The 57,671-nt window shown below is 32.8% G+C and carries 60 protein-coding genes (1 of these 60 running past the window's edge); 5 read left to right on the forward strand and 55 right to left on the reverse strand.

Annotated features, from left to right (window positions below; genetic code table 11):
* Positions 1–344: 344 nt before the first annotated feature.
* Complete coding sequence (locus tag ACGLWY_RS17320) at positions 345–1,622, reverse strand: NAD(P)/FAD-dependent oxidoreductase (protein WP_396620936.1); 1,278 nt, start codon at positions 1,620–1,622, stop codon at positions 345–347.
* A 295-nt stretch (positions 1,623–1,917) separates the two neighbouring features.
* Here ACGLWY_RS17320 and ACGLWY_RS17325 point away from each other — a divergent pair, with 295 nt between their 5' ends.
* Together ACGLWY_RS17325 and ACGLWY_RS17330 are read left to right on the forward strand one after the other, a co-directional pair.
* Positions 1,918–2,412 (forward strand): RNA polymerase sigma factor, encoded by a 495-nt coding sequence (locus ACGLWY_RS17325; protein WP_396621000.1) that lies wholly within the window; start codon positions 1,918–1,920, stop codon positions 2,410–2,412.
* A gap of 4 nt (positions 2,413–2,416) precedes the next feature.
* The gene (locus ACGLWY_RS17330) at positions 2,417–3,052 is read left to right on the forward strand and encodes a hypothetical protein (RefSeq protein WP_396620937.1); all 636 of its coding nucleotides are present in this window, start codon (positions 2,417–2,419) and stop codon (positions 3,050–3,052) included.
* 394 nt (positions 3,053–3,446) lie between these two features.
* Here the strand turns inward: ACGLWY_RS17330 and ACGLWY_RS17335 are convergent, their stop codons facing one another.
* From ACGLWY_RS17335 to ACGLWY_RS17350, 4 genes are all read right to left on the reverse strand, one after another.
* The gene (locus tag ACGLWY_RS17335; RefSeq protein ID WP_396620938.1) at positions 3,447–4,034 is read right to left on the reverse strand and encodes a pseudouridine synthase; all 588 of its coding nucleotides are present in this window, start codon (positions 4,032–4,034) and stop codon (positions 3,447–3,449) included.
* Positions 4,021–6,318, reverse strand: a complete 2,298-nt coding sequence (locus ACGLWY_RS17340; RefSeq protein ID WP_396621001.1) for a DNA topoisomerase 3 — start codon at positions 6,316–6,318, stop codon at positions 4,021–4,023. Before ACGLWY_RS17340 ends, ACGLWY_RS17335 begins: the two co-directional genes overlap by 14 nt.
* 117 nt (positions 6,319–6,435) lie before the next feature.
* Positions 6,436–6,786 carry a DUF86 domain-containing protein gene (locus ACGLWY_RS17345; RefSeq protein ID WP_396620939.1) on the reverse strand — a complete coding sequence of 117 codons (351 nt, stop codon included), beginning with the start codon at positions 6,784–6,786 and terminating at the stop codon, positions 6,436–6,438.
* Positions 6,779–7,120: a nucleotidyltransferase family protein gene (locus ACGLWY_RS17350; protein ID WP_396620940.1), complete on the reverse strand. Its 342-nt coding sequence runs from the start codon at positions 7,118–7,120 to the stop codon at positions 6,779–6,781. Before ACGLWY_RS17350 ends, ACGLWY_RS17345 begins: the two co-directional genes overlap by 8 nt.
* Positions 7,121–7,275: 155 nt before the next feature.
* On the opposite strand from ACGLWY_RS17350, the gene ACGLWY_RS17355 reads away from it, so the two are divergent.
* The gene (locus tag ACGLWY_RS17355; RefSeq protein WP_396620941.1) at positions 7,276–8,346 is read left to right on the forward strand and encodes an ice-binding family protein; all 1,071 of its coding nucleotides are present in this window, start codon (positions 7,276–7,278) and stop codon (positions 8,344–8,346) included.
* Between the two features lie 248 nt (positions 8,347–8,594).
* On the opposite strand, the gene ACGLWY_RS17360 is transcribed toward ACGLWY_RS17355, so the two are convergent.
* From ACGLWY_RS17360 to ACGLWY_RS17390, 7 genes are all read right to left on the reverse strand, one after another.
* Positions 8,595–8,912, reverse strand: a complete 318-nt coding sequence (locus tag ACGLWY_RS17360; protein WP_396620942.1) for a hypothetical protein — start codon at positions 8,910–8,912, stop codon at positions 8,595–8,597.
* Positions 8,900–9,379: a hypothetical protein gene (locus ACGLWY_RS17365; protein ID WP_396620943.1), complete on the reverse strand. Its 480-nt coding sequence runs from the start codon at positions 9,377–9,379 to the stop codon at positions 8,900–8,902. Before ACGLWY_RS17365 ends, ACGLWY_RS17360 begins: the two co-directional genes overlap by 13 nt.
* Before the next feature lie 172 nt (positions 9,380–9,551).
* The gene (locus ACGLWY_RS17370; protein ID WP_396620944.1) at positions 9,552–10,046 is read right to left on the reverse strand and encodes an SRPBCC domain-containing protein; all 495 of its coding nucleotides are present in this window, start codon (positions 10,044–10,046) and stop codon (positions 9,552–9,554) included.
* A gap of 441 nt (positions 10,047–10,487) precedes the next feature.
* Positions 10,488–11,498 carry an NAD-dependent epimerase/dehydratase family protein gene (locus tag ACGLWY_RS17375; RefSeq protein ID WP_396620945.1) on the reverse strand — a complete coding sequence of 337 codons (1,011 nt, stop codon included), beginning with the start codon at positions 11,496–11,498 and terminating at the stop codon, positions 10,488–10,490.
* A 64-nt stretch (positions 11,499–11,562) separates the two neighbouring features.
* Positions 11,563–12,138, reverse strand: a complete 576-nt coding sequence (locus tag ACGLWY_RS17380; protein WP_396620946.1) for a Crp/Fnr family transcriptional regulator — start codon at positions 12,136–12,138, stop codon at positions 11,563–11,565.
* 339 nt (positions 12,139–12,477) lie between these two features.
* Complete coding sequence (locus ACGLWY_RS17385; protein WP_396620947.1) at positions 12,478–13,041, reverse strand: cupin domain-containing protein; 564 nt, start codon at positions 13,039–13,041, stop codon at positions 12,478–12,480.
* Between the two features lie 183 nt (positions 13,042–13,224).
* Positions 13,225–14,835: a TIM-barrel domain-containing protein gene (locus ACGLWY_RS17390; protein ID WP_396620948.1), complete on the reverse strand. Its 1,611-nt coding sequence runs from the start codon at positions 14,833–14,835 to the stop codon at positions 13,225–13,227.
* A gap of 526 nt (positions 14,836–15,361) precedes the next feature.
* Here ACGLWY_RS17390 and ACGLWY_RS17395 point away from each other — a divergent pair.
* On the forward strand, positions 15,362–16,060 hold the full coding sequence (locus ACGLWY_RS17395) for an aspartyl/asparaginyl beta-hydroxylase domain-containing protein (protein WP_396620949.1): 699 nt from the start codon (positions 15,362–15,364) through the stop codon (positions 16,058–16,060).
* Between the two features lie 36 nt (positions 16,061–16,096).
* Here ACGLWY_RS17395 and ACGLWY_RS17400 read toward each other — a convergent pair whose 3' ends face one another.
* The 34 genes from ACGLWY_RS17400 to ACGLWY_RS17565 form a co-directional block, all read right to left on the reverse strand.
* Positions 16,097–16,732 carry a hypothetical protein gene (locus ACGLWY_RS17400; RefSeq protein ID WP_396620950.1) on the reverse strand — a complete coding sequence of 212 codons (636 nt, stop codon included), beginning with the start codon at positions 16,730–16,732 and terminating at the stop codon, positions 16,097–16,099.
* Between the two features lie 383 nt (positions 16,733–17,115).
* Positions 17,116–17,622: an SRPBCC family protein gene (locus ACGLWY_RS17405; RefSeq protein WP_396620951.1), complete on the reverse strand. Its 507-nt coding sequence runs from the start codon at positions 17,620–17,622 to the stop codon at positions 17,116–17,118.
* A 31-nt stretch (positions 17,623–17,653) separates the two neighbouring features.
* A complete protein-coding gene (locus ACGLWY_RS17410) occupies positions 17,654–18,481 on the reverse strand; it encodes an RNA polymerase sigma factor (protein WP_396620952.1) in 828 nt (275 codons plus the stop codon).
* A 173-nt stretch (positions 18,482–18,654) separates the two neighbouring features.
* The gene (locus ACGLWY_RS17415; protein WP_396620953.1) at positions 18,655–19,539 is read right to left on the reverse strand and encodes a hypothetical protein; all 885 of its coding nucleotides are present in this window, start codon (positions 19,537–19,539) and stop codon (positions 18,655–18,657) included.
* A 21-nt stretch (positions 19,540–19,560) separates the two neighbouring features.
* Complete coding sequence (locus tag ACGLWY_RS17420) at positions 19,561–19,986, reverse strand: hypothetical protein (RefSeq protein ID WP_396620954.1); 426 nt, start codon at positions 19,984–19,986, stop codon at positions 19,561–19,563.
* A 464-nt stretch (positions 19,987–20,450) separates the two neighbouring features.
* On the reverse strand, positions 20,451–21,068 hold the full coding sequence (locus ACGLWY_RS17425; RefSeq protein WP_396620955.1) for a HEAT repeat domain-containing protein: 618 nt from the start codon (positions 21,066–21,068) through the stop codon (positions 20,451–20,453).
* Positions 21,069–21,393: 325 nt separating this feature from the next.
* Positions 21,394–21,861: a DUF423 domain-containing protein gene (locus ACGLWY_RS17430; RefSeq protein WP_396620956.1), complete on the reverse strand. Its 468-nt coding sequence runs from the start codon at positions 21,859–21,861 to the stop codon at positions 21,394–21,396.
* A gap of 191 nt (positions 21,862–22,052) precedes the next feature.
* The gene (locus ACGLWY_RS17435; protein ID WP_396620957.1) at positions 22,053–22,487 is read right to left on the reverse strand and encodes a VOC family protein; all 435 of its coding nucleotides are present in this window, start codon (positions 22,485–22,487) and stop codon (positions 22,053–22,055) included.
* A 557-nt stretch (positions 22,488–23,044) separates the two neighbouring features.
* Positions 23,045–23,473, reverse strand: a complete 429-nt coding sequence (locus tag ACGLWY_RS17440; protein ID WP_396620958.1) for a hypothetical protein — start codon at positions 23,471–23,473, stop codon at positions 23,045–23,047.
* Between the two features lie 179 nt (positions 23,474–23,652).
* Entirely contained in the window at positions 23,653–24,120 is a 468-nt protein-coding gene (locus ACGLWY_RS17445; protein ID WP_396620959.1) for a hypothetical protein, read from the reverse strand.
* A 350-nt stretch (positions 24,121–24,470) separates the two neighbouring features.
* Positions 24,471–25,781 (reverse strand): hypothetical protein, encoded by a 1,311-nt coding sequence (locus ACGLWY_RS17450; protein ID WP_396620960.1) that lies wholly within the window; start codon positions 25,779–25,781, stop codon positions 24,471–24,473.
* Between the two features lie 351 nt (positions 25,782–26,132).
* On the reverse strand, positions 26,133–27,758 hold the full coding sequence (locus tag ACGLWY_RS17455) for a linear amide C-N hydrolase (RefSeq protein WP_396620961.1): 1,626 nt from the start codon (positions 27,756–27,758) through the stop codon (positions 26,133–26,135).
* 3 nt (positions 27,759–27,761) lie between these two features.
* On the reverse strand, positions 27,762–28,604 hold the full coding sequence (locus ACGLWY_RS17460) for a helix-turn-helix domain-containing protein (RefSeq protein WP_396620962.1): 843 nt from the start codon (positions 28,602–28,604) through the stop codon (positions 27,762–27,764).
* A 645-nt stretch (positions 28,605–29,249) separates the two neighbouring features.
* Complete coding sequence (locus tag ACGLWY_RS17465; RefSeq protein WP_396620963.1) at positions 29,250–29,891, reverse strand: hypothetical protein; 642 nt, start codon at positions 29,889–29,891, stop codon at positions 29,250–29,252.
* A 915-nt stretch (positions 29,892–30,806) separates the two neighbouring features.
* Positions 30,807–31,235: a copper resistance protein NlpE N-terminal domain-containing protein gene (locus ACGLWY_RS17470; RefSeq protein ID WP_396620964.1), complete on the reverse strand. Its 429-nt coding sequence runs from the start codon at positions 31,233–31,235 to the stop codon at positions 30,807–30,809.
* Between the two features lie 112 nt (positions 31,236–31,347).
* Positions 31,348–31,671: a hypothetical protein gene (locus ACGLWY_RS17475; protein WP_396620965.1), complete on the reverse strand. Its 324-nt coding sequence runs from the start codon at positions 31,669–31,671 to the stop codon at positions 31,348–31,350.
* Positions 31,672–31,889: 218 nt separating this feature from the next.
* Positions 31,890–32,561, reverse strand: coding sequence for a hypothetical protein (locus tag ACGLWY_RS17480; protein ID WP_396620966.1), 672 nt, complete (start codon positions 32,559–32,561; stop codon positions 31,890–31,892).
* A 319-nt stretch (positions 32,562–32,880) separates the two neighbouring features.
* Positions 32,881–33,792, reverse strand: a complete 912-nt coding sequence (locus tag ACGLWY_RS17485; RefSeq protein WP_117175833.1) for a hypothetical protein — start codon at positions 33,790–33,792, stop codon at positions 32,881–32,883.
* Between the two features lie 301 nt (positions 33,793–34,093).
* Complete coding sequence (locus tag ACGLWY_RS17490) at positions 34,094–34,456, reverse strand: nuclear transport factor 2 family protein (protein WP_396620967.1); 363 nt, start codon at positions 34,454–34,456, stop codon at positions 34,094–34,096.
* A gap of 158 nt (positions 34,457–34,614) precedes the next feature.
* The gene (locus ACGLWY_RS17495; protein WP_396620968.1) at positions 34,615–35,184 is read right to left on the reverse strand and encodes a Crp/Fnr family transcriptional regulator; all 570 of its coding nucleotides are present in this window, start codon (positions 35,182–35,184) and stop codon (positions 34,615–34,617) included.
* Between the two features lie 279 nt (positions 35,185–35,463).
* On the reverse strand, positions 35,464–35,832 hold the full coding sequence (locus ACGLWY_RS17500) for a hypothetical protein (protein WP_396620969.1): 369 nt from the start codon (positions 35,830–35,832) through the stop codon (positions 35,464–35,466).
* A 288-nt stretch (positions 35,833–36,120) separates the two neighbouring features.
* Positions 36,121–37,335, reverse strand: coding sequence for a hypothetical protein (locus ACGLWY_RS17505; protein ID WP_396620970.1), 1,215 nt, complete (start codon positions 37,333–37,335; stop codon positions 36,121–36,123).
* A 305-nt stretch (positions 37,336–37,640) separates the two neighbouring features.
* Positions 37,641–38,360 carry a hypothetical protein gene (locus ACGLWY_RS17510; protein WP_396620971.1) on the reverse strand — a complete coding sequence of 240 codons (720 nt, stop codon included), beginning with the start codon at positions 38,358–38,360 and terminating at the stop codon, positions 37,641–37,643.
* Between the two features lie 127 nt (positions 38,361–38,487).
* On the reverse strand, positions 38,488–38,871 hold the full coding sequence (locus ACGLWY_RS17515; RefSeq protein WP_396620972.1) for a hypothetical protein: 384 nt from the start codon (positions 38,869–38,871) through the stop codon (positions 38,488–38,490).
* Between the two features lie 165 nt (positions 38,872–39,036).
* The gene (locus ACGLWY_RS17520) at positions 39,037–39,504 is read right to left on the reverse strand and encodes a carboxymuconolactone decarboxylase family protein (RefSeq protein ID WP_396620973.1); all 468 of its coding nucleotides are present in this window, start codon (positions 39,502–39,504) and stop codon (positions 39,037–39,039) included.
* 60 nt (positions 39,505–39,564) lie between these two features.
* Positions 39,565–40,296, reverse strand: a complete 732-nt coding sequence (locus tag ACGLWY_RS17525; RefSeq protein WP_396620974.1) for a helix-turn-helix domain-containing protein — start codon at positions 40,294–40,296, stop codon at positions 39,565–39,567.
* A 358-nt stretch (positions 40,297–40,654) separates the two neighbouring features.
* The gene (locus tag ACGLWY_RS17530; RefSeq protein ID WP_396620975.1) at positions 40,655–41,293 is read right to left on the reverse strand and encodes a hypothetical protein; all 639 of its coding nucleotides are present in this window, start codon (positions 41,291–41,293) and stop codon (positions 40,655–40,657) included.
* Positions 41,294–41,560: 267 nt separating this feature from the next.
* A complete protein-coding gene (locus ACGLWY_RS17535) occupies positions 41,561–42,151 on the reverse strand; it encodes a hypothetical protein (RefSeq protein WP_396620976.1) in 591 nt (196 codons plus the stop codon).
* Between the two features lie 312 nt (positions 42,152–42,463).
* Complete coding sequence (locus ACGLWY_RS17540; protein ID WP_396620977.1) at positions 42,464–42,892, reverse strand: hypothetical protein; 429 nt, start codon at positions 42,890–42,892, stop codon at positions 42,464–42,466.
* A gap of 665 nt (positions 42,893–43,557) precedes the next feature.
* Positions 43,558–44,088 carry a hypothetical protein gene (locus ACGLWY_RS17545; protein ID WP_396620978.1) on the reverse strand — a complete coding sequence of 177 codons (531 nt, stop codon included), beginning with the start codon at positions 44,086–44,088 and terminating at the stop codon, positions 43,558–43,560.
* 265 nt (positions 44,089–44,353) lie between these two features.
* Positions 44,354–45,823: a hypothetical protein gene (locus ACGLWY_RS17550; RefSeq protein WP_396620979.1), complete on the reverse strand. Its 1,470-nt coding sequence runs from the start codon at positions 45,821–45,823 to the stop codon at positions 44,354–44,356.
* A 337-nt stretch (positions 45,824–46,160) separates the two neighbouring features.
* On the reverse strand, positions 46,161–47,417 hold the full coding sequence (locus tag ACGLWY_RS17555; protein ID WP_396620980.1) for a tetratricopeptide repeat protein: 1,257 nt from the start codon (positions 47,415–47,417) through the stop codon (positions 46,161–46,163).
* 1 nt (position 47,418) lies between these two features.
* Entirely contained in the window at positions 47,419–48,726 is a 1,308-nt protein-coding gene (locus ACGLWY_RS17560; protein WP_396620981.1) for an AAA family ATPase, read from the reverse strand.
* 351 nt (positions 48,727–49,077) lie between these two features.
* Complete coding sequence (locus tag ACGLWY_RS17565; RefSeq protein WP_396620982.1) at positions 49,078–49,986, reverse strand: hypothetical protein; 909 nt, start codon at positions 49,984–49,986, stop codon at positions 49,078–49,080.
* 77 nt (positions 49,987–50,063) lie between these two features.
* On the opposite strand from ACGLWY_RS17565, the gene ACGLWY_RS17570 reads away from it, so the two are divergent.
* Positions 50,064–50,468 (forward strand): helix-turn-helix domain-containing protein, encoded by a 405-nt coding sequence (locus tag ACGLWY_RS17570; protein ID WP_396620983.1) that lies wholly within the window; start codon positions 50,064–50,066, stop codon positions 50,466–50,468.
* Positions 50,469–50,690: 222 nt separating this feature from the next.
* Here the strand turns inward: ACGLWY_RS17570 and ACGLWY_RS17575 are convergent, their stop codons facing one another.
* The 9 genes from ACGLWY_RS17575 to ACGLWY_RS17615 all read right to left on the reverse strand — a co-directional run.
* A complete protein-coding gene (locus tag ACGLWY_RS17575) occupies positions 50,691–50,855 on the reverse strand; it encodes a hypothetical protein (RefSeq protein ID WP_396620984.1) in 165 nt (54 codons plus the stop codon).
* The gene (locus ACGLWY_RS17580) at positions 50,852–51,556 is read right to left on the reverse strand and encodes a DUF2007 domain-containing protein (protein WP_396620985.1); all 705 of its coding nucleotides are present in this window, start codon (positions 51,554–51,556) and stop codon (positions 50,852–50,854) included. Before ACGLWY_RS17580 ends, ACGLWY_RS17575 begins: the two co-directional genes overlap by 4 nt.
* A 155-nt stretch (positions 51,557–51,711) precedes the next feature.
* Positions 51,712–52,221, reverse strand: coding sequence for a DUF4365 domain-containing protein (locus ACGLWY_RS17585; protein ID WP_396620986.1), 510 nt, complete (start codon positions 52,219–52,221; stop codon positions 51,712–51,714).
* Positions 52,222–52,231: 10 nt separating this feature from the next.
* A complete protein-coding gene (locus ACGLWY_RS17590; RefSeq protein WP_396620987.1) occupies positions 52,232–52,777 on the reverse strand; it encodes a hypothetical protein in 546 nt (181 codons plus the stop codon).
* Between the two features lie 240 nt (positions 52,778–53,017).
* Complete coding sequence (locus ACGLWY_RS17595; RefSeq protein ID WP_396620988.1) at positions 53,018–53,854, reverse strand: hypothetical protein; 837 nt, start codon at positions 53,852–53,854, stop codon at positions 53,018–53,020.
* Positions 53,855–54,269: 415 nt separating this feature from the next.
* Positions 54,270–55,280: a hypothetical protein gene (locus tag ACGLWY_RS17600; RefSeq protein WP_396620989.1), complete on the reverse strand. Its 1,011-nt coding sequence runs from the start codon at positions 55,278–55,280 to the stop codon at positions 54,270–54,272.
* A 151-nt stretch (positions 55,281–55,431) separates the two neighbouring features.
* On the reverse strand, positions 55,432–56,343 hold the full coding sequence (locus tag ACGLWY_RS17605; protein ID WP_396620990.1) for a hypothetical protein: 912 nt from the start codon (positions 56,341–56,343) through the stop codon (positions 55,432–55,434).
* 290 nt (positions 56,344–56,633) lie between these two features.
* A complete protein-coding gene (locus tag ACGLWY_RS17610) occupies positions 56,634–57,254 on the reverse strand; it encodes an MAE_28990/MAE_18760 family HEPN-like nuclease (RefSeq protein ID WP_396620991.1) in 621 nt (206 codons plus the stop codon).
* Positions 57,255–57,264: 10 nt separating this feature from the next.
* On the reverse strand, positions 57,265–57,671 hold the 3' end of the coding sequence (locus ACGLWY_RS17615) for a DUF262 domain-containing protein (protein WP_396620992.1). It continues 646 nt past the right edge of the window; the window shows 407 of its 1,053 coding nt (coding positions 647–1,053); its start codon lies beyond the right edge, outside the window; the stop codon is at positions 57,265–57,267.

Here is a 57,671-nt window from a genome sequence, read left to right on the forward strand (position 1 = left end):
ATTTTGAAAGATAAATTAAGTGGATTTATTGACTCCCAGAATTATGTATCTGCTTATAATTTTAATGCTACTAATTTCTGCAATTTTGCATCAAGGAAGCGAATCAAAAACAAGTCGCCATTTTGTTTTTTTTCAGTGCTATTTTTTTTATACCTTTCGGATAGTTTACTGGCTCTAAATAAGTTTTATGCGTCTTTTCTCCTTGCCTGGATTTTTAGTATGCCGACCTACTAAATTACATCGATTTTAATCATTCAAGGGGTCAAAAATCGGCAATAGACAAAATCTATAACTTAAATTCAAAAAATTAATAATCAATAGATTAAAATGCTAATAATAAACTTTTACTTTAATCTATTAAACGGACGTATAATAAGTCGTGCCGCCTTATCAAAATTGATATAATTATAAGTCCAATTGAAGAAAACCACCACTCTATTTCGAAAACCAACCAATGCCATAAGATGTACAAACATCCAAACAAACCATGCAAAAAAGCCTCCAAATTTATAATGTTTTAAATCTACAACCGCCTTATTTCTACCCACGGTTGCCATCGATCCTTTGTCTATATATTTGAATTTTTTTAGTGGTTTTCCTTGTATTAATTTAATGATATTTTTACCCAAAAGTTGCCCTTGTTGAATGGCTGGTTGTGCCACTTGTGGATGTCCATTTGGATACGCTTCCGAAGCCATTAAAGCGATGTCTCCAAGGGCAAAAATATTGGTATAACCTTCTACCTGATTATAGTCATTTACTTTGTATCGATTTGCACGTTCCATTAAGGCTTCAGCTTTCAATCCTTTAACCAAATCCCCTGTTACGCCAGCTGCCCAAATTAAGGTATCAGACTCTAATTGTAAACTTAAATTTGTAGTTACTTTTTTGCCATCGTAATCTTTTACAAAAGTGTTGCAATGCACAAGAACCCCTAATTTAGTTAAAAATCTTGCTGCTTTTTTTGAAGCTTCTTCACTCATTGTTGGCAACACTCTAGAACTACCTTCTAACAAATAAATCTGCATATCGCCCGCAATCAAATCTCTATAATCTCGGGGTAAAACATGGTTTTTAAGTTCTGCTATAGCTCCTGCAAGTTCCACCCCTGTTGGTCCTCCACCTACTATAACAAAATTCAACAAGGCCTTCCGGGTCGCTTTATCATTGGTTATGGCTGCCTCTTCAAAATTCTGCAAAATCAAGCTTCGAATATTTAATGCTTGAGGCACTTTTTTCATAGGCATACTATAGGTTTCAATAGCCTTATTTCCAAAGTAATTTGTTTTAGTTCCTGTAGCAATTACTAAATAATCGTAACCAATCACCCCAATATCGGTATGTATCTCATTAGTATCAGCATTAATTTCACGCACCTTTGTCATTCGAAAATACATGTTTTCATATCTCTTTATTATTTTTCGAAGTGGATACGCAATAGAATCCGGCTCTAAACCTGCCGACGATACTTGATACAATAAAGGCTGAAATGTGTGATAGTTCCGTTTATCAATCAACACCACTTGTACAGGTTTATTACCTAATGCTTTTGCTAAATTAATACCAGCAAAACCACCGCCTATTATTACAACTCTGGGAATAGTTACTTGGGGAATATTCATAAAAAAAGAAATAAAATATTTTTTCGCAAAGATACTATGCATCAAGTTTAAAAACTATTTTTAAATTTAATTTAATATGGATGTAACATTCCAAAATATTAAGCTACTTATATAATGAACTCATCTTGATTTTTTTGATTGAAGCGAAAAATAGAGATTTTAGTTCCAGATTTTAGCTTTTTAGCACTCCATAGCAGCGCTACGAAGTAAAAAAACAGGTAAGATTTGGGGCAAAAAGATTATTTTGCAGCCAATTGAAAAAAGTCAAGATGAGTTCAATAACTATATAACCGATTTGAATAAAGAACTAGAACATAGTTTTGTTGAATTGCTAGAAACGCATCAAAACATCATACATAAGGTATGCCGTTTGTATACCAATAATTATGATGCGCATAACGATTTATTCCAGGAAATCACCATCCAACTTTGGAAAGCGTATCCAAAGTTTCGTGGCGATGCCAAGTTTAGCACCTGGATGTATCGTGTGGGATTAAACACTGCTATTACACTTTACAGAAAATCGAAACGCCGTATAAACACACAAGACTTTGAAGGTGTAGCATTTAAAATAACAGCAGAAGCTTATGATGACACCGAAGAAGAACAACTTAAAATATTATACAAAGCCGTACACCAACTGAACGATATCGAAAAAGCCCTTGTATTTTTATATTTAGAAGACAAAGATTATAGAGAAATTAGTGAGACCATGGGTATTAGTGAAGTGAATGCCAGAGTGAAAATGAACCGAATTAAAACAAAACTTAGAACCATTTTAAATCCGTAAGCATATGGATGAATTAGAACTATTAAAGAAAGACTGGAATAAAGAAAAACCAGAACATAAAAAATTATCTTCCCAAGATATATACCCGATGCTGCACAAAAAATCGTCATCCATCGTGAAGACGCTTTTTTACATAAGCATTGCCGAACTTGTTTTTTGGATTTTGATAAACAGCATCCCCTATTTCACATCAAGCACCTTCAAGGAACGTTTAGATACCATCTACACAAACGACTATGTATTTACAGCACTAACCATATTTAGCTATGGCATTATATTACTATTTATCTACCTACTGTTTAAAGCTCATAAAGCCATTTCGGTAACTGATAATGCTAAAAAATTAATGGAGAGCATTTTAAAGACCCGAAAAGTCATAAAATATTACGTTATATATAATTTGGTCATGGCATGTATCTCTATGGCAGTAGGGATGTATTTTGCCATTATACATAACCCCGAATTGTCCGACACCATTACTCATTTCAGCGACAAACAAAAACTAATCGCCTTTGCCATTTTAACAGGCTTTACAGCAGTATTTGTATTTATTATTTGGCTATTTTACAAACTGCTTTATGGTCTATTGCTAAAACGCCTTAACCGAAATTACAAAGAATTAAAAAAACTAGAAGTTTAGACTGTAAGAGACTATCTAAATAATATTGGGGCGTTTACCTATCGGGTCGGGCTAGTAATTTATCTTGAGCACAGTCGAAAATGAAAATATATTTTTATTTGAAGATAAAAGCGCAGCTTACGAAAGGCTACAAGTCCTCGCTCCTACCTCGCTGTGGGCTTTCCGCTATAAATGCAAAGCATTCACGATTTCAATAATTTAAAATATCAACTTAGAGTAATCCCTAACGCACTTACCAATTAGTCAGTTTTCAGTCACAGTTTTCAGTCACAGTTTTCAGTCGCAGTTTTCAGTAAATCCTTCAACTTTAAAACTTTGAATCATAGAAACGCTTCAACTTTGTAATCTTGATACTCTGCAACTTTGAAACTCTGCTACTTTGTGACTTTGCAACTCAATCAAACCCAAGAACCTCAACCACATCGCCAACCTGCATATTACTTAAGTGAATATTACCTACCCGAACCCGCACTAACCGTAAGGTTGGAAATCCTACTGCCGAGGTCATTTTTCGCACTTGTCTAAACTTACCTTCGTTTAATATTATTGAAACCCACGACGTTGGTCCATGTCTGTCATCCCTAATTTTTTGAGAGCGTACCGGTAATTCAGGAATAGCATCTAACTTAAACACTTTACAAGGTTTCGTTTGGTATTTCTTGCCATTAAAACCAATCTCCACTCCATTCGATAGTTTTTCAATCGCCTCAAGTGTGATATCACCATTTACTTGGGCGTAATATTCTTTATCTACTTTTTGGCTGTTCACAAAATCGCTCATTTTCCCATCGGTTGTAAGTAATAACAAACCTTCCGATTTTTCATCCAACCTACCAATAGGCATGATGCCCACTGGAAAATCATGTAACAAACCCAAAAACTTTTTAGATTGCTGTTTGCTATCGTTACTCGCAAACTGACTTAAAAAACCATAAGGTTTATAAATTATAAAATGGCGATGTTCGCTTTTAGACAGTTCCATTCAAAATACTATAAACCAGTTCTTTGGTTGGTTTTTTTCCGTTTATTTTTTCCCTAACTGTATCAAAAGTCACCTTAAAATCGCAACCCGATTTATAAGCACTACAACCATAAGCGGCATTTCCTTTAATAACCGTACCTTTTTTACATTTCGGACAGGCTAACTCATCTGGTGTCGCTTCCGCTTTCTTTAGTCCTTTTTTAGTCTCAAATTTAAGCTTGAAATTTTCATCAAAACGCAACAAACCCTCTACGGTACCCGTATTTATCTTAAAGTCTTTTAAATTGACCGTAGAACCCTTTTGGAGCAACCTTAGATATTGCTTCTCCGATATTTTCTTCTCGGCAAACGTAAATGGCAATACAAAATCGCAACCTGCTTTATAATTACCACAACCATAAGCCGATTTTCCTTTTATAATGGTTGCTTTTTTACATTTCGGACAAACCTCAGCCAAAATACCCGCCGCCTTCTTATTTTCTGATTTTGCTTTGTGTTTTTTCATGGTTGCCGCATGCGATATATTAGCTCGAGTCGTTTCGCTACGTACCTCATACACCAAGGCGTCAACCATACGTTTCATGTTGTTTATAAATGCTCCTGCAGTAAATTCGCCTTTTTCAATATCTTTTAATTGCTTTTCCCAAGTACCTGTTAGTTCTGCCGATTTTAATAAATCATTTTGAATCGTATCAATTAACTGAATACCCGTTTGGGTTGGCAATACCTGTTTTTTGTTTCTAACGATGTATTTGCGCTTAAAAAGTGTTTCAATAATATTGGCACGTGTTGATGGACGCCCAATACCATTTTCTTTCATTAAATCGCGTAACTCGTCATCGTCTACCTCTTTTCCTGCGGTTTCCATAGCACGTAGTAACGAGGCTTCAGTAAACTGATTGGGTGGTTTGGTTTCCTTTTCTAAAAACGAAGGTTCGTGTGGCCCTTTTTCACCTTTTACAAATGTTGGTAATATATCCGGTTCTTTTTCTTTAGCGTTTGGATCTTCAAAGACCACACGCCAACCCTTTTCCAAAATTTCCTTTCCTGTGGTTTTAAACGAGACCTCAGCAGCTTTCCCTATCACAGTGGTATTCGATACCGAACAATCATCATAAAACACCGCAATAAAACGCCTTACAATAATATCATATACCTGCTGCTGGTTGTACTGCAAGTTGCTTTGCATGCCTGTGGGGATGATAGCGTGGTGATCGGTGACTTTCTTATCGTTAAAAACCTTGGGAGACTTTTTAATCTTTTTTCCTAAAAGCGGCTGTGTTAAAGAGGCGTAATTAGTTAACTTTTGCAGAATGCCTGTTACTTTTGGGTAAACATCATTGGGTAAAAAGGTGGTATCTACTCTGGGATAGGTTACTACTTTTTGTTCGTATAAGGTTTGTGCTATTTTAAGCGTTTCGTCTGCCGAAAAACCAAACTTAGTATTACAATACACCTGCAAACCTGTTAAATCGAATAGTTTGGGTGCGTACTCGTTACCTTTCTTTTTTTCGATAGATACAATTTCAAAATCGCTTTCCTTTACTTTATTGGCCAATAATTCACCATCTTCCTTTTTTAAAAAACGCCCTTCTTCATAGCTAAAAAGCGTTTCGCGGTACATGGTTTGTAATTCCCAATACGGTTGTGGTTTAAAGTTTTCTATTTCTTTAAAACGGTTCACGACCATGGCCAACGTTGGTGTCTGCACGCGCCCAACAGACAATACTTGCTTGTACCCCCCATGTTTTACGGTGTATAAGCGTGTAGCATTCATACCCAACAACCAGTCGCCAATAGCTCTGGAAAAACCTGCATAGTATAAATTATCGTAGTTTGCCGATGGCTTTAAGTTTTCAAAACCTTCTTTTATGGCTTCAGTAGTTAATGATGAAATCCATAAGCGTTTTACTTCACCTTTGTAATTGGCCTCATTCATGACCCAACGTTGGATGAGTTCGCCCTCTTGCCCCGCATCCCCACAGTTGATAACCACTTCGGCTTTATCAAATAAACTTTTAACTATTTTAAATTGCTTTTGAATACCCGAATTCGACACCACTTTGGTTTCAAATTTTTCGGGAAGCATGGGCAGGTTGTTTAAATCCCAACTTTTCCAATAGGGTTTATAATCGTTGGGTTCTTTTAAGGTGCATAAATGCCCAAAGGTATACGTTACTGCATAACCATTGCCCTCGTAATACCCATCGCGTTTGGTATTGGCACCCAAAACGGAGGCAATTTCGCGGGCGACACTTGGTTTTTCGGCAATACAGACTTTCACTTTTATCAAAATTTACAATGAGATTCCCGTTTGCACGGGAATGAAATTTGAAGTCGCAAAATAGGAATTTAGAAGGTGGTTTTAAAAAGGAATTGTTATGAGTTATTAACGAATTAACTATTTGTTTTCTGAAATTAGTTTGCTTACTTCTTTTTTAAGTTTTGGAAGGTGGTTTATAAGTATCGACCAAATATTTTCATCGGACACATTATCATAAGCGTGAATTACTTGGTTTCTTAAACCAATAATTGATTTAGCATCTGAAATTTCATGCCCAAATGAAGCATCACGATTTAAAATTCGATTAACAGCTTCACCAATTATTTCCAAATCTCTTTCAATGGCCCTTTTAAGCATCGTGTTTTTCTTGTAATTAGAAAAATCTTTTTCTTCACCTTCAAAATAAGAGTCTATTTCATTAATGGCAAAATCAATATCGTATAACCATTTCAAAATTCGCTCATCCATAAATCAATGCTTTACTTTTATTTATGGAATTAATCAGGACTGGGTTTTTTAATGTTTGCTCTTCTACTAAATCAATATCCCTTTTAAATAATTTTCTTAATTTTTCTTTGAAGGCCATATAGTTTTCAAAGTATAAATTCAAATCAGATTTTTTAAAACGAACCAAAAAATCAATATCGCTAGCATCATTAAACGTATCGTTTGTAGCTGACCCGAATAGATACAGTTTCTCAACCTTATGCTTTTCACATAGGGTTTTTACTTTTTTTATATTTTTTTCAAGTAGTAGCATCATGTCAAAGATAATAAAAAAACAAATGCTGTTTTTTATCATAGAAGTTCATTATTTGGATTAAAAGCACACAAGGTTTTTTTACATGTAATTGTGAGAAACATGTAACTATTTAAAAATATCATGTAACACCTCCGCAAATTAAGAGCCTACCTTTGACACGTGATATATTTCACACGCAAACAATACAAAAAAATATGAAAATCAGAAACATTTTATCATTCTTAGTAATGGCCTCAGTTATCTTATTCACTAGTTGTGACAATAAAGATGATAATGATACACCGCTCGCCACTATTAATGAAACTTCCCCTACCAATAATACAGCGGGTGTTTCACGTAATGCAGTCATTTCAGCAACATTTAGCGAGCCAATGGATGCGTCAACAATAACGACTTCCAGTTTTATCGTAAAACAGGGAACAACGGATGTCTCTGGATCGGTTGACTATTCTGGAAATACGGCAACCTTTACACCATCAAATAATTTAACTGCTGGTGAAATTTATACAGCCACTATAACTAGAGACGTAAAAAACCTTGCGGGTAAAGCAATTGCTGCCGATATGGTTTGGAATTTCACAACTGGAGGTACTTTAACCACTCTTGACGCAGTAAATCTTGGTGCATCGGCAAATTATGTTGTTTTAGCTAAAACAGCCATTAATAATTCTTCAACTTCAACCATTGTTGGTGATTTAGGATTAAGCCCTGCCGCAACGTCTTATGTTACTGGATTGGCATTAACCAATGCCACCGGATATGCAACATCGGCACAAATTACAGGTAAAGTATATGCGGCTGACATGGCTGATCCCACTCCTATTAATTTGACTACAGCAGTTGAAAATATGATTACTGCCTACAACGATGCAGCGGACAGACCCTCACCTGATTTTGTTGAATTTGCAACAGGAAACATTGGTGGAAAAACACTTTCGCCAGGGCTTTACAAATGGACAAGTTCGGTGACCATACCTTCATCAATCACCGTTTCCGGTACAGCAAGTGATGTTTGGATCTTTCAGATTGCAGGTAACCTTAATATGAGTGCTGGTATTAATATAATTTTAGAAGGAGGTGCACAAACTAAAAACATTTTCTGGCAAGTGGCTGGAGAAGCAACTTTTGGAACTACATCACATTTTGAAGGCAATCTACTTTCAATGACAGGAATTACATTACAAACAGGAGCAACCATGAATGGAAGAGCCCTTGCACAAACGGCAGTTATCCTTGACGGAAGTTCAGTTACGAAACCGCAATAGTATATTAAAATAAAAATTTAATAACGAAAGAGGCGAGCCGAAAGGTTCGCCTCTTTTATGTTGCTTGATAGCCCACAGCAGCAAATACTTAATACCGTTCTGTCCTGCAATCCGCAAACTTTGAATTGCTACTTACTATTTCGAAAGATCACCTTCTACTTTTATAGACCATTGCTATTTATAATTCGTTTTGCTTACAATGGTATGTTATAACTTCTAAAGTTGGAATTTATTACAAAATTCTTCTTTCAATTGCTTCTTTTTAACACTAAGTATGAAATCCCACTAGCAGAAAACTGGTCATTTATTTCTGAACTTAACTTTATACCTAAAGTGATTTCTCTTTGTGGAAATTCATTAATTATATCATTAGTTTGCAAAATCTGTTTGGTTGCGAATAAATTATTTGTTCTAATTAGGGTATTTGCAATTACCGCATTGTCAGTAATATTATAAAGTTCAAGTAATACATAGTTAATAGAACTTGCCACATATGGTTTTAAATATCTTGTATTACGGTTACCAAATTTGTTGGCAAATCGTTTTATTTTATTTATTTGATCCAAAACCAACCATGGCTTCCTGCTACAGCTCCTGCGGTTGCAATAAGACTAAGAATTAATAGTACCCAATGTGCCCTATGCATAATACTGAAAGCTCCTTCTGGGTTTTTAACTGCGTATTTTTTAAAAACCCTATGAAGTATAAATGGCTCAAGGACATAAAGTATCAATGAAAAAACTATCCAAACCAATGTCATGGCATGTATCCACCAAAACCTGTAGTCGAAGTATCTGTTCCATGCATTCAGTTCATAGAGCATATAAAAACCTGTTATTCCCGTCAGTAAAGTTGTTATTTTCGCTTGAACTGCAAATCGCCCTTCAATCTGCTCAAATGTTTGTATTTGTTCTTCTTTCGATTTCATCTTCCTGACTGCAGGAATTAGTACGGTAGTAACCATAGCGACACCACCAATCCATAGAATTACTGCAATAACATGTATGACTCGAGCGAGTGTAAAATATTCCATTTTCCTTTAAATGTTTGCCAATGGTTTTGTATCTCTTGAAAAGTTGCGTGTTTATTGTTTAATTTATTCAGATGCCACTTTAAAAGACTGTTTAAGTTTTTTGAAAGGTAAAACCATTTTTTAAAACTTTCAGCAGCAATAAAACTTAATCTTTGTTTAGCAATAGGTGCTTTTAGTTATTAATCATTGGGGAAAACTTCTCATTCTTATTTCTTAAATCTATTCCACCTTCATATATGGATTTTAAGTTTGCTAGATAAAAAGTCCAACCGTTTGAGCAACCAAGCCGCACATATTGTTTGGAATTATCATCTAATAGAATGTTATGATGCTTTAGCGTGACAATAACATATCCATCAACTTCTTCAAGATTTACATCCACTAAACAATCACCTTCAAAAGTAAATTGAATATAATTCTTGTCGTTGGCATTTGTGATCTTCCCTTTCATGGGTTCATTATACAAATACCAATACCATGTATATTGAATATTTTCAACAACATTCTTGTCTGGCTCATATAAAGAATTGTCTGGTTTGTAAAAATCAACTTTCTTCAAGAACCATCGTTCTAGTTCAGACCCTTTTGTCCAAGCATCATAAATGTTGGACAAAGCAGACTTAATGGCTATTCGCATCGTATATGAAGTCCAATCAAAATTTTCCATATTATCTTTTTATAAACCAACCCATCAATTAAATAATCATTATGCTAATTGGCAACTGTATTCTTATTTTTTATCAGGACCGCGTTATAAACCTTGAATCATTTCAACAAGCTTGGCTTCCAATACCGTCTGATTACTTTGTCATTTCTCTACATAATGTTTAAAATTATGTAGCCTTTATTCAGGACGGGGCAAGCTTGTAGGTAACGTGATTGTATAACTTAAGTTTGATTTTGAATAAAGATATTAAATTTAAGTTATAAACCAGAAAAAACAAAAAGAGAGAATTAAGGTTAGTATATACGGCTTACTTTTTTTTATATTGCTGCTAAGTCATAGTCTTCTTAAAGCTGATAGTTAAAAAATAAATATTAACTTTAGGGAACTAGGCTAGTGCTTTTCATAGGATACATTGTTAGCAGCATACCCTTTTGTCGCCAGTTAAAAACGCTTTTTATTTTCATGCAAATACTTCATCGCTTCTTTTACGGCTTGTGCTGAACTCTTTGGTTTGAAACCTAATTCTGTCCGTGCTTTTGAAATGTCAAAGTCTTGTTGAAGTCCCGAAAACATTGCAATGTCTTTGGTTGTCAGCAAAGGTGCTTTTCCGCTTATCATACTTCCGATTTCCATAAACCACGCAACTGTAAACAGAATTGGTCTTGGAACTGCCATAGGCAGTTTAATTTTCAGTTCGGGAAATAATTCTTGTGCATTTTTTGTTGTGTCTTTAATTGATGTGCATTTTTCGTTTGCCAAAATGTAGCGTTCGCCATTTTTGCCTTTTGTAGCCGCTAAATAACAACCTTCAGCAACGTCTTTAACGTCAATCCAATTTAGTGTGATATTGGTTTCAACAGGAATTTGCTTTTTTAAAATCAAGTTGATGATGTTGTAAGAAACGTTTAATGGTGCAAATGCTTCGCTTCCAATCATAGCAGATGGCAACACGGCAACCAATTCAATGTTATGCTTCTTTGCCAATTCAAACGCCAGTTTTTCCCCGTCATTTTTTGAGTTATAATACATATCTCTGCGGTCGGTGTTGTAGCCGTAACTTTCTTTTGTTGGAAGTTTGGAATATTCTAACGCTGCAATGGAACTCACATACACAATTCTTTTTACGCCTGCTTCGGCTGCTGCCTCAATCATATTTTTTGTTCCAGAAAGATTTATGTCATAAATTTCTTTTTTCGGATCTTTTGCCCAAAGTTTGAACGCTGCACCAACGGCATAAAAAACCTCAATGTCTTGTAATGCGTTTATCAATGATTGTTTGTCTGTGATATCCGCTTGCACTACTTCGCAATCTAAACCAACGAATGGTTTTTTATTTTTGATATTGCGGACCGAAGCCCGAACAGGAATGCCTTTTTCAATGAGTAATCTCACTAAGTTGTTACCAAGATGTCCATTTGCTCCCGTAACCAATGCTAAATTTTTCTGTACCATATTTTTTGATGTTTAATTACGGTACAAAATTCAACATTGATTGTTCAAATACACTTCGCAAATGTTACTTAATGATTTCTCTTCGTATTCGGCTCAAACTTTTTGGGTTCATTCCCAAAAACGAAGCGATATATTGCAACGGAACGTTGTGCAAAATGTGTGGATAATTGTCAATGAGTTTATGATAACGCTGTTCTGCCGTGAGTGTCGCCAATTCTTTTGAGCGGTTGTCGTTGTAGGCAAGCGATTGTTGAAAAACCAAAATGCTGAAATCCTTAAATGTTATGCTTTGCTGTGTCAATAAATCCAAATTATCTTTGGAAATTCTAAGCAACTCACATTCCGTAACGCACTCCAAATTTTCGTTAGCTTTTGTCTGATTGATGAAGTTGAAATACGAAGTGATAAATCCGGGCGGACAATTTATGTGTGTTGTTACTTCATCACCTTTTTCGTTGTAGTGAAACAATCGCACAAAACCCGAAACTACAAAGTAGAGATATTTCGGGATTTTGTTTTCTTCTTCAATAATTCGGTTTTTCGGGAATAGCACGGGTTCAAAATGTTTTTTACACAAATCTTTATCACTATCGGTAAGTGTTACATTCTGAGCTATTATCTTTAGCAGTTCTTTGTTCATTCTGTCAGTCTATTCTAATTTAACGGTTGTATTTGGTTGGTTGCTGCTAATGGTGTGTATATGGTTTGTTGTGTGGGTTTGGTACTAAGTTAATAAATAAAACTTGGCAATAGTTCAACGAAAGGACTCTCCGCAAGGAAAGTCTAAAGGAACTATAGCTGTTGTGCCTGTTGCACAACTATGAAATTCTCTAATTTATCTCTAATTATCGTTGTTTGACAAACAGTAAATTGATTGTTTTTAATGATTTTTATTATTGTCAAAATTTATTGAATTTATTTGAAATTATGAGTTGTGCAACAGTTACCCATGTTGTGTACTGCTAATTCTCATATTTGCCTACTTAATTTTTAATGGTGGTCCGACAACTTTCATGTCATGATCGGCAAATACTTTAGCTATTTCTTTTTTAGTTGGAGGTGATGTCCATTTGTCTGTTGTCTCAAAAAAAGCTTCCATTTTGCCTGCTGGCAAGTAAGAAACAATCATTTTGCCTTTCTCAGTAAGTTGAACAAAAGCATGCTGAACATTTCGAGGAAGAAAAATGGTGTCTCCAGGTTTTAGCTTGAATTTTTCATCACCACATTGAAAAATATAATCGCCTTCAATTACATAAAACCATTCGTCTTGATTTGGGTGAATATGTAAAGGTGGTCCACCATTCGGCGTTAATCCAGTTTGCTCAAAAACCGATAAGTCGTTTTCTGTATCTTTACCTGATATTTTAATGTCAAGTGTATTGAGTGTGACACCTTTCATTTTATAATGCTTGCCAAATCTTGCCTCACCTGAATTGACTTTGAATCCTTTGTCTGTCCTCATTGGTAATATTGATTTAATTTTTGTAAATGCCAACGTAGATAAGGCTGCAAGTGCTGTTAGTATAAAATTTCTTCTTTCCATGTTCAGTTAACATTATATTCTAAATTCTAATTATTAATGTATGTATTTCACTGGTTGCACACAACGGTTGGCGGTATGGTTAGTAAGGGATTGCGGGCTTTTTACCTATCAAGTTACAGCAAAATTTGGAGCGGGTTACTACGCCCCGAAAACCACTGAAACCCTTATTAACTATACCGCGTGTTATAGCTCGTTTATATTAATTTTAAAAGTACTACCTTTTTTCTCTAATAATAATTCAGAATTACTTGAATCATATTGATAATGATCAACCCCATTGATCGATTTAGGTTCTTGAAAACAAATCAGTCTAAATTTAAATTTTCTTTCCTCCTGTGAGGTAATTTTTATAATACCCTTTTTTTCATTTATCTCAACAACTATATCAGTATATTCTATCCCTCGCTCTATAGGTTTATGAAAAACATAACTGGATTCACCTTTGGGAGATATAAGGAATTCTACATTATCCTTTTCACTATTCTCAATAGGAATAATTGCACCCTCTTTAATGAAAATAGGATATTTTTCTACAGGATAATATTTGAAAATTGTATCTGAAGGTGAAAATACCTCTTTTACATCCCAGTAATTAATCCATTTATTTTTATCAGGAAATACAATTTTGACTGTATCATTTTCACTTGTGATGGCTTTTACAAAAATAGCATCACCCAACAAATGACTATTATTTTCAGAGGAGCAGTGCTGTATTATTGAGTGCCCGTTTAAATGTCCTTCAACAGATGAGCTAAACAGATAGGGGGCAAATTTGTGGTGGAGGTTCACAAAGTCTCTGTAAATAGAAATGGTCTGGTTGTCATAATTCCATGGTAAATGATCTCCAAGCGCACCCCTATTACCTCCATTTACCATGGTGGGAACCATACTTGCCAACTGAGTATAACGAATGAAAGATTTTTTGTCGGAAGGTTTACCCCAGTAGCCTCCGATCTCACATGCAGGGGCTCCATATCCTTTGTTTGCCGATAAGTATATAAAATTTAATTGATTGGTTAGCCCTTTAAAATCTCCTTCAAAGTCACCTGTCCACTGGCAATGAGAATAATTTTGAGGAGACATGTCAAGATATTTATTAAATATATTTACATGTCCGTATGTGTAACATAAAAAATCTGGGGTAATTGACCTGGCATATTCAAAGGCATCTTTATAGTGATAATATTTGAATTCCTTATTAGACAAAACTCCTTTTGAAGTTAATACACTATCAGCTAACCATTCTGCACTGATATCAACTTTCCATCCATCAATACCCAGTTTTAAAACCTTATCTATCTGTTTGTGCCACCAATCCGTAGCGCTGGTATTTGTAAAATCAATATGGGCCCCTTTACCTTTGTGCCATTGACACAATTCGCCATTATTCACTGCATAATTGTTTTTAATAGCTGTATTATAAAGTGGTGATTCGTTTATGGGAACCTCCCTTGATTCTTTATTTACAAAACCAGTATACCATAAAATGAGTTTAATATTTTTACTATGTAGTTGTTTTATCAAATCTTCAAAATCAGAATAAAGAGTTGTATCCCATTCAAAATTATTATAGGCAGATGACCATGGACTATCAAATAATACAACATCCACAGGAATGTCGTATTTTGAATAGCCATCAATCATGTATTTTACTGTGTTTGAGGTGTGAATTTGGTCTTCCCAAATCCAATGGCCAAATCCCCAGTATGGGGTAATAGCTGGCTTAGGTCGTTCTTGCGCTTTAACTCCGGTAAAAAGAGTCAGGAAAATTAATACAGTTTTAATTGCTTTCATTCATTTATTCTTTTTTTATTTAGTAGAGTTTTCTCTCTGTCGAAATGAGCTATAACACTCGTATAACCACAACAAACAGCTATACAATTGTAGTTATATCGTTTATGTATACAATATATTACTTTTTAATAAGCTATTTAATAAAAAAAAAACACCTTATTGTAACATGTAGTTTCTTATATATGCTTTCCTTTTATATTGCTGCTAAGTCATAGTCTTCTTTAAGCTGATATTTAAAAAAATATTAACTTTGGGCAACTAGGCTAGTGCTTTTCATAGGATGCGGTGTTGCTAGTAGTGTTTTTTATTCTGTTATCAACTTTTCCACTGAATTGAATCTTAATGTAATTGATTTGGGAATATTTTCCAGTTCATAAAAATTCTTTTGAAGTTTTGTACATTTGTGTGTCATAATTATGAAATTTTTAAAATTTAATGCTTTCATAAGATTACTTAACTTTTTTCTTCAATAAATATATATTATTATTTTTATATGAATTTTCGCGCTATCGTTATCAACTATATAATGAAAATAGGCAATAGCATCATTAGTCAATATGATGGAGGACTTAATCGACCTGTCATTTTAGATGTAAAGAGAACTTTTCCTGAGCTCTCTATAATAGAACAAAGTTTTCATGCTATAAAAGCCGAATATGAAAATGTTAATGAACATTTCGAAATCCCAGCTTACCATGAGGTAGAACAAAGAGCATACGCCATTTCTGGTAGAATTGAACAAAATTTAAAATGGAAGGTGTTCCTATTATATTATTCTGGAGAAACACCAGATCTTGCTAAAGAGCTATGTCCCAAAACTTGTGCTTTGTTAAAGGGAATCCCCAATATCTATAAAGTTTTTTTTTCGGTGTTAGAGCCAGGGAAATCCATACCAGCACATCACGGACCATATAGAGGTTATCTTAGATACCATTTAGGGATTAAAGTGCCAAAAGAATCACCTCCAAGCATTAGATTAAAAGATCAAATTTATTATTGGAAAGAGAAAGAAAGTTTACTGTTTGATGACACATGGGATCATGAAGTTATAAACAAGTCGAATCAAGAAAGGGTGGTGTTAATTATAGATCTTTTACGTCCATTGCCTCTCGTGCCAAATCAGATTAATAAGTTTATTGCTAATTTTCTATTAAAAGAAGTACGTATAAAAAAAGTGCTTAAAGACGTCACAAAGCTAAATCAAAACAGGAAAAAAACTACGTGACTATTATCGATTTTATTGATTTTGCAAATAGGCTAATCAGTATGATTTTAGAGTGAAGTTAAATACCCATCTTTTAAATAAAATTACGCTTAGATATAACTTCTGTGGCTTAACATTTAGCTTCTTTTTATATTTAAACGTAGGCTTATTAAAATACTCACTTATGCTATAGTATTTATCAATACCCTTTGCTTTTAAATGTTCATAGATTTGATATCGTAAATAAGGTGCTAAATTCCTCCCTCTAAAAGCTTCGAATGTATATGTGTTATGTACGTAGCCCTCTGAAGGTTTTATTTCAAATTTTCTGCCTCTAAAAGAAAAAGTTTGATGTTTTATAAAAGAATAAACTGAGATTTTCCCTTCATTTTTAAGACCTAAACAAGTATCTCCATTTTTAAGATCATTCATTAAATCTTTATGGGAAATTCCTATGACATTATTTTTAATAAAAGTTATTTCCTCCTCTCCAAAAATAGATAATTGATATTTGGATTCATCATCTCTAATTCGAGGTGGTTCTATATCAATTGAACCTATTTCCCAAAAGTATGGCATAAAATCAAATCCAATTTTCGCCAAATTGTTACGTACACCGTGCCAAAAAAGCCCATTCTTAATAATATTATAAATCCATAGAATTTTATAGAATCTTTTTTTTCCTACTTCCATTTAAAGTTCATTTATAAGTACTGCCTTAAAGGATATTGAAGATTCCAAGTCATTATATTACAATGTATTGTGGCTAAAATTCCTAATTTTTAAAATTTTATTCTAATTAATTTTATCATTTCTCAAATTACTGGCAACACCCGTATAACCACAACAAACAGCTATACAGTTGTAGTCATATCGTTTATGTATGCAATATATTACTTTTTGATAAGGTATTAAAAACAAAAAAACTACACTTTACAATAAAGTGTAGTTTCTTATATATGCTTTCCTTTTATATTGCTACTAAGTCATAGTCTTCTTAAAGCTGATAGTTAAAAAACAACTATTAACTTTTGGGAACTAGGCCAGTGCTTTTCATAGAATACGGTGTTGAACAGTTATTTATTAATTGGGTTAAGTTTATTTGTTTCTCCTTTTTCTATATAGTTTTTAAGTCCGTTTAGCATTATTTCAACTTCTTTCCTCATTTTTTTTTTGATAATGGGATTCATTATTTTTAAAAGGAAGTTTTTAGGTTTGTAATGTGACAACATAGAAAATTCCGTTTTTTCATCTGATATTTTCCGAAGTTCAGAAGCAAATGACATACATACAAGCATTTTTGTCATTCCAAATGAATCTTTTTCAACAATAAATTCCGCTCGGTCTTTTCCTTTCATATCGACACAGCGAGTTTCAATTGTCCCTTTTTTGCCATTCACGATACATTCATTTCTTCTTAATTGACCAGGCGAAGCCATTCTTTCATCATATTTGGAATTTTGAACATCTTGTGTCCATTTTGTAAGTAATGATTGGTCATTAAAGACTTCCCATACTTTTTCTAAACTTGCATTGATAATGATTTTTTGGTCTAATTGTAATGGTGCTTTTAATTTTGTCATAATATTTGTCTTTGTTTATTAGTTAGACAAATCAGACTTCTGTTTCGGACGGATTTTCTAAAACTTTTTTTTGTATCCCTTCTTTTACCCATTTTTCTGAATTTTCTAAAAAGTATGAAGTAACTAACGTGTTTTTTGATTTTAATGGGTCAATTGAACGAATAACTTCTAAGCGAATATCAAGAAGTCGTTCCTGATTTTCAGTTTTTTGTTTCTTGACCAATTTCAGTTTATTAGCTTCTATTTGCGCATCTTGTTTTGGATTTAGAATACCCGTTAATTCGGTACATTGATTACAAACTCCATTTTTATTTATAAAAGCACATCTCTTGTCAAAAATATTTATTAGGTTTTTGCGAGCGTTAGCAATTGCGTGTTTCACTTTTCCTTCTGATAGTTCTGTGATTTGAATAATTTCACGAACCTTAAAGTCATATACTTCTTTAAGTAAAAGACAAACTTGTTGTTCAATCTCTAAAGTTTTATTTAGGCAATTAAAGCAATATTCTAAATGTTCTTTTACCTCATATTCTTTTTCTGGTGTTGAATTGAATACTTGTTGAAACGCATCCCAGTGCTCTTGGGATTTAATATGCAACATTGCTCCATAATCCTGAGCATTTACAATCCATCTATTCTGTCTAATTAAAATGTTTTTTGAAAGATTGGTCGCTATACTGAAAACCCAAGTTTTAAAAGTTGAATTTCCATGAAAAGTATCTATTTTTTCAACTACTTTAATATAAGTATCGTGTATAATATCCTCCGTTAATTCTCGATTTGTTACAAGTCGAAAAACGTACGAAGCAAGTTCATCTTTTAAATCATTGAACTTTATGTCGATATTGCTTCTGTTCATTTTAATTCTGACTAACGTTTTTATCAATTACTAAAAATCAATATATTACAAATATAATTTTTATTCCTCTTATTTACCTTTTCCTTCTCCTTTGCGTTAGCCCAAGAGGTCAATGCTTCTGAATATGGAGGATTGTTTACAACGGTGCGTATAAGCGGTCGTTTTAATGCCACTTATATAATGTTAGCTTTTGTTTTTTCATTTAATGCTCTGCTAATTATATAAGACACCCAATCTCCAGGTTTTCTCCCTTGGTCAAAGATGATATAGTCGTTTGCTTTATATCGATATGTTACTTTCCATTGACCATTATTTAATCTTTTTTTTTCTAAATACTTAACGGCTTTATCGGTTCTACTGTCAGTCAACAAATTAGCCTTTCCAGCAAATCTGATTAATTCCACTATATTCAAATGATAAGATTCAGGAAAAGAGATATCGAGAATATGGTCAGTAATGGGTTGGTCTTTGTTTAGCCGTTTAAACAAATTGTGCTTCAACATATACTCCACACCTTGTTCTAGTTTTGGATTTACCGCACTGTCGCCCGTTGATTGTTGGTATTCAAATAATGCGATAACGGATTTTGCCAATCCTATATAGCAGGGTGTTGCTTTAAAACAACCACCGAACCTGTCAAAGTTAAAATTGGGAATTGAAACTTCCATACCACGCTCCATTGGTTGATAGGTGACAATCCATTCAATGGCGTCTTTTACTTGTTTATCACCTGCCCTACCTAGCCTACACAAAGCCGAAATAAGCATGGCATTATAGCAAGGCAAAAAGTTCTTTTCATCACCACTCAACGAAAACCCAAAAGGTGCTGAAAGTTTCTGATAAATTCGGTCAATCAGATTTTTTGTGAAATCCAAATGCTGAGAAAATGGTATTTCGCTTAGCGCAATAATTCTCCATACATAAGAAAGAGGGCTATCATTTATTTCGTGTGTTAGCTTACTTACCAGTTCTGATTGTTTAAGAATCTCTACTGCTTCTTTGTTTGAAATATTGATTCCGTTATCAATGTCTATTTTCAGTTTTAATGCAGTGTCCATTTTTATAATACTTTTCTTCTGTTACCTTTTCGGTTGTTTATATTGGTTTAATGCGATTATTAAAGAAATGGCAAAAGATATAAATACCAATATGAAGGTACCTAGCATAGCATATTGAATGATGGAGTTTTGAGAACCCTGCGGATGAACAATTTGTAGAATCAATCTTGTTGCCCACAAAATTGTTGAAATGCCAAGTACTACCAGAAGGGAATAATAGTCTTGAAATTTTCTAAATATCAATAGTAGGTTAGCAATTCCAAGCAATACAAGCAGTAATGAAAAAAAAATGTTGATTGCCCTAACTGCTATAACAAGCTCTGTTACATCACTATCAATATATGCGTACCAATTCCAAATGATCGGAACAAAAAAATGCCATATCCCAAATCCAATTGAAATAACGCTCCCACAAATAGTTAGAATTTTAAGAGCAGAATTTTTCATATCTCTTTAACTTTAAATAATTATGGTTTTTTTGTATTAGACTCTGTTTTTGGTTTTAGTAATAATCGCTAACACCCGTATAACAACAACTATACAGTTGTAGTTATATCGTTTATATATGCAATATATTACTTTTTAATAAGTCATTAAATAAAAAAACTACACCTTATTGTAACATGTAGTTTCTTATATATGTTTTCCTTTTATATTGCTACTAAGTCATAGCTTCTTAAAGCTGGTTTTTCATAAGCAGGCTTGAACCAAACAATTATTTTTACACGATGCGCCCGTTGCTCAACTATGAAATTATCTAATCCCTCTCTAATCATCGTTGCTTGGCCAACAGTAAATCGCTTGTTTTTAATGATTTTTAATTTTTAGTAGTGTCAAAATTTATTGATTTATTTGAAATTAGGAGTTGTGCAACAGCTACCTGTGTTATGCTATGTATTTTTTACTAAAAGTTAATTTAAAAGCTCTAATGCTTTTAATCTCACTTTACTGTCTTTATCAGTGTTAGAGATATGTTTAATTGAATTTTTGTCTTTAAGTTTATCCAGAGCAGCTAATCTTATTGTACTATCTTCGTCTGTAAATGCAACGTGTTTAATGGCATTTTCGTCAGTCAGCTTTTTAAGAGCTTCCAGCCTAACCTTATTGTCTTGGTCGGTAAAGGCAATGTGCTTGATGGAATTTTGGTCTTTAAGCTTATCCAGAGCAGCTAATCTTATTGTACTCTCTTCGTCTGTAAATGCAACGTGTTTAATAGCATTTTCGTCAGTCAGCTTTTTAAGAGCTTCCAGCCTAACCTTATTGTCTTGGTCGGTAAAGGCAATGTGCTTGATGGAATTTTGGTCTTTAAGTTTATCCAGAGCAGCTAATCTTATTGTACTATCTTCGTCTGTAAATGCAACGTGTTTAATAGCATTTTCGTCAGTCAGCTTTTTAAGAGCTTCCAGCCTAACCTTATTGTCTTGATCGGTAAAGGCAATGTGCTTGATGGAATTTTGAGAATTATTTTTTTGAGCAATGCTAAATGAAATTGATAAGATGCAGAATAATAATGAGATTGTTTTTTTCATGATGATTTTATATGGTTAAACATTGATTTAATATATAGCATAACGTGTAATAGTTGCGTGTACGAGCAACTAACTTACTAAAAATGGAACGAACCAGAGGAAAATCCTGCGGATTTTCCGAGTATGCAACAACCAAGCAATTATTTTTACACGGTGTGCCTATTGCACAACCATGAAATTCTCTAATCCCTCTCTAATCATCGTTGCTTGATAAACAGTAAATTACTTATTTTTAATGATTTATAATTTTTAGTGTTGTCAAAATTTATTGATTTATTTGAAATTAGGAGTTGTGCAACAGCTACCGATGTTACCAAATGTTTTTTTAATTTTTGAGTATTCCAGAAATCAATGTTTTATATTCTTGAATATTTCTCTCATATTTTTTCTGTATTGTAATCCATAATATAATCCCAATGGATAAAATCAGAACTCCAATTAAATACGTCCAGATATTTTTGTTTTTTTCTGAAACTAATATGAATAAAAAAGATAATCCTACTATTATATTAGTAGCTATTACTAATATCCACAAAAAATGTTGATTAAAAGAAATTTCTATATCAGCCTCATTTTCAGTCTGAATTTTTGACAATTTTCCATTAACAACCAAACTATTTAGAAAAAACAAGTACCAAGGATACAAGATTCTTTTCCTCATTTTAAATGTAGTCGAATTATTTTTCCTGTGATCCATATTAAACACTAGTCCATTAACAGAATCAAATTCAGATTCTAATTTTTTGCTAAGTTCTTTTGGATTCCCTTTTATTTTAAAATTCCATTTTTTCATAGTGTCGGTGTTAATGTTTAGTAAAGTGTTTGTATAATAGTTGCGGGTTTATGTGCGACGATTCTCCGCAGGACACGAGCGAAGCGAACTGGCGCAAGCAAAATCAGAAGCAAGCAAACGAGCAACTAACTTTGGTTTAGCTAAAACTAGCAATTTTTTATACACGGTTGTTGTGCGTTCGTCATTTATATTCAATTATTCTCTAGCGCAAAACTGATTTTCCAATTCACACCAAATTTATCCATACAGATCCCATAATACGAACCCAAAAATTGGTCGGAAATAGGAAGTTTTATCTCTCCGTCTTTAGAAAGCGAATTAAATAATCTATCAGCTTCTTCCTTACTTTCAGTACTGACATAAAGTGAGAAAAATTTATAAGCATTTTTTTCTTTCCTACTAACATCAATAATGTCAGCCCCCATTAAAATTGTCTCATTACTAATCGGTAATCCTATGTGCATAATATGTTCATCTTCACAATTTGGAAAATAGTGTCTTGCTACTTCGGGAACATCTTTATAGCGTCCGATATATTTGAATTCTTTCTCAAAAACAGATTTATAAAACTCAAATGCTTTTTCACAGTCCCCATTAAAAGATAAGTAAGTGTTAACTATTGTCATAATAATATTCCTTTGTAATGTTTTGTTCTAATGATGCACAACAATTGTATAACTACAACAAACAGAAACCCCATTGCAGTCACATCGTTTATGTATGCAATATATTACTTTTAATAAGTATTAAAAACAAAAAAACTACATCTGTAAAATGTAGCTCTTATATATGCTTACTTTAGCTTTAATATTGCTACAAAATCACAGGCTTAGCAAAGCCGATTCCTTACCTTAGCAAACAGTAAATCTCTTGTTTTTTAATGATTTACAATTTTTAGTATTGTTAAAATTTATTGATTTATTTGAAATTAGGAGTTGTGCAACAGCTACCATTATTCTAGTTATTGTACGTAGTTATTCTCTTTTTGGTTTTCGCTCTTCAAATATTTTAGTTTGTTCATTAAAAATATAAATTATCGGTTTACAATAAAAACAGTCGTCATAAAAACCACTTGAGTTAGGGGGATTTACAATTAACATTCTGCTATTTACTCGAAAATCATAACCAAGAGCCGCGCTTGGAGAATCATAAATTTTTCCAGTCTTTCTGTCAATAACATAACTTATTTGACAAGGAGATCCACAGCCAAAATACACAAACGTAAATGACCTGCAAAATTTGCTTTGTCCGCTTTATAGCCCTCTCGAAGTCTTGTCCTATAGTTATTTGCTTCACTATTTGACTTTAAGTCAAGGTCAGAATATTTTTTATTGTCAATCATTTCTAATTTGAAATCATCAAAGTCAATATATGGTTCAAATTTTAAAGAAACATAGGAAATTTTGTTTTTGATAATTGTTGTGTCACCATACAATTTAAAATTTTCTGTTTCGTAAATTAAGTCAATTGTCGGTCTAGATTTTTTTACTTCATTATTTAATAAGCTGTCTTCTTTTATTATTTTTGATTTAATTTCAGTCACAGTTTTTCCATTGTCCTTGCAGGACATTATCAATAAGGTCAAAATTAAAATGGTAGTTACTGTTTTCATTTAATTACGCACAACGGTTTGCAGCTACCCGAAGGTAGCGATTTCGAAGCACTTCACTGTCAGCCAAGCATAAACTTTGATAAAAGCGATTCACTTGATTTAACCACTGAATCGCCACTTTTGGGTAGCTGCTGTTATGCCCAGTTTTTCTTTCGTTTTGGCTCATTTTATTGTTGAGTTTACCAAAATTTCCACCAAGGTTTATTTTCTTGTCCACTTATCAAACCGCTAGAACTATTTGTTGGATTGTCAATGGGTTTTAATTTTCCGTTGTCTGGAAAAAATATGTCTCCGTTGTTGCTGCTAACGTCAAAGAAACCAACACCATGTTTTTCAGCAAGTTTCAACATTGTCTTATATGCTTCTTCAGCCAATGACCAAGCAAATGCCACATAAATAACATCTTTACCAACACTGTAGTCCGAAACATTAGGATTGTCGTCATCACCACTTGCGAAAGGTCCATTCATTACAGGAAAAGTCTGTATCATTTCCATAAACCAACTACGTAATTCTGTCGAAGTATTTGATGGGTCGTCATAGCTATGCTCTTCCATCCATTCGGTTTGGTCTTGATACCATTTCATAAAGTCAGTCCTTGTATTTGGAGCCGCTTCTTTTCTAAATACCATTAAGTCGTAACTCATTTTTTTCTGATTTTATCGGTTCGTTTTGTGTCGTTCTAAAATTGGGCACAACAATTGTATAACCGCAACAAACAGCAACTCCATTGTAGTTATATCGTTTATGTATGCAATATATTACTTTTTAATAAGGTATTAAAAACAAAAAAACCACACCTGTAAAATGTAGTTCTTATATATGCTTTCCTTTTATATTGCTACGAAGTCACAGGTTTAGCAGAGCCGATTCCTTAACTCAACAAACAGTAAATCGCTTGTTTTTAATGATTTATATTTTTTAGTAGTGGCAAAATTTATTGATTTATTTGAAATTAGGAGTTGTGCAACAGCTACCATTATTGGGTGTTCGTTATTTATTGAATGACTAAATAATATGGGATTTTATATAATCCATTGTTAAAATAGACAACTGCTTTGTCTCCAATTTCTTTACTATTATAAATATCCTTTGTAACAGGGACTTCATCAATTTTGTTTTGTGGTCCCCATTTTTCAAGTTCTAAATAATAAGTTGTAGATTTTCCCGAACTTATTCGTTTATTCAAAATTTTCGCGTCATATTCAATTGGTTCGGATTCATCAAATGCAGCATTGGTTGTTATTATAAGTCCATAAGCATAGGCACTACTTATTATTAGTATTCCTGAAATTGTTAAATATGTAAGACCTTTTTTTAGGTCATATTGAACATTTGAATCCTTTAAAATTAAAATTCCAAATACTGCAACCATCGTTAAAATAAGACCCCATAGATTTGAATAATCAAATACTGTAAAATCAACCAATGCCCTAATTAATAACGTAAAAGAAGGAATAATAAGAGTTGAATGAATATTAGGGTAAGGAGAATTTGGTTTTTCATCCAAACGAATTAATCCCTTTGAAGTTTTGTATATAATTAGCCCAATTATGGGTAAAATTCCACAAAGAATAATTTGGACTTGATAAAAATGAGGGTAAAACCAAGTTGATAGACCAACAATCCAAGAAATAGTATTTATAGCCTTGGTTGTTTTTTTTGCTTTGGCTAAACGATCTTCTCGTTCTTCTTGAGTTCTACCAAATTCTTTATTTTCCAGTATCTCTTTTTCCCCACTTACAAACTCATCTAAATCCAGATTATTAAACTGCTGTTCCGACCATGCTAGTAATTCTCCAAAACGACCGACATAAGTGCTTACCTTAACTTTTTTATCTTTTTTATTTTCTGAGAAAAAATAGAGATAATTTTTATCAACTTTAAATCCTTTAACGTCGTTAATATTTAATTTTTTAGTCTTAAAAATTCCAATATTTATAATTTTTTCTTTTTCAATAATTAACTTATTCTTTCTTGTATCAATCAATCCAAGAATCATAAGAACTTCTAGTCCTAACGCAATCGGTGTCAATATTAAAGCCAACGTTAGATTGATTTTTTCTTCTGTATATGGCATAATCCCTAACCATCCAAATAATATCATAAGTAAGGGTAAGCAAATCCATATAAAAATTTCCCACCCTTTTGCAATTCTATACTCTTTTTTCATATTTAAATTAATGAGTAATAAGGTTTTTCGTAATGACACCCAACGGATGGCGGTAAGAAATCGTTGGGGTGAACGGGTTGCGTTCATATCCACCGTTACTAATGCTTGGGCGAGGCAAGATGTTGACTGCCCCACTGCACCCCCAATGTTTTTTACCGCGTGTTGTAAGCTGGTGTTTATTATTCAAAGTCAATCTGTTACAAGTTTTTACAAATCTAATATTTTATCTTATCAATCCGCTCAGACCTTGATACGGAATACAAATTTATTTTGTTTTTTGAGGGAGGGGAAATCCCAAACCGACCTTAAAGGCGGTACTCAGGGCTTGCTTTGTAAGCTCTTTGGCAAGTTTTGGTCTGAGCGTAGCTCGTGCGACTTGCCAATGTGCTTACAAATAGGGTTGGCAATCTTCTCACCAATTTACCTTTTAACACATATAGGTGTGAACAATTATCCAATGCTAATTATTTTAAGGTATTAGTTTGATTACTTTTCTGTCAATAATCCTTTTGGTAAGCTAAACAGGTTTTCGTCAATCGGGACATTAACAATATAATCAAAGTCAATAATATAAACTGATGTTTCGATTGCATAGGGTGTCTGTTTTGTGATTTCAGTTCTTATTTTGTTTGGCAAATACATTTTGTTATAATAGTTTTCAAATGTCGACCATTTTTTGGTCGGTCCATTATTAGCATCATTAACAACAGTCAATTCAGCACGGATTATACCATCGCTTTTATCAATAAACTTTGCAATGGCATATCCTCTATTTGTAATGCACAAAATCTTATAACAATCATGGCTATTAATTGTAAAATCACCAAGATAATTTATCTCTTCAAATAGGGTCATATCATTTGATTCAATCTTTGAATTTAGCTTAAACCCTTCACTTTGATGGTCATTCATAAACGAAAAAGGGGCATAAGTATTTCTGCTCCAAGAAATTTCCCCATTTGTTATATTTTCAATAGAAATTAATCCGTCAAGGTTTATTCTTTCGTAATACTCACCCGTATTTTTTTTATAACCAACAAATGTCCCATCAAAATCACTAACACTGGTACCTATTACAACTTTTGAATTAATATTCCCATTTATTGTTAAAGTTTTAATATATTCTTTTCCTTTTCTGCCACCTGTACATTTTGCATAGAAATTTAATATATCGGTGCCGGTTAGAGTGGTATCAATGTTTTCTGCAACTTTCCAAAGTTCGTCTTCGAATGTTTTATATAATCGGTTACGACTATTATATAATTCATCAAAGTCTTTTCGAGTTCGTTGCTCAAAGGCAATAAAATCTTGGTTTTCTGGAAATATTTCCTCGATTCTATATGTATGTTCTCCTTTTTCAAGTTCTTTATTTAAATCCAATTTTACAGATTTATCAAAATTGTGAAAATGATATAAATAAATGACGTTATTTTTCAAATCACATATGTTAGAGTAAATTGTTGGTCCTTGTCCTTTTTGAGAAACCTCATTAAGGAGGTTACTTATACTGGCTATGTTTGGTGACTTGATTGTATCAAGAATATTTCGAATTGTATTGTACCTGTCACAAGGATAGTGACCTTTCTTGACTTCAGAAAGTCTAAAATTTGTAGCTGCAAGCCAATTACCCTTCTTATGTATGATTGTATCTCTTTCTATAATTGCAGCATCACCGGTTTTATCTGCTATAAAAGTTTGACCTGTAGTTAAATTTACAAGGTTATATTTACTTAAAATATTAATTGCTTCTTTAACTGTAGCGCATTCTTCAAGGATTCTCTCCATTAAATTACCACTATAAGTGGGTTTTCCTGATGATGTCTGAATTGGTACAGGAGATAGTGACAAACCATCATAAAAAAGTCCCTTCTCATTCATTCCACCTTGTTTGGATGCTTCTTCCGGACAAAATTTTGGAAAATAGCCCCAAAAAACACGACCATATTTTCCTTCTTCTGAAGGAATAAATTGAATCTGGGTATATGGCAGAAAATGGTCTTCATTATTCCCAGCTATGCAAACATTATTGTCGGCATAAAATAGTACTGAACAAGAAAATACATCACTAAAAGATATAGTGATAAAAATTATGGATAAGAATATTGTTTTCATGATTTACATTTGAATTTTTAGTAATTGCGGGTATCTATAGGCTTTATACAAAACAACAATTTCGAAAATCTGTGTTGGAATAGTAAGAATGCTGCCAACAAACCAGAAGATAACAGTAAGAAAGAAAAAGCCTGAAATGATATTAAATACACCTGCAAACGAAGCTGTTCGACCATAAGGTTTACTTAACCTTTGCATTCCAATTCCAAATATTATTACAATAACTCCGAAAACTATCGATTTTCCACCATCAATTGTTTGTTTTTCAATTGAATTATAGAAAAGTGAAATGATTTCGTAAAATGAAAATATGGCTATGGCAAAAATTGATATTAAGGAACTAATGATTAAAATATGGTTTTTAAATTTATTACCTAACACTACAAAACCTCCTAAATAAAGTACAGATAAAATTGCAATTATCAGTTTTAGGGTAATATATACTACTTTTATTAATATTGATAAATCGCCATGGCTTCTTTGTATGTCTAAGCCGGCCATAACAAGCCCCAGCAGCAAAGATATTGTTCCGGCAATGAAAGCAATTCTCAGATAGTTATCTGTGATTTCTTTAACGGGGATATTTTCAAAATTCCCCGTCAGCAATCTATTTATATATTTAATTGCTTTATTCATGGTTTTGTTTTTGGCAGGAGTCTCCTCGATTTCATAATCAAGACTTGCGAATATCACTCTTAAAGTAAAACTTCTTGGATTTACTTCCGCAGATTCGATACGTTGTATAGTTCTTAAACCTAAGTTACACATCTCAGCAAGTTCAGTTTGAGTTAACCCTTTTGATAGTCTCAATTCTGCTATTTTCTTTCCTAATTCTGGTTGAGTCATAATTGATTTTCAAATTCAAAACAAAAATATTCGGAGTTTAAACACTATTCAAATTTTTTGGATGTATTTCATACGCCATTTGTGCGTCATTTTAATTGTTGCCTGAAATATAAGGCATTACACAGTTTTAAGAACGAGGTAAAAAACAGCTCTTTTGCAAACTTTGGTTTGCGGGGCGGCTTGTGGGTTTGCAAATGTGCTGTTTTGAGTGGTGGGGTTTCCTATTTCTTTGTGCAGGGGGAGAAAAACAAAATAAATTCCCCTCAAACTGCACCGCCCTATCAACGGATCACTAATCCATCAATCCGTTTTTTGTGATTATTTCAATTTTCTTTTATCATATCAATGTGTCGAGTTGGTCTCTTACACTTGCTTACAACACTCGTATAACCACAACAAACAGCTATACAATTGTAGTTATATCGTTTATGTATGCAATATATTACTTTTTAATAAGCTATTAAATAAAAAAACACGCCTTATTGCAAAATGTAGTTTCTTATATATACTTACTTTTTCTTTAATATTGCCACGAAGTCACAGTCTTTAAAGAGCTATTCTAACGGGATAAGAACCGGTTCTGTCAACACGGTGTTCATGTTGGGTCGTACCGACCACACGGACGCTAGTTATTGTAGCCAGTATTTATTTCAGCCAGTACTCCAATTCCGTTTCCGCATAGAAAGGTCCATAAGAAATTTGAACTTCTCTTTTTCCAGCTTTTGGAATCAAAAATGAAATTTTTATTTTGTCAGTTCGATTGTCAATCAAGGTCACGATTTTCACGTATTTTTCCAATACAACTCCTTCATTTTCGGCCATTTTCACGATTTTCCTTGATTTCCTTATTGTTCTATTATTAGGCGAACACCCAAAAACCGCTGTGTATTTTCTTGGGTTAATTGAGTCCAAATTTTTTTTATTTTGAGTTGGTTCTATAAAATCCTCGTAATCGTTGAAACTTACTCCAATTCCCTGAGTGTCATTTTCGTAAGAGTATATGTGATTATTATCGAAAAGAAATTTTTCTTCAATTCCATACTTCTTTTCAGAGAAATTATATCCCTCAACTATTAAAATTGTTGCATTAGTAGTGTCAATTCTTTTTTGAGTTTGGTAGTCTTCTCTTTTAGAGATTAGTAAGTTAAAATACTTGACTTGTTCAGGCTGTAATTCAGTTTTTATTGAGTCCAAAGTCTTAATTGTAATTTCATTCCAACTATTTTTCTTTTGGGCAAAAGAGAGCATTGGAATCAATAAAATCAATATTTGGATGCGTTTTCTCATATTGGCTACAACAATTGTATAACCACAACAAACAGAAACCCCATTGCAGTCACATCGTTTATGTATGCAATATATTACTTTTTAATAACCTATTAAATAAAAAAACCACACCTTATTGTAAAATGTAGTTTCATATATATGCTTACTTTTTCTAATATTGCTACGAATCCACAAACTTCCAAAGAGCTAGTCTAACAAGCTAAGAACCGGTTCAGCCAACAGGGCGTTCATGTTGGGTCGTACCAACCATACGAACGCTTAGTTATTCTAGTTATTATGCTTAGTTTTTTATTTTTTTTATTACTATGTATAATATTGATAGAACAAAAGCTATTATTAAATTATTAGTCAATAAAAAATATGGTTCAATCCTAGTCTGAATGATATTATTGTCAAATTGGTAGTCTATCGTAACAGGTTTTGATATTAGTCCAAGTCGAATTCGAGTCCATTTTTTCAATCCGTCAATCTCTTTATTTGATTTAAGGATAATATCCTGCATAGGTATTTCGTTTTCCCTCCAATTGTCATAAGTCCAAAGAGAAGTTTGGTATGTCTTCTCAAGAGTTGAAAAACTGGGAAATAAAAATGAAATCAGAAAAATTATTATGATACCTTTTCTCATTTTCAAAATTAAGCACAACACCCATATAACCACAACAAACAGCAACACCGTTATAGTTATATCGTTTATACATGCAATATATTACTTTTTAATAAGCTATTAAATAAAAAAAAAACGCCTTATTACAAAATGTAGTTTCTTATATGGCTTACTTTTTCTAATATTGAAAGAGCTGGCAGTTTAAAGAGCATCAAGCTATGCATCCAACAAGAGGAAACTCAAAACTGTAATGGTTTGGAAGGTAGAAAATTCCGCCGTTATTGCGCTTAAACGGTGTTGTAATGCGTTTTTTATTCTTTAAAAATCTGCAGCTTTTCAATCCAAAATATTTTTGATTCAAAAAACTGAAGACTGGTTTTAATTATTTTGTCTGTTTTATCTCTTGGAGATTTAGATATAAACCTCGCTTTGGAATTTTCAAAATCTAAATTATGTTTTTCGTCAATGTCATTTTTTTTATCTGTGAAAAACGATATGATATTTTTATCCGCTTTCCATTTCCCTTTTCCGTACTTATTCACCTCTGGAGGAATCCCTTTTTTATTATTTGAATATGAATGAAAAAAGAAAGTCCCATCTTGATTTAAGGTCAGTTTATATTTAATTATGTGCGCTTCTTCATCTCCAAGAGTTCGAATATAATCGCCAATTATTTGGTTAGATTGCGAGAATATTGTCAAGCTAGAAATTAAAAACAAAGTAGTTATTATGAGTTTCATCGGTCTGTTTTTAAATGCATTACAAGATGGTTTCCTTTAGTTTAAAATCGCTGCAATAGGTTGTTTTTGGCTTTAATATTTGCTAACGTTTATAATGTGTTATTGTGGTTTGTTATTTTTTTCTTTCCTCGAATTCTTTTATTGAAATATTTATCTCTTCTTGGCTCATTTGGTTTCCGCAATGACGACAAATTTGAGCTTCAATTTTAATCAATTCTTTGCATTTATCACATTGTTTTCTTGGGTCAATTCCGTACCTCAATATTAAATAAGCAATCCATCCAGTCATTGGGTGTAATCCAAAAAGCATCCAAAGTTTAGAAACCCCTTTGATTTTCGCCCATTTTAAGCCGAACCAAATAGGAACAAACCAGAGAAAAAATATAATCAGTAATACAACTGCAAAACCAATTATACCTTCAAATGTGTTTTCCATAATATATTTTTAAGTTTTTAAATAATAGATTTCAGTGGTCTTTGTTTTCCTTTTTCAAGAGTGTTTTTAATAAACCACAACGTGTTTGACTATAGTTTCGTTCCGTGAAAATCCGCGAGGATTTTCCGCTAAAAACCGAAGATAGCAAATTCACAAGAACTTTCCGATAGGAAAGTCAGAGGCAATGAACTACAGTCGGTGTTGTACGTTCGGTTTTATTAGTTATTTGTTAAGGGTTTCTCTATTAATTTTGATAAGATTTCGATTTCAATGTTTTTTGCATCAGATTGCACTACAGTTATTTTTGTTAATGAAGCAATTAAAGGAAAACCTTTATAATGGTATTCTAGCCAAGGAAAGGGATTACCCTCTCTGTCTATTGCATCTTTAGTACAAAAAATTTCATAAATCTCTTTTACAATACTTTCCATACCCTTAACGTCGCTGAGTATTTTTCTTAAATTATCTCTATAGTTATTAATGTTGTTTAAAAACTCTTGACCTCTTGGTGTTATTTTATCATCTTTAAAGAAAGCGTTATCTAAAAATTCTGATTTATCCATAGATTCATAATCTGTAGGGTCTTCAACAGAGTTTTCCATTTCACTTTTAAGGTTTTCTAGATAGAGATTAAAAATTTCTGTTATTTCATTTATTTGTTTTCCTTTTTTAAGATTTTCTCCATATTCACTAGGCGATTCTTTTGCTTTAAGCTCAAGTGTATTTATTAAGTCACGTTTTTTTGATTCTGTATTTATATTTGAAACTTTAATTTTCTCATCAATTTCTCCAAAGGATGAAAAAATGTTTGGTGAAGACTGGCTAAACATATAAGAGGAGAAATTTGAAGTAAATAAAATTATGATTACTAAATATGATATGTTTTTCATTTAATCTGAGTTTATTATTTCAAATAGAATCGTGCTTTTAACTGACGTACAACAATTGTATAACCACAACAAACAGCAACCCCATTGTAGTTATATCGTTTATGTATGCAATATATTACTTTTTAATAAGCTATTTAAATAAAAAAACTACACTTTATTGCAAAATGTAGTTTCTTATATATGCTTACTTTTTCTTTAATATTGCTACAAAGTCACTGACTTCAAGAGCTAGTCTAACAGGGTAAGAACCAGTTCAGTCAACAGGGCGTTCATGTTGGGTCGTACCGACCACACGAACGCTAGTTATTGTAAATAGTTATTATTCCCCATGTGTCCACTCTAACAAATCTTTTTTATCAATTATAGACCAGCTATGTGGATTGCGTTCACCATTAGATCTGTATCCCTTATTTTTAGTAGTGATATAATCTAAATATTTATAATTATTATCTTTTAAAAACTTAGATAATCTTTCTATGTGAAAAGCATTCATTTGCTCGTATTCAACACCCATATTCTTTTTCCACCATTCTTTATCTGGCTCAGAATAAAATCTAAGATTAGTATTTTTAAGGTTTTCAATATTTTTATAATTACTCGTTTCGAAAGTAAAAGCTGAATATTTCTCATATAATTTTATTTCTTCGTTGGGATTACCAAGTTTACTTTTGAAATAATTATGAATGAAAGTACTTTCACCTACAGATGCTTCAGAAAAATTATTTGTTATATTTTCCTCTGTAATCCTGTATAATGCTGCGAGGTCAATTGGTGAATCAACTAAGAATACCCCAGTTGGTTTAATGTCAAAATCAGAATTCTTGGTTAGAAAATCACTAATAAGTAAAGCCAAACTACCACCGGAAGACAACCCGCCAATTACAATTTTATTTTTAGGGATATTGTTTGAACTAAATAAAAGTTTTAAGTCATTTCCTAAATTCACTTTTTCAGATTCTTCCAACCAAAGTATTCTATTAAAATTCATATAGATAACTGCAGTATTCATTTCTAGAGCCATGTCTGTTATTTTAAATTCATTTTCAATCATTTCTCCGTTTTCTGTAAAACCACCAAATAATATTAAAACAGCTTCAATTTTGTTTGGTTTATATAAATTATAACTCTCTGTAGAAATCAAATTTTCAACATTTCGATTTATTTGGGCAATTGCTGAACTGGTATCCAATAATAGTAAAAGGACAGTAAAATTTCTTAGTAGTTTTTTCATGTAATATTTTTTTTATAACACTCATACAACCACAACAAACAGCTATACAATTGTAGTTATATCCTTTATGTATGCAATATATTACTTTTTAATAAGCTATTAAATAAAAAAACTACACTTTATTGTAAAATGTAGTTTCATATATATGCTTACTTTTTCTTTTATATTGCTATGGAGTCACAGACTTCAAGAGCTGGTCTAACAGGCTAAGAACCGGTTCAGCCAACAGGGCGTTCATGTTGGGTCGTACCGACCACACGAACGCTAGTTATTGGCGGTAGTTATTTTTCATCCTAGATATTTATTCCATTACAATTGGAATATCACTTACAATCTTCCATTCATTGTTTTCATCTTGAATTAAGACAAGGAATTTATGCATATCTGATGTTATTTCCGATGAATATAGAACATCTACAATTGCTGTGTGTCCTGAAATTTTTATGTCATTGAAGTTGATGTCATAACTTGTACCACCTATTTTTTTGTCTTTCATCATTTGTAAATAGGTTTCTTTTGAAATGATCACAGCATTTTCACTTCCTTTAAATCGATTTGCTATTACTCGATAGTCTTTATGTAGGAACTCCGTAAGTTGTTTAGTATTTCTGTTTGCAGCAGCTTTTTCAATAGACGTTACTGCTTTTTCAATTTGATTTTTCATATTATTTTGATTTTGTGCCTTACAGTTTAAAAGGCTGATTGTGCTTAAAAAAGCTATTAGAATTAATTGTCTCATTTTTTATGAGTGTTAAATTATTAAAGCTCAAAATTATTGAGAAGTCAATCCCTTTCCTTTGACGAAAGTCACAAAATCAATTATTAAATCCTTTTCCTAATTCTACTTAAAGACTCTCGGCTTATTCCCAAGTATGAAGCTAAATATTGAAGAGGAATCCGTTCGATTAATTCAGGGCGGTTTTCTAGAATGTATAAATACCTTTCTTTAGGTGAGTATGCTGTTAAAAATGAAGAATATTTTTGTTCGCTTATCGTTAATTTTTCCAATATCATTCGTCCTAACTTTTGGTAAAATTCAGATTTTTCATAAAGATTTTTCAATTTAGCTTTATCAATATAAAAAACTATACTATTTTCAATTGCTTGGATGTTTTTTTGAGAAGGAATATTATTAGTCATACTTTCAATTTCACGCAGAAAATCATTTTGAAAGTAGAAAGCTGTATTTATCTCCTTACCATCGTTATTAATGTAAAAAGTTCTAATAATTCCTTCTGATAAGAAGTAAATTCCTCGACAGATTTGTCCTTGTTTTAATAGATATTCTTTTTTTTTGAGTTTTTTCGTTACTAGGATAGACTCAAAAATATCCCAATCTTCATCTGTTATTTTTAAAATCTTGTCAAATGTATTTTTTAATGGTAGGTACATTGTTTCGTTTAATTACCGCCAACAATTGTATAACAGCAACCCCATCGTAGTTATATCGTTTATGTATGCAATATATTACTTTTTAATTAGCTATTAAATAAAAAAAACACGCCTTGTTGCAAAATGTAGTTTCTTATATATGCTTACTTTAGCTTTAATATTGCTACAAAGTCACTGACTTCAAGAGCTGGTCTAACAGGCTTAGAACCGGTTCAGCCAACAGGGCGTTCATGTTGGGTCGTACCGACCACACGAACGCTAGTTATTACCACACGTTTTTTATTTTAATTCAGTAATATTTTGGTCAAACCAAACGTCTTCATATCCTTTTTTATCAGTCAAAAAACGAAACCCTACATCAAGTCCGAGATATTTTATTATATCAGGTTTTCTTTCAATCAAATGCTCTAAACATATAGGCTTGAAAAAGTCTTCGGCATCCGACCATTCACCGCTCCAAATATACCATCCGTTCATTTTTCCGTGTTTGGGATGGCGTAATCCATTTATAGGTTCAAGTTCGAGGTCAGTCGAAATTCCGATGAATAGTTTTTTGTCAATTTGAGTGAAGTCAGAATTATACCTTTCACAAATCCGCTTTTGGGCTTCAGTATATTTATTTAATATTCCGACTAATTTACTTTCCATAAATTTTCTCAAATGTGTGGTAACAATTGTATAACCACAACAAACAACAATTCAATTGTAGTTATATTCTTTACACATGCAATATATTACTTTTTAATAAGCTATTTAAATAAAAAAACTACACTTTATTGTAACATGTAGTTCTTATATATGCTTACTTTTTCTTTAATATTGCTACAAAGTCACTGACTTCAAGAGCTGGTCTAACAGGCTTAGAACCAGTTCAGTCAACAGGGCGTTCATGTTGGGTCGTACCGACCACACGAACGCTAGTTATTGCAAACGTAATTATTCAATTTTGCTTAATTCTCCTAAAATCCATTTCTTCATTTTCGAGTTATCACCTTCATAAATCCCATACATTTCACCATTCGAAATAATCAAATTATCACTCTTATCAAGGAAAACAATTTCAAGATATTCATAAGAAACTGATGGTTGAAAAAAGCTATCAAAAATGTTATCTGATTTCTTTTTTTGTTTACTAGTCTTTTTAACGAAATACATTTTGTAAATGATTGGTTTATCATTAATTGGTATATCATTAAAATCCTTCCACTCTAAGGTCTGAATCATTTTGCCAAACAGAATATCACTTGCAATATAAGTAGAAAGACAAACTATTTGTTTATTTGCCGTTACGACTCCCATTTGACACGTTACACTACAGGTGTCATCAAAATATTCACTTATATGTCTTTGACAATCAAAAGAATCTTTAAAATAATTATTCTTTATTATAATATCATATAAAGCCCACTTATTTCCTTGTGGTTTTAGTTTGACATTAATATTGTAACCTATACCTTTTATAAAATAATCTTTTGTGTATTCACCAATTATCTTGGGAGTCAAGGTATAGTTTAATTCTCTTGTTTCATCTTTATCCCAACTGGAGAAATTGAGATTTATCTTTTTATAATTAGTTGAAGATGATTCACTCTTCGACAAGTCCTTAAATTCGAAATTATACTTATCCAATACTTTATGAAAGTTATTGACAAGAGCAAAAACACTATCTTTATTTTGATTCTTCTTATACGTATCGCTGCATATATTCCAAAATTGTTCAGGATTGTTTGATTCAAAAGATTCGATTATTGATTTTAAAACCTTATCACTTGACAGGTAGTTTTCTTCGTTTTCTTTTACTCTGCCAATCACTTCTTCCCATTGTGGCAAAGTCCTCAAGCTATATAAATCACAATCTTTCTCAATATGCTTTAAGTCCAAATATCCGTTTTTAATTGATAAGTCCAAAAAATCGAAAGCTTTAAGCGTATCACCATTTAATGCAGCTGAACATGCTCCATTAAACAAATCAATTGCTTTTTGATTATTAATTTCAAATGCTTTCTCAAAATAATCTACAGATAATTTGTAATTCTGAACTTTATATGATTCAACTGCCTTATTTATATTTTGTGAATATTGTATATCTCCCTGTCCAAATACATTAATATTGGAAAGAAGAACTATTAAAACAATAGTAATTTTATTCATTTCTAATATGTTAGTGTGTTTCATATTATGTTTGCCAACAATTGTATAACCACAACAAACAGCAACCCCATCATAGTTATATCGTTTATGTATGCAATATATTACTTTTTAATAACCTATTAAATAAAAAAACCACACCTTATTGTAAAATGTAGTTTCATATATATGCTTACTTTTTCTAATATTGCTACGAAGCCACAAACTTCCAAAGAGCTAGTCTAACAAGCTAAAAACCGGTTCTGTCAACAGGGCGTTCATATTAGATCGTACCGACCACACGAACGCTAGTTATTGGCTGTTGTTTTTTATTCTTTTTCACAAGTCTTTTTTTCGAGAATAACTTTATATCTATTTATATCAGACTCTCCAACTGTGATAAAAGTCAATATTGATAAACCGTTTTTGTCTTTCATTCCGTCAGTCAATAATATGTTCTTATTTGTCTTCTTTTGAAAATCTATACATCTTTTTAATATTTCCAATCCTTTTTCCTTTTCTATTTCCGATGGTTCAAAAGGCTTGAACTTTTCTCCAGCAATTATTATAGTTGAATTAGCTAATTCTTCTTTTGTTGGTCGGAAAGTTGGTAATTCAGGTGCTAACTCATTAATTGGAAGCATTAAGTATATTTTGTCCGTTTTTTGAGTTTCAACTATAAAATTAGACTCTTTTTCATTGTCGGATATAAATATGTCAAGTTTGCTTCCAGTTAATTCACAACGATTGAATTCCATTTTTTTCAAATCGAAGCCTTTATCCAAAAGTTCAATTCTTAATTTTTTTGCACTAGCGATTAGTCCATTTTTAAGTGAATCTTTTATGGTCAAAAGTACTTTGTCGGTTTCATCAGATATTGGCCAATGTAATATCTTTCTATATTGTTCAATAGGCATTAAGAGATTGCCAAATCTTTCATATTTTTCTTTTTTTATAATATTCAAAATCTCTTTGGATATTGAGTCACATTGACCTTGAAGGTTCATTGCGAATAAGCTAAAAAGTATAATACAAGTAATTCGTTTCATTTTGAGGTAAATTACAGCCAACGGTTTCGGCTATGGACAGTGTGGGTTTTCAAACCGAGTCTTTGTCAACCGTGGCTAATTTTTATTAATTGCAAAACACTCATTTTTAACGTTCAGCCCACATTGGCTATAGCCTAGTGTTAGCTCCTGTTTTTATTTTTTTTAGTCCAAAGTATATTGAATAGCAAATAATAATAGTTACTATATGAAAAGTCAAACCGTTATAGTTTAAGTTGAGTAAAGCTAAATAGCTGACCACACTTACAATAATTGCAGTCATAAAACCAAGTCCACCTTGTTTTAAAAAATCAATGACTGTCCTCTTTTTGCCAATTGTCATTAACACATAGAAAACTATAGTTAGAATAACAATAGACTTAAATCTATAAATGTAACCATCGTCTTTGCCAAAGTAGAAATCCATGTCATGTGTTCTAATACCATTGTCGATATAGGCAATAACTAAAATTGTCAAAAGTATATGCAGAACGATCAAGATAACTTTGGTCATTTTAAATAGGTGCTAACAATTCTACAACCACAACAAACAGCAATCCCATCATAGTTATATCGTTTATGTATGCAATATATTACTTTTTTACCAATGGACTTACAAGAGGTGTCCTGTTCTTATAAAATTATGGGCTTGTGCAACAGTTACCAATTTTGTAAGCAGTTATTTTTCTTCTGCTCTTTCATTCAGTACTTCTTTTAGAGCCAAAGTTCCATTCAAAGCGGAGGGAAAACCTGCATAAACAGACATTAAAATCATAATTTCCGAAATTTCTTCTTTAGTTACACCTACGTTCAATGCTGCATTAATATGTACTTTTATTTGAGGCTCTGCATTTCCCATTGCAGCTAATGCAGCAACGACCGCAATTTCCTTTGTTCGGTTGTCCAAAATTTCTCGGCTGTAAACGTCTCCAAAAGGATATTCGATTATATATTCAGCCAAATCAGGCGATACATCTTTTAAACTTTCTATCACGTTCACGCCTGCCTGTCCGTCAATTTCTTTCAATTTTTCCCACCCTTTGTTGAAACGTTTTGTTTTCGTTGTGTCCATTTTCACTTGTTTTTCGATTTGCCCGTATCCTTTCATTGCAAAGAACAGGGTTGCTAAAATTGTTAGATGCTTCATTTTTTTTGATACAAAATTAGAAAGCAACAATCAGGTCGTTGCAGGACTTTTTACGATTAATCAGGTGTTTTTGAAGTCGGAAGGCGAAAAGTTGGTTTTTAGTTTAAAAATCCGAGAGAAATAAGAGCTGTCCTCAAATCCCAATCGGAACGCAATTTCTTTTATTGACAGGTCTGTGAAATATAGAAGACGTTTTGCCTCAGTTATCTTTTTTTCCAAGATAATGTTCTTTGGATTTTGTCCATAATTTTCCTTGCAGTGTTCGTTGAGTTTTTCCACTGTTATATGAAGTTGGTCAGCGTAATCTTTTACTGTTAGGTTTTTTGAAATGGTGTCAGCCACCAATTTCGAGAATTGCAATATTGTTTTCGATTTGGTTTTTCGATTATGCTCCAAGTCGCTTGCCGTTCTTGTTAAGTGAAGAAGTAAGTAATTAATCCCTGAAATAATAGATTTCTCGACCAAGTTATCGTTCAATTTTGATTCCTTAATCAGATTTTCTAGTAGTGGTTTTATAAGTTTGATACTGTCGGACTTAAGGTCAACAAATGCAATGTCCATTAATTCCAATGGAATTTCTTTTATGAAATGTTTGGCAAAAACCAAAATGTAGCCTTTCGATTCTTTTGAATATGACCAATTATGCACCTGTTTCGGCTGCATAAAAAAAAGTCGATCGTGTTTGATTTCATATTCCTCAAAATCAATAACATTTATACCCGAACTTCTGGTAAACCAAACAAGTGAATAAAAATCGTGCCTATGTGGCCAATCCACAACAGGATTTTCCATTCCTTCAAATGTTCCGACATAATAAAATTTTTCTGTTGGATTTGATACAATTATGTCCGATATGGAATATTCTTTTAGCAGGATATTTTGGTTTTAATAGCATACAACAACCATACAACCGTAACAAACATCTATACAATTGTAGCTATATCGTTCATGTATGCAATATATTACTTTTTAATAAGCTATTTAAATAAAAAAACTACACTTTATTGCAAAATGTAGTTTTTTATATATGCTTACTTTTTCTTTAATAGTGCTACAAAGTCACAGACTTCAAGAGCTGGTCTAGCAGGCTAAAAACCGGTTCAGTCAACAGGGCGTTCATGTTGGGTCGTACCAACCATACGAACGCTAGTTATTGTGCGTAGTTATTTATTTTCCATTTTTTTAAAATACTATCAGCTTGTTTCTTCGTAATATTTCCAAAATATGGTTTTCCAGAAATCCGCTGTTCTTCTCTTTCCATAATTGCCGGTGTTCCACAATAAAACGTGTCTATTTTATAAATGGAATGATTTGCTTCAAAATAATCTTTATTTCCGTTATCGTCATTGAAATAATAAGTTAGAAATAGATTTTCGGAAGTCAGAGAATCAATAGACCTTTCATAAAAGTCCATTTCAGCTGATATTCCATTTCTCCAAAATAGAATATTTGAATTAATCCAAGTTATTTTTCCTGATAAGTATTTGTCTTTATTTAAGGAATCAATTTCATAAGTCATTCCTGTTTTAATATCATTAAAAATAAATGTCTTTATGATTTTGTCGACTGAATTGCCATTGATTGGTTCTGCATCGTTGTGATATTCGTATTTCCAATTTTCAGATACTTTTTTTAATCCAATTTCGGTTCTTTTTTTGTTAAATGCGATTCCGTATTTTTTATAATTCAGTTGTTCATTTTGAGAGCGAAGAGAGATTTGATACAATAAAAATCCAAGGAAAATAATTCCAATAATTGCAATTAATATTTTCTTTAACGGGCTTCTCATAATTAGGCACAACGGCAGTCTGTCTCAAAACTCATTTTACCTCGCTGAGATTCTCATATTTGGAAAATCTCAAAGATAACTATCCGAATACATTTCCCAAAAAGGGAGGTTTGGAGACAGTCTGACGGTCTCGTATAACCGTCAGTTACGGGTTTAAATTTACTAATTTTCGATTAGGCACTGAAGCTTGCAATTCCGAGTGGATTCGGACGTAGTCGAATCCGCCGTAATTGCGGTTATACATTGTTGTGTGTAGGCTTTTTTTATTCAACTATACTTTTTCTTTTGCTCCACACTTTTCGGTTCAAATAACGTTTGGTATTTTCCATTTTCATCTGGGGAATGGATTTTGTATGGTTCTCTGTTTTGATTTTGTTCTTTTCTAATTTTATAAAACAAGTCCATTTCTCCGTTTAGAAATGTCAGTCCATATTTTTGTAATTCGGTATTCGCATTTTTCAAGCTTGGTTCAACTCCATTTTTTGTTGGGAATTTATATTCAGATGCTGTTGAATTTTGTTCAATCTCTCTCTTAAATCGCCAAAGTGCAACTGAATTCCAGTCATATTCAAAAACGTCTTCACTGTCTCCATCTCCGAAAATTATGTTATAGCAATATGGATAATCAGTCGGATAAGTTGTACTCGATATTTTTAGATATTGATTTTCCTTTCGGTAAATCATAATCGATGAATATTTTCCGATTTCAATTCGGTGTTTTTTGAATCCGAACTGTTCAAAAGTCGGAATAATGATTTCCGTAGCTTTTTCAGAGAACAACTTTTGTTCAGGCGATGGCTTTTCGGTTCTTTCCGATTTAGCTTTTTTGTTACCTTTTATAAAGTCAAATATTCCCATTTTTCTTCTTTTGCGGATTTTTGTCAGCTTACACACAACACTCATACAACCACAACAAACAGCAATCCCATCGTAGTTATATCGTTTATGTATGCAATATATTACTTTTTAATAAGGTATTAAATAAAAAAAAAAACACCTTATTGCAAAATGTAGTTTCTTATATATGCTTACTTTTTTTAATATTGAAAGAGCTGGCAGTTTAAAGAGCATCAAGCCATGCATCCAACAGGGAGAAGCTTAGAATTGTAATGGTTTGGAAGGTAGAAAATTCCGCCGTTATTGCGCTTAAACGGTGTTGTAATGCGTTTTTTATTCTTTAAAAATCTGCAGCTTTTCAATCCAAAATATTTTTGATTCAAAAAACTGAAGACTGGTTTTAATTTTTTTGTCTGTTTTATCTCTTGGAGATTTAGATATAAACCTCGCTTTGGAATTTTCAAAATCTAAATTATGTTTTTCGTCAATGTCATTTTTTTTATCTATGAAAAACGATATGATATTTTTATCCGCTTTCCATTTCCCTTTTCCGTACTTATTCACCTCTGGAGGAATCCCTTTTTTATTATTTGAATATGAATGAAAAAAGAAAGTCCCATCTTGATTTAAGGTCAGTTTATATTTAATTATGTGCGCTTCTTCATCTCCAAGAGTTCGAATATAATCGCCAATTATTTGGTTAGATTGCGAGAATATTGTCAAGCTAGAAATTAAAAACAAAGTAGTTATTATGAGTTTCATCGGTCTGTTTTTAAATGCATTACAAGATAGTTTCCTTTAGTTTGAAATCGCTGCAATAGGTTGTTTTGGCTTTAATATTTGCTAACGTTTATAATGTGTTATTGTGGTTTGCTATTTTTTTCTTTCCTCGAATTCTTTTATTGAAATATTTATCTCTTCTTGGCTCATTTGGTTTCCGCAATGACGACAAATTTGAGCTTCAATTTTAATCAATTCTTTACATTTATCACATTGTTTTCTTGGATCAATTCCGTACCTCAATATTAAATAAGCAATCCATCCAGTCATTGGGTGTAATCCAAAAAGCATCCAAAGTTTAGAAACCCCTTTGATTTTCGCCCATTTTAAGCCGAACCAAATAGGAATAAACCAGAAAAAAAAATATAATCAGTAATACAACTGCAAAACCAATTATACCTTCAAATGTGTTTTCCATAATATGTTTTTAAGTTTTTAAATAATAGATTTTAGTGGTCTTTGTTTTCCTTTTTCAAGAGTGTTTTTAATAAACCTCAATATGTTCGTGTATCTTGGAAAGTTGCGTGTTTGAGGGCGAGGATTTTGCTTCGCCGGTTCGCTGAGCTCGTGTCCGAAGGAAAATCGGAAGCCAGCAAACGGGCAACTAACTTTATGTTAGCTAAAACTAGCATTTTTTTATACACGGCTTAGGCAACGTTTTTTATTATTTTTTCAATATCCAAGTCAGTTTTTATTTCCTTTCCGCTTTCAGTAAATTCATAAAGTAGTGGTTTGTCTGATATTCTATTTATATATTTTTTACTAATGAGTAAATTTAAGTATCTTCTTATTTCCTCTTTAGAATTGGTCGTTGATTTAGCTACTTCGTGTAATAAAAGGGATATATGTTGAATTGGTTCAGAGCTATTATTCGATTGAAGCCATAATTCTTGGAAGAGCCTTTTCATTGTCTTTAATCTAAATTTTTCAGATTCCAAGTCTTCAATTATTTCATAGGTTTCAATTATAAATTTTTCATACGTTTTTTTTGAAACTCCGAAAAACCAACTTTGTCTTGGTTTTTTCTTAATTCGGTCAAATAAAAGTCTCATTTTAAAATCCTTTGCATATTCAGGAAACTGATCTAAAATTTCCCGTTTTGAAATTTGTCCGCTAAAAAACTTTCTTGCAAGATAAGCAGCATATTGTTTATCAGATTTTAGTTGATTTTCGGTCATTTCTCAAATGTTGACTAACGGCAGTCTGTCTCAAAACTCATTTTACTTCGCTGAGATTCTCATATTTGGAAAATCTCAAAGATAACTATCCGAATACATTTCCCAAAAAGGGAAGTTTTGAGACAGTCTGACGGTTACGTATAAAAATAGTCCGGTTTTGTGTGTGAGGATTTTCCGTAGGAAAATCAGAAGCTACAAAAGCGCACAAGCCTTTGTTTAAGCACTAAAATAAGCATTGTTTTTATACTTTGTTGTACGCTGGCTTTTATCTTATTAATTTTGTTGTGAATACTTCATTATTATTTAAAGAAGATTTTACAATGATAAGCTGATTACTAAAATCAGATTTTATAATAAATTCAGGTCTATTAATATTTTCTTTTGATAAAAGCAACTTTCCTGTAATATCATAAATCTTGATATTTTGGAATAAACTTTTATTCGTTTTAAATTGAATTTCGTTGTTACTATTGTATCTAATAAAAACAGATGTTTCTGAGTCAAAATCCTCAATGCTTAATGTATTAAAAGCAGACGTAAAATCGAACACTCTTACACGACCAGCTTGATCAAAACTAGCACTTGAATAATAACTTGAACCAACAACTACTGTTCGTCCGTCTGCAGAAATTGCTGTATATCCAGACCTATCACCTGCATTTTCACCATCTATATCATTTCCTACTTGTGTCCAAGTATTAGCACTATATGTAAAAAGTCTTACATGTCCAGCGTTATTACCGTTTCCACCGTTATATAATGCTCCTATTGAAACAACTTCACCATTAGAAGATAACGCTAAATTTTGCCCACTAGCATCTAAATCTGCTTCACCATCAATATCGCCACCTTTTTGTGTCCAAGTACCTGCAATGTTTTCATAAACTCTAACATGACCTGCATTATTATTGATGCCATCATTATTTATTGCCCCTATTGCTACGGTACTTCCATCAGGAGTAATGTCTACTGAAATACCGCTTCTGTCTTGAGAAGCTTCTCCAATAATGTCTGTTCCTATTTGTGTCCAAGTACCTGCAATGTTTTCATAAACCTTAACATAGCCATTGGTAATCATTCCTAGTTGGTCTGCTCCAATAGCTACTATAGATCCATCGTTGGAAAGTGCTAAAGACTTACCAAAATTGTCATTGTTTGTAACACCAAGAAGAGTAGAGCCAACTTGTGTCCAAGTGCCAGATATATTCTTAAATATTTTAACTTGTCCTGCGTTATTGTTGGCTGTATCATTACTTGGAGCACCAACTGCGATAGTGCTACCATCTGGAGATATTGCCACACTAATACCAAAAAGATCTGAGGCAGCATCACCTAATAGGTTTTGACCAATTTGTGTCCAAGTACCTGCAATGTTTTCAAAAACCCTAACTTGTCCAGCATATAAAGCAGTATCGCTATTATATGGAGCACCAGCAACAACAACAGAACCATCTGCAGAGATATCGATTGCCCAACCTAAATTATCATTAGAATTATAACCTAATATATCATTTCCAATTTGAGTCCAAGTTCCAGCAATGTTTTCAAATACTCTAACTTGTCCAACGTCTGAATTGTGGCCATTTGCTCCAGTAGCCATTATTGAACCATTTGCAGAAATAGCAATTGCCTGACCATTAAAGCTCCATTGACTTTCGCCATCGATGCTTTGGCCTGTTTGAACTTGAGCCTGTGCCAAGAAAGGAATCGATAATAGTAGTAGTATTTTGTTCATAAAATTTATATTTTTAGGCAAATGTATATTTTTTTTAAATATGTTTTTCAGCTTGCGTACAACAATTGTATAACCACAACAAACAGCAGCACCGTTGTAGTTATATCGTTTATGTATGCAATATATTACTTTTTCACAAATGGATTTATAAAGGTCTCTGCTTTTTGCTTAAAAGCCATCATAGTCCATGTATTACTACGCTATAACCGCCTTGAATTTAGACTGCAAAACTTCCATAAAAAACAAACGCCCTTAAAAGGGCATATTTATATCTTGTTTTTATAATTATAAGCTTCTGCAATAGTTACCCTTGTGGCGGTAGTTTTTCTTTCTTTTGTTATAGGTTGTCTTCCTTTATTAGCATATAGTTGGCAACCCATTGAAACCCCACAAATCCTAAAATAAAGACTACTGTCATAAAATTAAACAATTCACCTTTAGAGAAAGTCAGTCCAATTGCAATTAAGCCTATGACCGCTAAAGCAACGGTATAAATTAAAAGTCCATACTTATTTTTTGAAAGTGAAAACATAGTTCCTAATGGTAACATCATAGCAAAACCAAATACTGAAATAGTCAACATTTTCTCGTCAGAGGAAATAAAGTACAATAACAGTCCGACGATAAACAAAGCTAAACTTATAGCTACAAAATTTGAACTTATTTTTTCATTTTTGTCTAGGAGCAATTGTCCGTATTTGCTCAATCGTAGAAATAAATTACTTATTGGATTAATGACCCATGTTGAGAACGCAATAAAAGCAAGTGCTACAATTAACGGAACTAAATACGGTTGAAGATTTTCATTATTTCTTACTACTGTCCTTAATATCTTAAACCCAATATAAAAACCTATTATTACACCCCATTGATATTTTGCAGTGAGGTTACTCATAAAAAATGAATATTTCAAGAAAATACGATAAATTGGGCTTGTTGCTTTCAATGCTTCAAGCATACCCGATTGAGCATAGTCAAATGTTGGATCGTTTGACAGTGCTTCTTTAAAGTGCTCCAATGCCTTTTTATGATTTCCTTTTTCAAGTAAACCCCAACCATAGTTTGCGTGTGTGTATGCATTGTTAGGATCTTCCCGTAACGCTCCTTCAATAGTTTCAAATGATTCATCACTACGGTTAAGTTTATTTAAAGCTGTGCTTCTTGCGTTAAGTGCTAACAAATTTTCAGCATCAATTTCCAATGCTCGATTTGCCGTTTCGAGCGCTTCTTCAAATTGTTTACGACCTAACTTAATATTTGCAAGTAACGCAAAGTAATCAGCATCATAAGGGTCAAGTTCTATGGCTTGATTTATGTTTTTTTCAGCATCACTCAACTTGTCTTGCTGAATTGCAATACGAGATTTGATATAGAATAGATGCGAATCATCTGGCGATAGTCCGATTGCATTGTCAATAATATTGCCTGCTTTATAAAATTGGTCTTGTTGCAAGTTTACCTCAGCAAGTAATGATAAAAAATGAATATTGTTTGGATACTCTGTAAGTAAGTTTGAAAGGATTTTTTCTGCATCTGCAAATTTTTTTTGCCGAATAAGAATTTCAACTTTTGAAAGTCTGTTATCTTCTGTCATGTTACTTTTTTATTTTCATGTAAGTTAGAATGTCATCATAAAGACCTGAATCATTGGCAAATATTGCAAAGTTCTTTGCTGTTGAAAACCACTCTTGAGTGCTTGGTTTATGCTTCTTCAATGCAGTCAATAAGTCGCTTGTTTCGAGAGGTTTAGGAATACCATCACTAAAAGAAGACTCAAGTTTTTGTTCAATTGCAATATCTATAATGGCATCAATATCTGCACCCGAATAGTTATCAATTTTCTTGGCAATGGTTTGAAAATCAATAGTTCTTGTTGGTTTATTATTGAGTTTTAATCTTAAAATTGACGCTCTCGTTGTTACATCTGGCGGCGGAACAAATACAATTCTATCAAATCTTCCTGGTCGTCTAAATGCGGGGTCTAAATTCCAAGGTGTGTTAGTTGCTCCAATAATTAAAACGCCTTCGTTTGTGCTATCAATTCCGTCAAGTTCTTGTAAAAACTGATTTATTAAGTGTCTGCCACTTGATTGCTTCATGTCACTTCTACTTGCACCCAAGGCGTCTATTTCATCTATGAATAAAACGCAAGGTATGTTCTGCCTAGCTAATTCAAATATTTCATGCAGATTCTTTTCACTGTTGCCAATCCACATATCTAAAATGTCGTTCAGACTAACGCTTATAAATTTTGCGTTTACCTGTCCGGCAGTTGCTTTCGCAATAAATGTTTTACCACAACCTGGTGGCCCATAAAGCAAAATACCTCCACCAATTTTTTTTCCGTATGCTTTATAAAGTTCAGGGTGTAGTAGTGGTTTAATAATTTTTAATTCTATCTCTTTTTTCACTGCTTCCATACCACCAACATCACTGAAATTGATATTAGGTTTTTGCAAAAAGCGGTTGTCAATTTCTTCTTCTATTTCTGTAATTTCATTGCTTCCTCTTTGTCGCAATTGATTGTCAAGGTCTTCGTCAAAGTAATTTGGATCAATTGCTAATGCTTTTTTGTAGGCATCAATTGCTTTAGATATTGAATTTTCTTTTAGAAGTCCTTTGGCATAAAGGGTATAAACACCAATTTCATTTGTTCCATTTTCAATTAGTTCCTCTAAAATGACATTACATCCTGAATAACCTTCTTTTTTAAAAAACACAGTTGCGAGTCCTAGTTTGGCTTTATTGTCATGCGATATTTTAAGAAGTGCAGAATATTCTGCTTCTGCTTCCTCAAGTCTGTTCAAGTTCAATAAAGTGTCTGCAAGCAATTGTCTCAATGGGGTATTGTCTGGTGAATGTTTTAAAGCCTCACGTAAACTATCTATAGTATTCTGGGTCATATTTAAAATGTTACTCTGTTGTCTTAAATTACCGCCAACTCATTATACAGCAACATTCATCACTCATATCCAATAAGTACAGCAGAACATCATTAGTTTTTCACCTTCTTTTGCCTCCCCCTTTTTCCAAAACAACGAAAATTCCTATCCCACGCAATATATAAATAAATGTTATAAAAACTTTCAAAACACAGTTCTTTTTTAAGACCGTGTTTATTTGCTTATGCGACTCTGAACTCTTAACTCCTAACTCTAAACTCTGACCACTGACCACTGACCACTGAAAACTGACCACTGACCACTGAACACTGACCACTGAACACTGAAAACTGACCACTGACAACTGAACACTTAACAATGAATCCCCTCAAGATACTCCAACTGCCCCTCTCCAATACCCTTGGCCTCTTCAAAAAAACGCTCACATCGGTTAAAGGCTTTATCCACATCCTTTTCCGAGAATTCACTATGGGCTTTGAAACGCATGATATGGTGGGCATTGCACAGTATATAGTACATACGCTGTAAACCATACGATTTTTGCGGAAAAACCGTTTCCGGCAATTGGGTAAAGAGGCTACATAGATGCAACATATAAGACAATGAATAATGCTGTGGCTTAAACTCCCAAAAAACGTACAACAGTGCCATACAGATCTGTTCCAGGGCATGGTGCATAATGGCCAATCTAGAGGTGGAATCCCCAATAACGTCAACAACATCCACTAAGGAAATCAGGCAGTTGGCTCGGCGCATACGGCTGTTCCATTCCTCTTGGATACGCTGGTAAACATGCTTATGGAACGAGAGACCGAACAGACCCAATTTGGACAATGCGTCATCCTCTTGGTACATACAAGGTGTTTGGTTAAGCACTTTACTCAAAAAACGGCAACCATCGTTTAGCTTCGCTTTTACCTTTGGCAACGTATAAACAATAGCATATACTTTACAGCGCTGTTGCATGTTGTTATACAAAGTATCCATAAAGTCTTGCATGTTTTTTGGGATAGGCTTATGGGTAATGAGCAGCAGTGTATAGGTTATAACCTTTTGGGAGTTTACGCTTTCTGGAAACAGATATACATTCTGGGTCTGTTTCTCTTTGTAAACACTAATCACGTATACCGAATGTAACGGCACTTCCTTTTTTATTAGGGCAATAAGCGCTTTCTGGTATGGGAATTTCTTAAGTGTTGTTGTTTCCATAATATTTTGTTTTACATAAATTAAGGGAACAGACCAGACGTACCGAACCAAAACAGGTTGTATAAAACCACATCGAATTTGTTTTTTACAAGTGTGGTAAATTTCACAAAAAACCTTATATTTGGTTCATGGAAACAGCAACAAAACCAAACCACATAGGCAGAAAGATTAGCCGTATCAGGGAGCTAAGAGGCATGAAACAAGAAACACTAGCCGAACAACTGGGCATTAGCCAACAAGCTGTGTCCAAAATCGAGCAGTCCGAAACCATTGAGGGTGACAAACTCGAACAGATTGCAAAGGTGCTTGGGGTTACAAAGGAAGGTATTGAGAATTTTTCGGATGAAGCTGTTCTCAATATTATTGGAAACACCTATCATGTAGATAATTCGTCAGCTGTGAATTATGGATGTACTTTCAATCCTCTCGATAAACTATTAGAAGCGCACGAAGAAAACAAAAAACTCTACGAACGTCTTTTAAAATCTGAACAGGACAAAATCGAGTATTTAGAAAAGCTCCTCAATAAATAATACCATACCAGAAGAAACTAATTGCATAGGCGCACTCAAAAGTAATGGTTTCCTTTAGTTTAAAATCGCTGCTATAGGTTGTTTTTGGCAACCTATGAGGTTGGGAATTATAAGTAAAAATCAATAACTCCATCTAACTTTTATCTTCGGTTTCGTGAATAGTTATTTTCTTAGAAATGGAGCCAGAAGCAATGAACTATGTCGGTGTTAGCACATGTTTTATTAAGGTTTAAAATCAATTTCGCAATCAAAGCAATGGCTTTTCTTTTTAAGGAAAGGAATTGGAAAACCTATTAAAAGAATAGCCATAGCCATAGCACCTCTTGATGGTTTTGGTCGAGAAACTTCCAATGAGCCACAATTTGGACATTTTAATTCTTTACTCAATAATAGCCGTATTTTAAGTTTGAACAATATATTTTCAGGGAGTCTGAATTTAAAATTAATTCGCTATGGTTTATTTTGTACTCATATTGTCTTTCAAGGAGAAAGTCCAACGTGTCAATTTGAGATATGTTAATAAAATTATTTTCCATTTTCCAATTCCCATTTATTCGAGGCGTATTAAAACCAGGGAATTGCACATGCCCATTTGTTTGAAAGTCCAATTTCTCAAAGCATTCTACTATTAAACGAATTTGTACTTTGTCAGATATTGTAGAGGGAACATATTCTTGGTTTTGATAAACTATGTAGTCTATGCACCAATTTCTTTCGGTTAAAAGTTCTAAATCGGTCGGACGGTTTATATGTCTATAGATAAATACCGAGAAACCTAATATTATGGTAATAGTGACTATTGAAATCAGTAAAAGTTTAATGATTTTCTGAAATTTTGGGTCGCTAATTTTCTTTTCGACTTTACTTTGTTCAGGTTCTTTCCATTTGTCAACAAATCCATTTTCTTCAAGGATTATACTAGCTCTTTCCAAATTTGATTCTGCTACCTGAAGTCGGACACCTCCAATTGCTTGCGAAAGAAAATTGTGTACTTGTACCGTGTGTTCATCAAGAACTCTGCATTCAATTCCTTCAGATTCTAGTTTAGATTTGACGACCGCTAGTTCTGTTGGGAACACAAAGGTCATTAATGTTTTAAAATTCTCCAATGTTCTTAAATATGTGCTAACGGCTCGAATATGCGTAGTGCGGGAATTCAAGGCACTTCGCTATCAAACCGCTACGCAGGTTTATTAAATGCTTTAATGTTCAAATTTACTAAATTGCCCCGCATTACGTATATTTATTGTTGTGTGGCGTTATTTCTCATCTCCTGTACATGAGCATTTTGAGCTGCTAATTTCCTGTCTGTAACCTCTTGTACATACCCTTTAATTACTTCCCAGTCAATGTCAGAAAGTCTGTTTTCTTTTGGCATGAGAACAGTAAAAGTTTCATTGTCCTGATTAGGACTAGGAACATCTTTTAGTAAAATCCAATATGCTTCATTGTCAGGAACAACATACTTAACGATTAAAACGACTTGCAATTTTCTCCATAAATAATTGTACGTAGCAACCCTTAATGTCTGTGTTTCATTTTCTGCGTCATTGCTGTTCTCTGATGACTTGAGTTGTACTAAGAGTTCAAGCCCTGTTGCATCAGTACCCTCGAAAAGGTCAACAATCAAATCAACACCATAGTCATTATCGGGTTTATGTGAATACCAATTATTCGGAAGACAATTATCGAAAAATCTTTCTGAAAGTTCTTCGTTATTATGTGCTTGGGGTCTTTGAGGTAGTTTTTGCATATTTTTATTTTTATAAAACTCTTATCCTTAATGATTCAAACATTAGAGATATTGCATCTTTAGCATCTTTTTCAAGAATTAATTCTGAATCCTTGTATTTCTTAGTACTTCTAGAATATAAATTATTTTCATCCATTATTTCTCTTAAATGAACAAAAGGATTTCTTTTTAATCTTAGTTCATCAACCTTATCAATAAAGTAATCTGGGATTGCTGAATTCCCTTTAAACTTCTTTAAGATATTATTAAGGGTAAATTTCGACTCTTTTTCAAATCCATGAATCTTTAATGATTCTTGAAAACGGCGCTCAATAAAAGACAGTGCTAAAATCACTACGGCAATATATTCTGCATTTATAAAACAGCCTTGAACTTCCTTAAAAATCCTGTATGACTCATCGCTTCCATGTATGACATTACCAAAGTCAGGATAGTATTTATAAAAGTATCTAAACCTTCCTAACCTTTCATCGAAAGTTGCTTTATCAAAATCATGCAGTTCCCTTTCAAATGAATCTCGATTATCAACGTTATTTCCAAATAAATCCTTTTGCATCTAGTCTGTTCTTAATGCCACACAACAATTGTAAACCACAACAAACAGCACCATCATTGTAGTCATATTCTTTATACATGCAATATATTACTTTTTAATAAGCTATTAAATAAAAAAAAACATGCCTTGCTGTAAAATGTAGTTTCTTATATATGCTTACTTTAGCTATAATATTGCTACGAAGTCACAGAATGCTGAGCTGGCTTCGTAGAGCTGGTTACCGGTTTGTACGCAGTGATTTCATTTAATCGTGTCTTTTACGTAAATCGTTTTCTCAAAATAAACTCTTGCAGTCATACTGTCAATTTCTTTATCCTTAAAAGGTCCATAAGAGTATTCTTCCATATATCCTCTTAAAAGTTTTTTCCCTGGCTTTTTAAACCAACTTCCAAAAATTGCTACGTGACCATATCTTTTAGGGTCAATATCAGTAAACCATTTTTGATTAATAGTATCTGTTTTTAAGTTGTCAAAATGGTCTGTTCTAATCAGACTGTCATTTGGAAAAGGTGAATTGAAATTTTCACTTTCGCTATGGAAAAAGACTCTGATTTGAGAATCATAATCTCTTATTCGACGAGAATTACAATATGCAACTCCACGAATTGGCTCATTTAAGTCGATAGTGTCTTTGTTAAAGTCGAAAACATTGTAGTTGGTTGCTCGTGTTCCTAAAGTGTCATTTACAAATTCTTTTTGGTTAAAAATCGAATCTTGATCTCTCCAAGCAAGTGTGTCTCCTTTTTTATCAAGAAACCAAGCTCTATTTATTCTCGAATGTCCGTCTATCACAAACCATTCTCTAATTTCCCTTAATTTTCCATCATTTGAGTATAAATTCCAAATTCCGAATGGCTTTTCGTTTTTTTGGATTTTCCCTCTTTTAAATATTTGTCCGTTTCTGTAGAAATAAAAAAGGCTATCACAATTCTCAAGTATCACTCTCTTTTTGAAAGTCAAATTGCTATTATCAGAATAGAATTCCAGTTTTTCAATCGGTTTAGTGTCCTGTGAATTTTCTTTACAAGCTGTAAAGATTAATGGAAGAATGAATATTATAAGTAGGTTTTTCATCATTGCGTACAGCACCCATACAACCACAACAAACAGCAACCCCATCGTAGTCATATCGTTTATGTATGCAATATATTACTTTTTAATAAGCTATTAAATAAAAAAAACCGCACCTTATTGCAAAATATAGTTTCTTATATATGCTTACTTTTTCTAATATTGAAAGAGCTGGTAGTTTAAAGAGCATTAAGTCATGCATCCAACAAGTAGAAACTCAAAACTGTAATGGTTTGGAAGGGTTGGGTAGATTATGCGCTTTTTGTTTTTTAGAGCCAGCTTCTACGATGGCAAAACCAAAGGTGCTTAAATGTCCTGTGAGTTTTCAACGTTACAGCATGAAATCTAACAGGCAAGTATAAGCGTAGTTTTATGATTTTAGTTGTCTTACACAACGGTTAACTTCTTTGTTAGCTGCTGTTTAATTTATTTCTTGTTCTAATCTGTCCCTAATTAAAGATAACGGAGAAGCAATTGCGTTTATATATTGAAAATTACCATTTCTATTATTATTTATGGAGAGTTGAATTGGACTTGCTTCACTTTGGACAGCATTTACTTTGAATATATCATTTTCTTCGTCATACATAAAATATGGTGCTCCAGATGAACCAAATCGAAAATAACCTTTTATTAAATACCTTAATCCCTCCACAATATAGTTGCCTTGAAATCTGTCGGAAAAAATATTCCAATGGTCTAATATGCCTTCTATTTTTGCCTCGTTTAAAAGTCTACCAAGATTATCCACAGGAGCACTTTGTAAGCAGAAAAAATTATTGTTTGAAGTGTCATAAATTTCATAGTCGATTTGAACAGATGGGATCTCATCTATGATATCTTTATGAGTATTAGTGATTTTATATAATGCAATATCTTCGCTATAATATGCGTTAACTAATTCTAGTTCCAAGATAAATGTATGCCTATTTTGTGCTGGCTCAGGAAAATATCTGTTTGCTCCAATAAGAGCTGTAAGTCCAGCATCATTATATAATTGATTATTTCTGAATTGGATAATTAGAAATGGTTTACAAATATTATTTTGATAGAAATTAATCCATCTTGTATCATAGTTTATCCGATTTAGAGCTCCTATTAAAGAGGTAATGTCTTGTTGGTTTGCAGAACTAAGATGCCTGTTGTTTGCTACATTATCAAGTATGTAGCACCTATTGAAAAGCGCTATTTCGTTTGCATTTAAATGAGGTACAATATTCCCCTGATAATCAGCTTCAGGTATAGATTTAAATAGTTGAGCTAGGCTACGTAAGTTGTGAGCTACACTTAAAACATATCCGTTTCCTATGTGGAATGCACTAATATTATTATCAAATTTTCTTCTGGCAGGTTCATCAGCATTTGTTACTGACATTATTCTGAACAATGGAGATTTTTGTTCGTCAATCAGTTCTAATTTTCTTTGTTTCATATTCATTTAATTGCTGCTAACTCATTATACAGTAACATTTATTACTAATACCCCATAAATATATCAGGTTATCGTTAGTTTTTAGTCTTCTATTGCCTCCTTTTTAAAATGATGGAAGTTCTTATATCATGCAATCCCGTAAAACCGCTGTTTATTGCAGTTTATTAACTTCCAACAATTTTTCTTGAAGTAAATTCAGATAAGATAATCCAAATGCTGCAGAACATATCAATTCTGATATAGTTTTTTTGTCAATCTGTTTTAATGTCTTGCCTCTGTGAGCTAATGAATTCCTTAAACCCCTTAATTTATTTAAATTTCCTCTAATGTTATCAGGTATTTTTGGAAAACCAGAATTGTGAGCGATTAATGGAAGCAAAATGTTTAATTGATAGCTATAAGTTGCTCCATTACTTAAAAAGTCATCAACTCTGTCTTTAGCTGAAAAAGCAGAAAAATATTCTGTCATTAAATTATTCAATGTTGATTCAACGGAAACATTGGAAGGAATAACACATGCACTATAATTCTTTACTGTAAAAGCCTCTACTGCGTTGATGATATTTTCCCAAATTTCATTCTCTTCAGATTTTTCAGCCCAATTAATTTGTACGGCAACAGGCGTTTCTTCTACTTGTTCTCCAAATGGTCTGCCATATAAATTAATTACATTGGGAATAAAATGCCTAGACGGTGTGTTTCCATGTAATTCTACCGGAAATAACCCTGTGCCATTTGGTGTATAACTGGTTTGTAAAATTTTAGATTCTTTAGGGATTCCAATTTTTTCTAAATCTAAAGTAAAAATTTCTCCAGCCTTCATGTAAATTCTCAAACTAGTAGTATATCCTCCAACTATTGCATATGTATAAGAAGGAAAATCCCAATCAAAATGTCTCAGAAGGAGTGACCACCAATCAAGTTTAGTGCCACACTTTGGACATTTCATTACGATTCCATGAAAATAATTCGATAAATTTTCACTAGTGATTGGAAATGAAATTTCTTTACATTCAGGACATGGCGTTTGATAAATCTCTGTATGTAATAAATCATATTTCATTTACAATGTGTTTTTTTAATTCTAACTAACGTTTTTTATTAATTATTAAAAATCAATATATTACAAATTTAATTTTTATTCCTCTCATTTGCTTTGTCATTCACCTTCGCGTTAGCCCAAGAAGTCAATGGTTCGGAATATGGAGGATTATGGCTAACGTTCCGGCTATTTGTATTGCGAGATTACCAGGTACTTTACCGTCCGCTTACCGATAAGTTCAAAATGTTTTTACTTTCAATTTACTACTAAGCATCGTATCAAGCATAGCCATTGTTGGGTCATCGTACTTTTTATTTTTTAAAAGTTTCATTCTTTTCACAAATTTCCACTCCTATTACAACATCCAACATCATATTTTCTACTAGAGAAATAAATTCAGTCACATGAGTCATGTTGACAATTATAGAATTTTCACCATGGGCTATTTTGTTTCTAAAGAGTAAAAGCTTGTTAAGTCCACTATTATATTTTCCATCTACTTCAGTAATACAATAACGCTCTAAAATTCGATTCAAGACTTTTAGGTTTACATTTGATTCAGTCGGTACTGCGGGCTTTATATTGATTATATCTTGGAATAGTTCATCCAATGACTGAACTAGCTTCATTTTTTTATCAAAATGAACTCTAGGGTTATTGAAGTCGCATTCTGAATCTAATTGATGTGTCAGTAGAGCATATGAAATTTCAGACCTATTGAGCGATAATGTATTTAAGTGATTAGAATAAATTGCAAAGCAATTTTTTACAAATCCTTCCCAAATCGAATAAATAGCTGGAATTGAGTATTTAATGTGCAAATCTTTATGATCAGGACTAAAGCTATACCTAATTGGAATACTTTTCAGAGTCGCGAGCTCAGATGTTCGCCATTCAATATCTGCTAATATTTCTTGAACAAATGTTTTCATAGAGTTTCTATCAACCGAAAATTTCGTCTGCTACTTCAATTCTTTTTAATATTCTTGATTTACTGGCAGAAGCGGAACCCGAAGCTTTTTTGAAGGATTCTGATTTCTTTAGTTGAGTGACTTTATCAATTAATTCATCAGTTCGAACATCCTTATATTTTTCGTAATATTTGGTTATACCAATGGAAACGCAATCAAATAAACTGGTTGAAAAAACATTGTTTGAACCTCTAAACACTTCCTTTCCTATAGGGTGGAGAAGGTTTATCATGTTTTCGAAATTTGATTTTAAGTTAGGGATATTCTCAGCATCTGCCACTGCCTTTTTCATGTAATTTGTCATGTGTTGAGAAATGTTCTCAGACAATTCATCTTGTCCATCAGTAAGAGCACAGAAACGTAAAACCAATTCATCCA

It is taken from the genome of Mariniflexile sp. HMF6888, assembly GCF_044335535.1.
In the GTDB taxonomy this organism is placed as follows: domain Bacteria; phylum Bacteroidota; class Bacteroidia; order Flavobacteriales; family Flavobacteriaceae; genus Mariniflexile.

Excerpts from the sequence above, each read along its gene's own strand:
- ACGLWY_RS17320 (WP_396620936.1), bottom strand. The coding sequence starts at position 1,622 with ATGAATATTCCCCAAGTAACTATTCCCAGAGTTGTAATAATAGGCGGT.
- ACGLWY_RS17330 (WP_396620937.1), top strand. The coding sequence starts at position 2,417 with ATGGATGAATTAGAACTATTAAAGAAAGACTGGAATAAAGAAAAACCA.
- ACGLWY_RS17335 (WP_396620938.1), bottom strand. The coding sequence starts at position 4,034 with ATGGAACTGTCTAAAAGCGAACATCGCCATTTTATAATTTATAAACCT.
- ACGLWY_RS17345 (WP_396620939.1), bottom strand. The coding sequence starts at position 6,786 with ATGGATGAGCGAATTTTGAAATGGTTATACGATATTGATTTTGCCATT.
- ACGLWY_RS17350 (WP_396620940.1), bottom strand. The coding sequence starts at position 7,120 with ATGATAAAAAACAGCATTTGTTTTTTTATTATCTTTGACATGATGCTA.
- ACGLWY_RS17355 (WP_396620941.1), top strand. The coding sequence starts at position 7,276 with ATGAAAATCAGAAACATTTTATCATTCTTAGTAATGGCCTCAGTTATC.
- ACGLWY_RS17365 (WP_396620943.1), bottom strand. The coding sequence starts at position 9,379 with ATGGAATATTTTACACTCGCTCGAGTCATACATGTTATTGCAGTAATT.
- ACGLWY_RS17370 (WP_396620944.1), bottom strand. The coding sequence starts at position 10,046 with ATGGAAAATTTTGATTGGACTTCATATACGATGCGAATAGCCATTAAG.
- ACGLWY_RS17375 (WP_396620945.1), bottom strand. The coding sequence starts at position 11,498 with ATGGTACAGAAAAATTTAGCATTGGTTACGGGAGCAAATGGACATCTT.
- ACGLWY_RS17380 (WP_396620946.1), bottom strand. The coding sequence starts at position 12,138 with ATGAACAAAGAACTGCTAAAGATAATAGCTCAGAATGTAACACTTACC.
- ACGLWY_RS17385 (WP_396620947.1), bottom strand. The coding sequence starts at position 13,041 with ATGGAAAGAAGAAATTTTATACTAACAGCACTTGCAGCCTTATCTACG.
- ACGLWY_RS17390 (WP_396620948.1), bottom strand. The coding sequence starts at position 14,835 with ATGAAAGCAATTAAAACTGTATTAATTTTCCTGACTCTTTTTACCGGA.
- ACGLWY_RS17395 (WP_396620949.1), top strand. The coding sequence starts at position 15,362 with ATGAAAATAGGCAATAGCATCATTAGTCAATATGATGGAGGACTTAAT.
- ACGLWY_RS17400 (WP_396620950.1), bottom strand. The coding sequence starts at position 16,732 with ATGGAAGTAGGAAAAAAAAGATTCTATAAAATTCTATGGATTTATAAT.
- ACGLWY_RS17405 (WP_396620951.1), bottom strand. The coding sequence starts at position 17,622 with ATGACAAAATTAAAAGCACCATTACAATTAGACCAAAAAATCATTATC.
- ACGLWY_RS17410 (WP_396620952.1), bottom strand. The coding sequence starts at position 18,481 with ATGAACAGAAGCAATATCGACATAAAGTTCAATGATTTAAAAGATGAA.
- ACGLWY_RS17415 (WP_396620953.1), bottom strand. The coding sequence starts at position 19,539 with ATGGACACTGCATTAAAACTGAAAATAGACATTGATAACGGAATCAAT.
- ACGLWY_RS17420 (WP_396620954.1), bottom strand. The coding sequence starts at position 19,986 with ATGAAAAATTCTGCTCTTAAAATTCTAACTATTTGTGGGAGCGTTATT.
- ACGLWY_RS17425 (WP_396620955.1), bottom strand. The coding sequence starts at position 21,068 with ATGAAAAAAACAATCTCATTATTATTCTGCATCTTATCAATTTCATTT.
- ACGLWY_RS17430 (WP_396620956.1), bottom strand. The coding sequence starts at position 21,861 with ATGAAAAAATGGAATTTTAAAATAAAAGGGAATCCAAAAGAACTTAGC.
- ACGLWY_RS17435 (WP_396620957.1), bottom strand. The coding sequence starts at position 22,487 with ATGACAATAGTTAACACTTACTTATCTTTTAATGGGGACTGTGAAAAA.
- ACGLWY_RS17440 (WP_396620958.1), bottom strand. The coding sequence starts at position 23,473 with ATGAAAACAGTAACTACCATTTTAATTTTGACCTTATTGATAATGTCC.
- ACGLWY_RS17445 (WP_396620959.1), bottom strand. The coding sequence starts at position 24,120 with ATGAGTTACGACTTAATGGTATTTAGAAAAGAAGCGGCTCCAAATACA.
- ACGLWY_RS17455 (WP_396620961.1), bottom strand. The coding sequence starts at position 27,758 with ATGAAAACAATATTCTTATCCATAATTTTTATCACTATATCTTTTAGT.
- ACGLWY_RS17460 (WP_396620962.1), bottom strand. The coding sequence starts at position 28,604 with ATGACTCAACCAGAATTAGGAAAGAAAATAGCAGAATTGAGACTATCA.
- ACGLWY_RS17465 (WP_396620963.1), bottom strand. The coding sequence starts at position 29,891 with ATGAGAAAACGCATCCAAATATTGATTTTATTGATTCCAATGCTCTCT.
- ACGLWY_RS17470 (WP_396620964.1), bottom strand. The coding sequence starts at position 31,235 with ATGAAACTCATAATAACTACTTTGTTTTTAATTTCTAGCTTGACAATA.
- ACGLWY_RS17475 (WP_396620965.1), bottom strand. The coding sequence starts at position 31,671 with ATGGAAAACACATTTGAAGGTATAATTGGTTTTGCAGTTGTATTACTG.
- ACGLWY_RS17480 (WP_396620966.1), bottom strand. The coding sequence starts at position 32,561 with ATGAAAAACATATCATATTTAGTAATCATAATTTTATTTACTTCAAAT.
- ACGLWY_RS17485 (WP_117175833.1), bottom strand. The coding sequence starts at position 33,792 with ATGAAAAAACTACTAAGAAATTTTACTGTCCTTTTACTATTATTGGAT.
- ACGLWY_RS17490 (WP_396620967.1), bottom strand. The coding sequence starts at position 34,456 with ATGAAAAATCAAATTGAAAAAGCAGTAACGTCTATTGAAAAAGCTGCT.
- ACGLWY_RS17495 (WP_396620968.1), bottom strand. The coding sequence starts at position 35,184 with ATGTACCTACCATTAAAAAATACATTTGACAAGATTTTAAAAATAACA.
- ACGLWY_RS17500 (WP_396620969.1), bottom strand. The coding sequence starts at position 35,832 with ATGGAAAGTAAATTAGTCGGAATATTAAATAAATATACTGAAGCCCAA.
- ACGLWY_RS17505 (WP_396620970.1), bottom strand. The coding sequence starts at position 37,335 with ATGAATAAAATTACTATTGTTTTAATAGTTCTTCTTTCCAATATTAAT.
- ACGLWY_RS17510 (WP_396620971.1), bottom strand. The coding sequence starts at position 38,360 with ATGAAACGAATTACTTGTATTATACTTTTTAGCTTATTCGCAATGAAC.
- ACGLWY_RS17515 (WP_396620972.1), bottom strand. The coding sequence starts at position 38,871 with ATGACCAAAGTTATCTTGATCGTTCTGCATATACTTTTGACAATTTTA.
- ACGLWY_RS17520 (WP_396620973.1), bottom strand. The coding sequence starts at position 39,504 with ATGAAGCATCTAACAATTTTAGCAACCCTGTTCTTTGCAATGAAAGGA.
- ACGLWY_RS17525 (WP_396620974.1), bottom strand. The coding sequence starts at position 40,296 with ATGGAAAATCCTGTTGTGGATTGGCCACATAGGCACGATTTTTATTCA.
- ACGLWY_RS17530 (WP_396620975.1), bottom strand. The coding sequence starts at position 41,293 with ATGAGAAGCCCGTTAAAGAAAATATTAATTGCAATTATTGGAATTATT.
- ACGLWY_RS17535 (WP_396620976.1), bottom strand. The coding sequence starts at position 42,151 with ATGGGAATATTTGACTTTATAAAAGGTAACAAAAAAGCTAAATCGGAA.
- ACGLWY_RS17540 (WP_396620977.1), bottom strand. The coding sequence starts at position 42,892 with ATGAAACTCATAATAACTACTTTGTTTTTAATTTCTAGCTTGACAATA.
- ACGLWY_RS17545 (WP_396620978.1), bottom strand. The coding sequence starts at position 44,088 with ATGACCGAAAATCAACTAAAATCTGATAAACAATATGCTGCTTATCTT.
- ACGLWY_RS17550 (WP_396620979.1), bottom strand. The coding sequence starts at position 45,823 with ATGAACAAAATACTACTACTATTATCGATTCCTTTCTTGGCACAGGCT.
- ACGLWY_RS17555 (WP_396620980.1), bottom strand. The coding sequence starts at position 47,417 with ATGACAGAAGATAACAGACTTTCAAAAGTTGAAATTCTTATTCGGCAA.
- ACGLWY_RS17560 (WP_396620981.1), bottom strand. The coding sequence starts at position 48,726 with ATGACCCAGAATACTATAGATAGTTTACGTGAGGCTTTAAAACATTCA.
- ACGLWY_RS17570 (WP_396620983.1), top strand. The coding sequence starts at position 50,064 with ATGGAAACAGCAACAAAACCAAACCACATAGGCAGAAAGATTAGCCGT.
- ACGLWY_RS17580 (WP_396620985.1), bottom strand. The coding sequence starts at position 51,556 with ATGACCTTTGTGTTCCCAACAGAACTAGCGGTCGTCAAATCTAAACTA.
- ACGLWY_RS17585 (WP_396620986.1), bottom strand. The coding sequence starts at position 52,221 with ATGCAAAAACTACCTCAAAGACCCCAAGCACATAATAACGAAGAACTT.
- ACGLWY_RS17590 (WP_396620987.1), bottom strand. The coding sequence starts at position 52,777 with ATGCAAAAGGATTTATTTGGAAATAACGTTGATAATCGAGATTCATTT.
- ACGLWY_RS17595 (WP_396620988.1), bottom strand. The coding sequence starts at position 53,854 with ATGATGAAAAACCTACTTATAATATTCATTCTTCCATTAATCTTTACA.
- ACGLWY_RS17600 (WP_396620989.1), bottom strand. The coding sequence starts at position 55,280 with ATGAAACAAAGAAAATTAGAACTGATTGACGAACAAAAATCTCCATTG.
- ACGLWY_RS17605 (WP_396620990.1), bottom strand. The coding sequence starts at position 56,343 with ATGAAATATGATTTATTACATACAGAGATTTATCAAACGCCATGTCCT.
- ACGLWY_RS17610 (WP_396620991.1), bottom strand. The coding sequence starts at position 57,254 with ATGAAAACATTTGTTCAAGAAATATTAGCAGATATTGAATGGCGAACA.